Raw genomic sequence first — 55,269 nt, 5'->3', positions numbered from 1 at the left:
CGCGCGGGACGCCAGCGGTATCGGCGTTTGTCCAAAGCCGCGCATCACGCCGGATGCGAGCAGGCTCGGCATGCTCGCAAGCATCTGCGAGCCGCGCAGGAACGACGGCACGCCGGAGAAGCTCGGCACCGAGATCGCGATGTCGCGATGGAGCCCGTTGGCTGCCAGCCGGCGATCGAAGTCGAGCCGCTCGTTGTCGGTATAGACCACGGTGATGTGACGCGCCGCGAGATAAGTGTTGCGGCTGGCCGGCGCGGCACGCGCCTTTGCGTCGTAGTAGCAGACGTAGTGATCCCTCAGCAGCCGTTTCTGCACGATGTCGACGCCGGATGGCGGCAGCGGGGTGATCAGGAGGTCGCAGCGGTTCTCGCGCAGCATCGCCGGCGAAGGCGATTGCGAGGGAATCACGCGCAGGTTCAAGCTCTTCACTTGTGCGGCGACGTGGTCGAAGAACCGTGGCAGCAACAGGTCGCGCTGGAAGTCGTTGGCGGCGATCGTCAGCGACAGCTGGGCCTGGGCCGGCGCGAAGCTGACGCCGCCGGCAAAGCTGCGCATCTCATCGATCAGCGCGCGTGCCTTGCCTGCCAGCGCCTGGGCATGAGCCGTCGCAACGATGCCACGGCCGGACTTGGCGAACAGCGGATCGCCCGCGATGCGCCGCAGCTTGTTCAGGGCGTGGCTGACCGCAGATTGCGTCAGGCCGAGCCGCGTGGCCGCCGCCGTCACCGAACCTTCCTCCAGCACGGCGAGGAACAGTTCGAGGGCGTGGCCGTCGAGAGCCAAATGATCGATTTTCTTCATGAAATATATTATAATCGATCTATTTATCTGTGGAATAGTCCGGCCCATGATCTCCCGATAAGCCGCGCCCGGACCTGGGCGCTTCAGGGAGAGACAACGCCGATGAATGTCCAGGCGCCAGCCTTGCAGGATCCCCGCCTCAACCGACCCGAGCCCTTTACGCCGCCGCTCGGCGACGGCGGCTTCTTTCAGCGCGACCGTTCCATTCATCCGCCGGCGCATGCGCCGGGGTACAAATCCTCGGTGCTGCGCTCGCCGCGCCAGGCGCTGCTGTCGCTGGAGAACTCGATCTCGGAGATCACCGGGCCGGTGTTCGGGCACAATGATCTCGGCCCGCTCGACAATGATCTGATCCGCAATTACGCCAAGGGCGGCGATCCGGTCGGCGAGCGCATCATCGTCCATGGCCGCGTGCTGGACGAGACCGGCCGCGGCGTTCCGAACACTCTGGTCGAGTTCTGGCAGGCCAATGCCGGCGGCCGCTACCGGCACAAGAAGGACACCTATGTGGCGCCGATCGACCCGAATTTCGGTGGCTGCGGCCGCGCGCTCACCGACGACACCGGCTACTACTACTTCCGCACCGTGAAGCCGGGGCCCTATCCCTGGCGCAACTACGTCAACAGCTGGCGCCCCGCTCACATCCATTTCTCGGTGTTCGGCTCGGGCTTTGCCCAGCGCTTGATCACGCAGATGTATTTCGAGGGCGATCCCCTGATCCCGGTCTGCCCGATCCTGACGACGATCCCGGACAAGGATGCACTCGACCGCCTGGTGGCGCCGCTCGACCTCAACGCCTCGACGCCGTTCGACTCGCTGGCCTACCGCTTCGACATCGTCCTGCGTGGCCAGCGCTCCACCTATTTCGAAAATCGCACCGCGGGGAACTAAAACCCATGCCGCAGCCGCTCAACTATCTCAAGGAAACCGCCTCGCAGACCGCCGGGCCCTACGTCCATATCGGCCTGATCCCGGCGATGGCCGGCTTCGACATCTTCGAGAAGAATTTCTCCAACGTGCTGGTGACGCCGAATACCAAGGGCGAACGCATCACGCTGGAGGGCAGGGTGCTCGACGGCGCCGGCACGCCGTTGCGCGACGTGCTGCTGGAGATCTGGCAGGCCAATGCGGCCGGCCGCTACAACCATCCGGCCGACCGTTCGGCCGGTGCGCTGGAGGAAGAGTTTCGCGGCTGGGGCCGCGCCGGCTCCGACTTCGACAGCGGCCTCGTCACCTTCGAGACCATCAAACCGGGCGCGATCACCGACAGGACTGGGCGCAAATGCGCGCCGCACGTCAATCTCTGGATCGTCGCGCGCGGCATCAATATCGGTCTCAACACGCGGCTCTATTTCTCGGACGAAGAGGCCGCCAATGCCGCCGATCCCGTGCTCAACCTGATCGAGCAGCCGGCCCGGCGCGCGACGCTGATCGCAAAGCGCAGCGAGCGTGCCGGCAAGATCGTGTACACCTTCACGATCAATCTGCAGGGGCCGGAGGAGACGGTGTTCTTCGACGTGTGAGTATCCTGCGGTCGTCTCGCAGGGTCACTCGACCCGGTCGTCGCGCTTGATCGCTCCGCGCGCGAGGAATTGCGGCGGCTGCCGCAACTCGCGCGATCCCGTGCGCTCGACCGGATCTCGTCCCAGCTTTGGTCTCAGTTCGGCCAAATCCATGAAGACGTCCGCCTGCCGGCGCAAGTCGTCGGCGACCATGGGGGGCTGAGTGGACAGTGTGGAGACGACCGTCACGCGGACACCGCGGCGTTGCAAGGCCTCAACCAGCGAACGGAAATCGCCATCGCCCGAGAACAACACGATCTGATCGACGTGCGGGGCGAGCTCCATCGCGCTTACGGCGAGGTCCACATCCATGCGGCCTTTCACCTTGCGGCGGCCGGTCGTGGCGTCGACGAATTCCTTGGTGAGCTTGGTGACGACGGTGTATCCGTTGTAGTCGAGCCAGTCGATCAACGGGCGGATCGACGAAAATTCCTGATCCTCGATGAGGGTCGTATAGTAGAAGGCCCGAAGCAGCGTACCTCGGCTTTGAAATTCGCCGAGCAGGCGTCTGTAATCGATGTCGAAGCCGAGCGCCTTGGCGGTGGCATAGAGATTGGCGCCGTCGATGAAGAGCGCGATCTTCCCAAACGAAGACATTATGCACAAATCCCCAGTTCGACACGAAAGCTGACCGTCCAGCCGGAATGGCTCGGTGTGTCGGCCGGAAAATACTGAAGGCGCCGATGGCTTGCCTAAAAAGCGGCGCAGACGACCGGACAGGGTTGGCCGCCTTGCGCCGAGGTTAGGGAGGTTCCATGCCACCAGCGCCAGGGCGCCGAATGCAGTCACGCTAAGGCGTTCGCATCCCCTGCTCAATTGTACGGAGGTAAAGGGCCTCTATCCAAAGGATGGGACGCCATATACGAAGGTAAGTGGCCGCGAAGACGCCGGATTGAGGCGGTCGGCGCGCACCGCGGCCTAGCAGGCTGTTGAAGAACTCAGCCGCGTTCGCAAACGAAGGCTGAATCGTCGCCATTGTGGATGTAGAAGTGGCCGACGAGCCTGCCCGCAGTGCCGATCATAGCCCATCCGCGACCGCAGGACGGATCATTCTCGTCGTGCCCTTCCCATGAGAACTCGGCGCAGGCCGATCCGTCGCGGGCGCCGTAGCGCACGTCCAGGAAGCCCTTGAGAGCCCCAAAGGCGATTTCGCCATCGGACTTGCCCTGGAAGGTGAGATGCGCCTCTTCGGCAAGATCGAGGAACTCGCTGTCCCAGACGTCCATCTCGACGATGCGCCAGCGGCCGACAAAGGCCTTGGCGAAGCCGGGCACCTTGGCCATCAGCCAGTCTCCGCAATCAGCTTCGGCAGCCGCACCAGATTGTAGGCGGCGGCAGCGAAGGTAAAGGCCCATGCGACGCGATCACGGCCACGGAAGCTGGTCTTCTCTTGCCCGGCAACCGTCTTGATCCAGCCGAATGCCTCCTCGATGCGCTTGCGGATGCGCTGACTGATGGCATAGCCGCCGTGCCGGGTCGTTCGTCCGTCAATCGCAGAACTACGGCCGCTGGTGTTCTGTGCAACATGCGGCGTCACGTTCATCGAGCGCAGTTCGTTGACGAAGTCTTCTGCATCGTAGGCTTTGTCGGCGCCAAGCGTGATCGCTGTCGGTCGGTCGGCACGAGGCTCGATCATGTGCAGCGCGGCCACCCGTTCGGCATGCCCGCCGGCCTGCGTCAGGCAGGCGTCGACCAGCAGGCCGTGGCGGTTCTCCATCAGCCCGTGCCCGATGAAGCACAGCTTCGTCTCCTTGCCTTTGCCCTTGCGGTAGAGCCTGGCGTCCGGATCGGTGGTCGAAGCATGGGTGTCATTCGAGCGTTTCTGGCCATGAAAGTCCGCTTCGGCATTGCGCCCGCCGCCTGGCGCTGGCGGCTCGCCGGAGCCGTCCTTCGGCTTGACGCTCTTCATCGAGGCCCAGGCCTCGATCAGCGTACCGTCGACCGAGAAGTGATCGCTCGACAGAAGCCTCTTCACCTTGGGCTGCGCCAGCACCGCCGCCAGGAACTTGGCCGCGATGTCGCCTTCCAGCAGCCGGTCGCGGTTCTTCGAGAACACCGAATGGTCCCAGGCTGCGTCGTCAACGCCGATTCCGACGAACCAGCGGAACAGCAGGTCGTATTCCAGTCGCTCCATCAGAAGCCGCTCCGAGCGGATCGAATAAAACGCCTGCAACAGCATCGCCCGCAGCAGCTTCTCCGGCGGGATCGACGGCCGCCCAATTGGCGAATAGAGCGCGGCAAACTCTCGCTCCAGCGCCGACAGCCCTTCGTTCACAATCGTCCGGATCGCTCGCAGCGGATGATTACGCCGCACCCGCGCCTCCAGGTCGACGTAGCTGAACAGTTCGCCCGTTCGATTGTCGCCGCCGCGCACGCACCATCTCCGAATCTCATCGGAGCCAATGAATCACGGTCGCCGGTCGGCGGCGAGCGCCTTTTTCAACAGCCTGCTAGTAGATTGCGACGCTTGGAGGTTTGGCTTCCGGGGCCTCAGCTTTCGCTGCCATGGAGCTGCGCGCGGAAGGCGCGCGGCGATACGCCCGTGGCTGCGGCGTAGACCCGGCTGAAATAGGCAGGATCCTCGAAGCCGAGCGCGTAGGCGATCGTCGAGACCGGCAGGTTGGTGTAGACGAGGTTGCGCCGCGCCTCGCGGATCAGGCGATTGAGGATGAGATGCGAGGCGGTGTCGCCGGTCGCCGCCCGCGTGATCCGGTTGAGATGCGTCGGGGACACCGACAGCGCCTTGGCATAATCGGCGACGCTCCAGCGCTCCAGGTGGTGCTGCTCCAGCAGTGCCTCGAAGCGGCGGAATAATCCGCTTTCTGCCGTACCGCTGCCGCCGCACTCGCCCGTGAGTGCGCGTGCCACGAGCCCGATCATGGCCGCCGACAGGGCGCGGAGCACGTGCGCACGGCCGAAATGGCGAGCGGCGTGTTCGGCGAAGATCTGCTTCATGATGGCGCGGATCTGCGGCGTGCCGCGCACCACGCCCGATTGCGACAGGACACCGCGCAGGCCCTCGGCCGAGAGCAACGCCTCATCCAGAATCTCCGCCGCGATCGTCAGTACCCAGCCCTGGGTACCGGGCACGAAGCGGAAGCCATGGACGTGGCCGACAGGCACGTTGACGATCTGCATCGGCCTCAAGGGCACCAGGCGCCCGTCGAGTGTCGCCTCGCCGCCGCCGCGCTCGATCAGCAGCACCTGGTGCAGCCGGGCATGGCGGTGCACGGCCAGCGTCCAGTCGTGCAGCACCGAGCGGGACGCGATCGTCTCGCAATGCACGACATCCGGCAGATCGCCGGACTCGCCGAACAGATTGTAGACCCGGATCGGCGGAGCAGGGGCGGCATTCTTCATGTTCGAATAGTACAAGACAATGACGAAACCCTCCATCGGTTTGCGGCGCCGATTCTGCAAAAAAGTACCGACGGGAGGATGCAAAAATGAAAGTTCAGGTCTGTATCATCGGCGGCGGGCCGTCCGGGCTGCTGCTGTCCCAGCTGCTGCACCTCAAGGGCATCGATACGGTCGTGCTGGAGAAATACAGCCGCGATCACGTGCTGGCCCGGATCCGCGCCGGCGTGCTCGAGCACGGCTTTGCGAAACTGATGCGCGAGGCGCAATGCGGCGAGCGGATGGACCGCGAGGGCGAGATCCATCGTGGGTTCGAGATCGCCCACGACGGCATGCTGTCCCATATCGACCTGCACAAGCATTCCGGCGGCAATTCGGTGCTGGTCTACGGCCAGACCGAGCTGACGCGGGACCTCTACGAGGCCCGCGACAGGCTCGGCGGCAAGGTCGTGCACAACGCCGAGGATGTGACCCCGCACGATCTGACATCCGACCGGCCCTATGTGACGTATCGCTCGAACGATGAAACGATCCGCGTCGATTGCGACTACATCGTCGGCGCCGACGGCTTCCATGGCGTCAGCCGCAAGTCGATCCCGAAGGACGTGCTGCGTGAATATGAAAAGGTCTATCCGTTCGGCTGGCTGGGGGTGCTGTCGCGCACGAAACCGGTGTCGCCCGAGCTGATCTATGTGAAGCACGCGCGCGGCTTTGCGCTCTGCTCCCTGCGCTCGCAGGTGCTCAGCCGCTACTACATCCAGGTGCCGCTGACCGACAAGGTGGAGGACTGGAGCGACGATGCGTTCTGGGCCGAGCTGAAGCGCCGCCTGCCGGAGGAGGTCGCGGGCCGCCTGATCACGGGGCCGTCGATCGAGAAGAGCATCGCGCCACTGCGCAGCTTCGTCGCCGAGCCGATGAGCTATGGCCGGCTCTTCCTCGCCGGCGATGCCGCCCACATCGTGCCGCCGACCGGCGCGCGCGGCCTGAACAGCGCCGCCTCCGACATCTACTATCTCTACCATGCCATGCTCGCGCACTATCAGCACGGCGACGATTCCGGCCTCAAAGGCTATTCCGCCAAGGCGCTGGCGCGGATCTGGAAGGCGCAGCGCTTCTCCTGGTGGATGACGATGCTGCTGCACCGCTTCCCCGACCGGATCGAATATGAGGATCGGCTGCAACAGACGGAGCTGGACTATCTGCTCTCGTCCGAGACAGCGCAGCGCCTGCTCGCGGAGAATTACGTGGGCCTGCCGTTCTAGGGAGCGCTCTCGCAAGATGCATGCTGCCATCCCTTCTTCCCTTGTGTGAGAGGGTGGCGCGAAGCGCCGGATGAGGGGTTCTGCGCTACTTCCCTTCCAGAATATTGACCGGTGTCCAATCCGACGGCGGTGGACTTGCCGCAAGCGCTCTCGCGCGTTTTTCGAACAATGCCGACGCCGGATCGGTCTCTGCCGTCTTTCCGAACGCATCCGCCGCCTTCGCAAACTCCCTTGCCCGCCAGCACGTCAGCCCCTCCGCATACGCGGCGGCGACCTTCGCCTGCGTGGCGGTCTCCGCGCCCATCTCCGCCAGCGGCTCGAACACCCTGATCGCCTCGCCGCGTCCCATCACCCTGATGGCATCGAGCTCGCGCCAGGCGAAGGTGTCGCCGGTCTGCGCGACCGTCGCCTCCGATGCCATGATCGCGATTCCGTAATATTTGTTGGCGCCTTCGAGCCGCGAGGCGACGTTCACGGTGTCGCTCATCACGGTGTAGTTGAAGCGGCGCCGCGAGCCGATGTTGCCGACCACGGCTTCGCCGCTGTTGAGCCCGATGCGATGCGACAGGCCGTGGCCGGCGAACGCGGGATGGCCGGCATTGAGCTCCGCCAGCTTCCCGTGGCACTTCAGTGCGGCACGCACCGCGTTGCGCGCGTGCGCGGGATCGTCGGCGGGCGCGCCGAACATGGCGACGATGGAATCGCCGATATATTTGTCGACGTAACCGCTATGACCCTCGATGATGTCGGTCATGGCGGAGAGATATTCATTCATCAGCGTGACCAGCTCACCGGGCGTCATCGTCTCTGCGATCGAGGAGAAACCGCTGAGGTCGGAGAAGAACATGGTGACATTGCGCATCTCGCCGCCGAGCGCCGGCATCTTGCCGGAGGCGACCATCGTCTCGATCACTTCAGGCGCGAGATAGAGCGCAAAGCTCTTGCGCAGGAAACGCTCGTCGCGGTCGGCCAGCACGAAGCGATAGCCGGTCATCATGGCGAGCGCGGCAAGGCTCGCGAGCGCAGGCTCGGTCAGCGGCAGTGCCAGCGCATGCACGAACACGCCGACGGCCGCGGCCGTGTAAACGGCGGTGAGGGCGAGCCAGGCGATCACCGCACCGAAAGGCGCGAGCATGCAAGCCGCGCAGGCGATGATCGCTGCGAACGCAAATGTGAGAATGGTCCGCATGGGAGAGCCGAGCTCGGTCACGGCGTCCTGCTCGATCAGGTTGCGGACCACAGTGGCATGCACGAACACGCCTGCAACGTCGCTGCGGGTCTTCGCGGTGCTGGCAGGGGCGGGCAGCGCGCATCGCGACCCCGGCGAGCCGTCATATCCGCCCGACAGCCGCATCGAGGTGAGCTTGCGATCCTCGAAATTGAGGATGGTGCCGAGCAGCACGACCTTGCCCTCGAAGGCGCGGCGGAAGAAATCACGGTCGCCTTTCTCGACGCAGGCGCGCAGGTCGGCGAATGAATAGGCCGGGACGTCGCGGCCGAGGCCGCGGAAGTTGAGCGTGAGCGTGTTGGGCACCGCGCTGGGGACGGCATAGCCCGACAAGTTCGTCATTCCGGTCGGTCCGATCTCAGGCTTGGCACCGAGGGCGCGCGCGGCGAGCTCGACCGCCATTGCAGGCGCCGGCTGGCCCGCAATGGAAAAGCTCAGCGGCATCCGCCGGATGACGTCGTCACTGTCGGTATGGACGTTGAGCGCGCGGATGTTGTTCTTCACCGCCAGTTGCTGCGCGCGGTCGGGCCTGTCCGGATGGTCGTTGCTGAGAATCTCGCCGAGCACGAGCTTGCCGCTGTCGGAAAGTCGCCGGAGCGCAATCAGATAGTCCCGGTCAAATCCCTTCATGCGCGCGCCGAGCGGCGCCTCGCCAAAGGGAATCTCGGACTGCTCGATCGAGCTCGGAAAGATGACGTCGAAGCCGATCACCTTGGCGCCGCCCTCAGCGATGCTCCCGAGCACCCGGCCGATCTCGCGCGTCCAGGTCTGCGTCGGCGACCCCTTGAAGGGTGGCGTGTCGTAGGTCTCCCCGTCGATCGCCACCACGACGACGGGTGATGTCGCGGGATCGCGGCGATCGCCAATGATCTTGCCGCGCAGCGCCGTGAGGATGTCGAGGGAGAGACCTTGCAGCGTCTCAAGCGGGGGCGACGTGAAGACCCCGCCCGCAAGGAGCGCGATCAGGATCGCCGCAACCATATCCCGCCTGCCGATCCGCCGCATCGCGCCTTCGCCAGGCTTCCTATTCGAGACGCAGCAGGCGGCCGATGATCGGGGTCAGCGAGGAGGTGGCGCTCGCGTCGATCTGGAAGGTGTAGCGCTTGGCACCGAGAATGGCGAGATAGCTGCCGCCCGGCGTCAGTGCCTTCCCGGCCTTGGCGAAATCATAGAACTTGCCGCCGATCATGGCATCGCCCTTGAGCGGCACGCTGATCGTGGGCTCCTTGCCGTCGGTACGCTCGATCACCAGCGTGCTGCCGGCCTTGGCTTGCACCAGCGGCGAGACGCCGTAGAGCGTCGGCAGCTTGGCCGGCATCCCCTTCGCGTCCGACCGCATGGTGCGGAAGGTCGTTGCGGCACTCTGGTTCGCCTCGCGCTCGGACAGTTTTGCCGCATTGGTATCGCAGGGCACCTTTTCCCGCTTGACCTCGCCGAGCTGCACGGTGCTCTGCTCGGCGCCGACCAGGACGACACCCTCGCTGATGGTCTCGCGCTGGCAGGATTTGAGGTAGCTGAGCGTGATGCTCGCCTTGGGCCCGAGCTTGATGATCTTGCCCGGCGCCACATAGTCCATGAACGCGACGCCATCGACCTTGCCCTGGACGTCCTCGACGATCGCGGCAGGAGTCTCCGCCAAAGCAGGGGCCGCAACAAAAAACGCGCCGACACAGGCGCCGATCAGGCATTTCATGGGAATTCTCATCTAATTCGACGATGCTCTGGTGCCCCGTCCTGGTTCGATGCCTAGCAGCAGGGCGCCGGGGCAAGTGTGACCAGAATCACTCTTAGCTGTTGGTGCCACTCTAGCAGGAACAGGTTCAAACCGGCGACCGCAGAAAAATGAAGCCGCGGCAAGATGTTCGCGAACTGATCATGTCAGGCGGTCGGCCTCGGCCGATTGGCCGGACGGCTCTCCGCCGCACCCTCCATAGCTGGAACGAGAGGGGACTCGATCCTCTGAAAGGAGGTCGTCCGCTGACCGGCGGCGATCTCGATCACCTCGTCCCAGCGCGACAAGAAAGCCTCGACGCAGGCGGGATCGAACTGCCGGCCCGCGTTCTCAGCGAGGTAAGTCCGCGCCACCTCGAGCGGCATCGGCTCCTTATATGGCCGCCGCGTCGTCAGGGCGTCGAAGACGTCGGCGACTGCGACCACGCGCGCGGCGACCGGGATTTCATCCGCCTTGAGGCCGTTCGGATAGCCCGCGCCGTCCCAGCGCTCGTGATGTCCCGCGGCAATCTGCGCACCGAGCCGGATCAGCTCGCAGCCGGAATCGGCCAGGATTCGCTCGCCGATCGTCGCGTGCGTCCGGATCACCGCCATCTCCTCGTCGGTGAGCTTGCCTGGCTTGAGCAGGATATTGTCGGGAATGGCGACCTTGCCGACGTCGTGCAGCGGCGCGGCGAGATAGATGTCGCGGCAGAGCCGGGCCGGCAGGCCGAGCTGCTCGGCGATGATGCGGCTGTAGCGGGCGACCCGCAGCGTATGCTCGCCGGTGTCGTTGTCGCGGTATTCGACCGCGAGCGCGAGCCGCAGGATGATCTCCTCCTCGCGCTCGCCGAGCTTTCGTGTCGCGGCCGCGACTTCGCTGGCCAGGTGCGCGGCGCGATCGTTGAGCTTGCGCACGGCTGCACCGAGCTGAATCAAATTCCGCAGGCGCACCGTCATCTCGACGCTTTGCGGCGCCTTGGGCAGGAAATCGGTTGCACCGGCCTGCAGCGCTTCCATCTTGACGTCATCGGTCTGTCGCGAGGTGATCATCGCGATCGGAATGTCGGAGCAGCCGGCCAAGGTCCGGAAGACACGGATGAAGCTGATGCCGTCCATATGCGGCATCTCATAGTCGACCAGCACCAGATCGAAGACGCGCTCCTGCGCGCAGGCCAGCGCCTCCACGGGATCGAGGAAGGCGGCGGCCTCGACCAGACCTTCGGCCTCGATGTGACGTTTCAGGAAGTTGAGGACGGAGCGACTGTCATCAACCAGGAGCGCTTGGGTCAGCATCGGCGGCCGGGGCTCTCTTGGCTGGCAAAGGCACGGCCTCTTGCATACCCCGCACGATTTAACGCGAAGCAAATGCATCGTGCAGATACGCGGCGATGGACATGCGCACCTTGCATGAGATTTCGCCACGCTATGCACGGTTGCAGGCATTCGCGCGAAGTCTTTGGGAATGTGACCCGTAGTTGTACGGAGTCCTCCGTTAGGGGTTTGCTCATCTGATTCGCGTCAAACGTGTATTAGAAGTTTCGCAAAGGCGGGGCAGCGATGGCGCTCAATCCCACGGAGCCGAAGTGGTCGTTACGGTTGCCCGCCGACTGCAGCATTGCGGCCATTCGCAGCGTCTACGACCTCGTTCGCGAGGCGTTCGGCCGCCAGGAGCGGCTCGAGATCGACTGTTCGAGCGTCGATAAGGCCGACGTGACCTCGATCCAGCTTCTGCTGTCGACCACCAAGACGGGCGAGGCCCAGGGCCGCCCGGTGGTCCTGACCTCCTTCTCCCAGTCTCTGCGCAACACCCTGCGCCGCGCCGGCTTCGCCAGCGATGCGCTGATCGATCAGCATTTCCCGCAAAAGAAAGATGGCATCTAATGGCCACGATTCTGACCGTCGACGACTCCCCCAGTATCCGGCAAATGATCAAGGTCGTGCTCGAGCCGGCCGGTCACAACGTGATCGAGGCCGGCGACGGCGCGCAAGGGCTCGCCAAGGCGCAAGCGGGCAAGCTCGACCTCGTCATCACCGACCTCAACATGCCCGTCATGAATGGACTGGAGCTGATCCGGGCACTGCGCAAGCTGCCGAGCGCGGTCGGCATGCCCATCGTGTTCCTGACCACCGAATCCAACGATGCCGTAAAGCAGGAGGCCAAGAGCGCCGGCGCCACCGGCTGGATCACCAAGCCGTTCAAGCCCGAGCAGTTGCTCGCGGTGGTTGGCAAGCTGGTGCGCACATGAGCGCAATGGACCCGGCCGAGGTCTTCCGTCAGGAAGCCAGCGAGCTCTTCGAAGTTCTTGAAGGGGCCTTGCTCGATCTCGGCCAGTGTCCCGACGACCGCGAGCTGGTCGATTCCGCCTTCCGCGCCCTGCATACGATCAAGGGATCGGGCGCCATGTTCGGCTTCGACAAGGTCGCCTCCTTCACCCACGAATTCGAGACCGCCTTCGACCGCGTCAGGAAGGGCGAAATCAAACCGACGCAGGAGCTGATCTCGGTCGCGCTCGCCGCCAAGGACTACATCCGCGCGTTGATCGAGGACCCGCAGTCGACCGATGACATCATCGGCGAAGCCATCCTCGACGACCTCAAGCGCTTCGTCTCCGCCGACAAGCCTGCCGCTCCGGTCGTCGAGGCACCGCTGCTGTCTCCACCCGAGAGCAAGCAGGCCGGCTGGCACCTGTATCTGGAGTTCGATTCCCATATCCTGCGCAACGGCTCGAATCCGCTCGATCTGTTGGAAGATCTCTGCAAGCTCGGTCCCTGCTTCGTCGTGCCCGTCACCGACGGCATCCCGTTCCTCGACGAGATGGAGCCGGAAGACTGCTATCTGAAGTGGGACGTCAAGCTGCACGCCGCCTGCACCAAGGACGCCATCGATGACGTCTTCATGTTCGTCCAGGACGAGATGAAGTTGACGCTCTCGCCTTTGCAGCGTGTCGAAGCGCCCGCGCCGGTCCCGTTGTTTCAGCTGTCCGAGGAAGAGCCGGTGATCGCCGAGATGGCTGCGCCGGTGGTGGAGGCTGTTGCCGAGCAGCCCGTCGCAAGGGCGGAACCCCAATCTGAGGCCAAGCCGGAGACGAAGCCGGAGACGAAGCCGGAGATCAAGCGCGAGGCGGCACCCGCGCGCCGCGAGGACGGAAAGCAAGAGCGTGGCATCGCCACGGTTCGCGTCCAGGCCGAGCGCCTCGACGAGCTGATGGACCGGGTCGGCGAGCTCGTCATCGCCCAGGCGCGGCTGACCCAGCTCGCCGCCTCCGGCTCCGACCTCTCGATCAAGATGATCGCCGAGGAGATCGAGCGCCTTGCGTCCTCCTTGCGCGACACCACGATGGGCGCGCGCATGGTGCCGATCGGCTCGTTGTTCGGCCGCTTCCGCCGCCTCGTGCACGATCTGTCGCGCGACCTGTCCAAGCCGGTCGAATTCGTCACCTCGGGCGAGGATACCGAGCTCGACAAGACCATGATCGAGTGCCTCGCCGATCCGCTGGTGCACCTGATCCGCAACGCCATCGATCACGGCATCGAAGATACCGCGACGCGCGCCGCCAACGGCAAGACCGAGCAGGGCCGGATCGAGCTTGCCGCGGTGCATTCGGGCGCGCAGGTGCTGGTCACGGTGAAGGACAATGGCGGCGGTCTCAACACCGCGCGCATCCGCGCGAAGGCGGAAGAGCAGGGGCTGATCGCGGCCGGCGCCGTGCTGACCGACCATGAGATCCATCAATTCCTGTTCCACCCGGGCTTCTCGACGGCGCAGACCATCTCGGCGCTGTCCGGCCGCGGCGTCGGCATGGACGTGGTCAAGCGCACCATCGAGAACATGCGCGGCTCGATCGACCTGTCGACCAGGCCCAGCCAGGGCACCACCGTGACGCTGCGCCTGCCGCTCACGCTCGCGATCATCGAAGGCCTGCTCATCCGCGTCGGCGAAGGCCGCTACATCATCCCGCTTTCGGCGGTCGAGGAATGCGTCGAGCTGACGGCCGAGGACGAGCGCTCGCGCGGCCGCAACTTCCTCAACGTGCGCGGCAACCTCGTGCCCTTCTTGCGCTTGCGCGAGCTCATGGCCGCATCCGGTGCGCCCGACCAGCACCAGAAGACGATCATCATCTCGACCGGCGAGACCCGCGTCGGCCTCGTCGCCGACCAGATCATCGGCAACCACCAGACCGTGATCAAGTCGCTGTCCAAGCTGCATTCGGACGTCACGATCTTCTCCGGCGCGACGATCCTGGGTGACGGCACGGCGGCGCTGATCCTCGACGTCGCGCAGCTGGTCTCGCTGGCGCAGTCGAAGTTCGAGAAGCAGCATATCAACGAGGCGGCGTGATGAACGGCGGGTTGGCGGGCGAGCAGCAGTCGAGTGCGATGCAGGTCGTGATGATCGGCCTCGGCGAGGAGAAGTTCGCGCTGGACGCGGGCCTCGTGCGCGAGATCATCGATCCCGTTCCCGTGACCCAGGTTGCGGGCGCGCGAGCCTTCGTTCCCAGCGTGATCAACGTGCGCGGCAACGTCATTCCGCTCGCGGATCTGCGCATCCGTTTCGGCATGCCGCAGCTCGACAACTCCGCCGACACCCGCATCGTCGTGATCGAAATCGAGATCGATAACGAACCGGTGCTGGTCGGCGTGACCGCGGACAAGGTTTACGAGGTCACGGAGATCTCGCAGGCCGATGTGCAGCAGACGCCGCGTGTCGGCATGCACTGGAAGCCTGAGTTCATTCGTTTTATCGCGAAGTGGCGTGAAGAGTTCGTTATCGTTCCCAACATGGAACGCATTTTGAATTGAGAGCGGTCTCGAGAAGGCCGGTAAATTAGGGGCTCGATATGCGATTCACGATCAAGGCAAAGCTGGCTTGCGCGTTTGGTGCGATCATCGTGCTTTCGGGACTCACGGGTGGACTGGCTTTTCTGAAGCTTTCGGATCAGGTCGAGGTCTCCGCGGATTTCGTGGTGCGCGCGGCGCGCATCGACAGGGCCGGCGAGCTGCAAAACAACGTGCTCTATCAGACCCGGGCGGAGCGCGACATCATCCTCGCGTCCACGGACGCGGAGATGCAGAAGCTGGCCGATGAGATCAAGAAGTATCGCGCCGAGGTGAGTCGTCTTCTTACCGAGATCAAGGCGACCGCTTCTGACGTCGGCAAGCACCTGCTCGACAAGTTCTCGGCGTCTTACGACAAGATGAATGCCGGAGAGGACGTCATCGTCGGGCTCGCGATGAAGAATTCGAACTATCGGGGCGGCCAGCTGTGGACCACCGACGCGATGCCGATTCTGAAGCATTGGAACGACTCGCTCGATGCGTCTCTCGCCGAGCTGAATCGCCTGCCGCCTTCCGCCGAGAAGAACAGCGCCGTTCTGGCGATCCATGCCATCAGGCTCGAAGGTGTCCGCCTGCAGCGGCAGGTCGCCTTGTCGTTCTCGGCCTCCAGCGTCGAGGAGCTGAATGCCGCGATCAAGTCAATCAGCGAAGGAGACGAAGCGCTCAAGGCGGCAACCAAGCAGGCCGTCGCCCCCCTCACCGCGGCCGGCGTGTCGCCCGCGAGCTTTGTGGCTCAGACGGATCGCCTCGTCAATGTCGTCTCCCGCGTGGCGGAAATCGTGAAGGAGGGCGGTAATATCAGGGCAACCACGCTTGCCGCGACCGAAGGGAAGGCGAACGCTATGGACGCGATCGCAACCTCGGGCGAGTACATCACGCTGGTCAAGAAGCAGATGGCGGAGATGTCCGCGGAGTCGGTGCAGAATGCCGCTCGCGCAAAGATCATGTTGGTCAGCGTCATCGGATTGTCACTCCTGCTTGGCGTAGGATCGGCAGTCATGATGGCACTCAGCATCAGCCACGGCTTGTCGCGCGCGGTCAGCCTCGCCGGCGCGGTCGCCAATGGCGATCTGAGCCAGACGATCGCCGTCAAGAGCAACGATGAGATCGGAGATCTCGTCCGTTCTCTCAACGTCATGGTCGAGAAGCTTCGTCAGGTCGTGTCCGAAGCTCTCACCGCGGCCCAGAACGTATCTGCCGGCAGCCAGGAGCTTTCCGCCAGCGCCGAGCAGCTGTCGCAGGGTGCGACGGAGCAGGCTTCCTCGGCGGAAGAAGCTTCGTCTTCCATGGAGGAAATGGCGTCCAACGTGAAGCAGAACGCCGACAACGCCAACCAGACGGAGAAGATTGCCGCACAGTCGGCGCGCGATGCCGAATCCAGCGGCAGCGCTGTCGGTCGGGCCGTTCAGGCAATGCAGACCATCGCCGAAAAGATCACGATCGTTCAGGAGATCGCGCGGCAGACCGACCTGCTCGCGCTCAACGCTGCCGTCGAAGCCGCCCGTGCCGGTGAGCACGGCAAGGGCTTTGCGGTGGTCGCCTCCGAAGTGCGCAAACTCGCCGAGCGCAGCCAGGCCGCCGCCGCCGAGATCGGCACCTTGTCGAGCGAAACAGTCAAGGTTGCCCAGGAGGCCGGAGAGATGCTCTCCAAGCTGGTGCCCGACATCAAGAAAACGGCGGAGCTCGTTCAGGAGATCACCGCGGCCTGTCGCGAGCAGGACGTCGGCTCGGCCCAGATCAACCAGGCGATCCAGCAACTCGACAAGGTCGGCCAGCAGAACGCCAGCGCATCAGAGCAGGTCTCCTCGACCTCCGAGGAGTTGGCCTCCCAGGCCGAGCAGTTGCAGTCGACGATCTCGTTCTTCCGTATCGATGACGCTGCGCGCGGAGCGAAGGCCGCACCTCAGGAGATCGACCGGGCCGTTGGACAGCTCCGCGCCCAGGCGGCGAAGATGGCGGCGGTCGATCGCCGCGGCAAGGCGCCCGCTGCCAAACCGGCCCGAGCCCTGAAGGTTGCCGGCGCGGGAGGCGGCTTCGCCTTCGACATGGATGCTGGCGGCGACGATCGCGACGCGGAGTTTCAACGCTGACTGGCTGGTCCGAACGGGCCTCTCCCAACATCGAATGGACGCACCATGGCCGCAACCTCGCAATACCTGACGCTCGGTCTCGCCGGCGAGACGTTCGGCATCAGCATTCGCAACGTCCGGGAGATCCTGGATATGCGGCCGATCTCGCGGCTGCCGCATGCGCCGAGCTTCCTGCTGGGCATGATCGACGTGCGCGGCAGCGGCTATCCGATCGTCGATCTCAGGACCAAGCTCGGCTTGCCAAGCGTCTCGGCCACCGAGGCGACGCGCATCATCATCCTCGACGTGCCGATGAAGGACCGCCTGGTCGGCGTCGGCTTCGTCGCGGATTGCGTGTTCGAGGTCACCGACATCGACGAACAGGCGATCGAGCCCGTGCCGGAGGTCGGCGGCAAATGGCAGTCTGACTATGCGGCCGGTATCGGGCGCAAGGGCGAAAAGTTTGTCATCATCTTTGATCTCGCCAAACTGATGGCGAAGGACGAGTTCCCGGACGGGCGCGATACTGCCGTGGACGCGTCCCGCGCCGCCTGAGTTTGTTCGGTTTAGGCGTTATCGAGCGTACGCAGCTCCATTCGAACCAAAAGGGATTGAGATGAGATTCACCGTCAAAGCCAAGCTGGCCAGCGCATTCGGTGTGGTCATCCTGCTGTCCATGATCGCCGGCGGGGTCGGTTACATGAAGCTGTCCGATATGGTCGGCACCACCGAGGCTCTGGTCGCTCGCGCGAATCGCATGGAAAAGGCGTCCGAGCTCAAGGAAGGCATCCTGCTCCAGCTTCGCGCGGAGAAGAACTCGATCCTCGCATCGGACGCCGAATACGATCAATTCGTCGCCGACCTCGCCAAGACCCGCGAACAGCTCGCAAAGTCCAAGGACGAGATCTATGCAGCCGCCAGCGAAGGCGGCAAGAAGCTGATGGATGGCTTCTCCGCCGCCTATGGCAGGATGAACGCTTACCAGGACGAAACGGTCAGGCTGGCGAAGACCGACAAGGCCAGGGCGATGGACCGCTCGATGCATGACGGCCGCAAGGTCGTCGCCGATGCGCTCGAAGCGGCCAATGCCTACATCAACAACGTCAAGAAGAACATGGCCGAGCAGGTCGAGCAGGCCAGGCAGGATGGCTCGCGCGCCGAGCTGCTGTTGATGATCCTGGTCATCGCTTCGCTCCTGATCGCGGCGGTGGCCGCCGTCTTGATCGCACTCAACATCAGCCGGTCGCTGGGGCAGGCCGTCGGCCTTGCCGATGCGGTGGCGATCGGCGATCTCAGCCAAAAGATCGAATCCTCCAGCGACGACGAGATCGGTGATCTCATCAAGTCGCTGAACGCGATGACGGTGAATCTGAATGCCACCGCGGCGGTCGCCAACGAGATCGCACGAGGCAATCTCACGATCGAAGCCAAGCCGCTGTCGGACAAGGACACGCTCGGCCTCGCGCTCGAACGCATGGTGGAGAAGCTCCGGCAGATCGTATCGGAGGCGCTGACGGCGGCGCAGAACGTCTCTGCCGGCAGCCAGGAGCTCTCCGCGAGCGCCGAGCAGCTCTCGCAGGGCGCAGCCGAACAGGCCTCGTCCGCCGAGGAAGCTTCTTCATCGATGGAGGAGATGGCCTCGAACGTGAAGCAGAACGCCGACAACGCCAACCAGACCGAGAAGATCGCCGCGCAGTCCGCCAAGGACGCCGAGGCCAGCGGCGCCGCCGTGGGCCGCGCCGTCAACGCGATGCAGACCATCGCCGAGAAGATCACGATCGTGCAGGAGATTGCGCGCCAGACCGACCTGCTCGCGCTCAACGCGGCGGTCGAGGCCGCGCGCGCCGGCGAGCACGGCAAGGGCTTTGCGGTGGTCGCCTCCGAGGTGCGCAAGCTCGCCGAGCGCAGCCAGGCGGCCGCCGCCGAGATCGGCACGCTCTCGGCCGACACCGTCAAGGTGGCGCAGGAGGCGGGCTCGATGCTCGCCAAGCTCGTTCCTGACATCAAGAAGACGGCCGAGCTGGTCGAGGAGATCACTGCGGCCTGCCGCGAGCAGGACGTCGGTTCGGCACAGATCAACCAGGCGATCCAGCAGCTCGACAAGGTCGGCCAGCAGAACGCCAGCGCCTCCGAGCAGGTGTCCTCGACCTCGGAGGAGCTCGCCTCGCAGGCCGAACAGCTGCAGTCCACCATCGCCTATTTCCGCATCGAACAGGGCGCAAAGAGCCAGGCGCCCGCGCCGATCGACCGGGCGGTCAGCCAGCTGCGGGCCAAGGCGGCCTCCATGGCGGCGGCTGAACGACCGGCCAAGAAGCCGCAGGCCAAGCCGGTACGCGCCGCAAAGGTCGCCGGCGGCGGCTTCACTTTCGACATGAATGACGGCGAGGACGACCGCGACGCCGATTTCCAGCGCTAGGCCCCCGCGAGGCTCCTGCGGACCGGTCCGTTCGGTGACCCGTCCGCCTTCAGCGGTGACGTGAACACGTGGGATTCAACATGGCCAGGATGACCCGACATTCAGTGCAGGCGGCCGTTACGAAGCAGGGTCGTCATCCATGATGCCCGCCATGCCGGATACGGCCGTGCATCTGTCCGACCGCCACTTCCGGACCATCGCCGAATTGATCGAGAGCCAGGTCGGCATCAAGCTGCCGCAGGGCAAGCGGCTGATGCTGGAGGGGCGGCTGCACAAGCGCGTGCGCGCGCTGAACTTCGCCGGTCTCAATGAATATGTCGAGAACCTGTTCGAGGCGGATCTGTTCGAGACCGAGCTTACTCATCTCATCGACGTGGTGACGACCAACAAGACCGATTTTTTCCGCGAGCCGCAGCACTTCACCTTCATGAGGGACGTCGCGGTCCCTGCTCTGCTCAAGTCGCATGGACGGAAGAATGCGAACCTGAAGATCTGGAGCTCCGCGAGCTCCACCGGCATGGAAGCCTACACGACCGCCATGGTGCTGGACGACATGACGCGGAACGGCTCGCGCTTCCAGTACCGCATCCTCGGCACCGACATCTCGACCGCGGTGCTGCGCCTCGCCAGGACGGCGATCTACACCCGCGATGTGCTCGCCCCGGTGCCGGAGCCATTCGCAAAACGATATTTCTCGTCGTCGCGGGACAGGTCGCGCGGCGAAGTGCGGATCGTGCCCGAGTTACGGCGCATGACACACTTCATGAGGATGAACCTCATGGACAAGTCCTATCCCGTCGATCGCGACGTCGATATCATCTTCTGCCGCAACGTCCTGATCTATTTCGAGCGCGAGACCCAGCGCAAGGTGGTCGAGCAATTGTGCGGCCATTTGCGTCCGGGCGGCTACCTGCTGGTCGGGCATTCGGAATCGATGATTCACAGTACCGTGCCTGGGCTGAAGCAGGTTCAGCCAACCATCTTCCAGGTCTAGCCGGAGCGCAACCACGATGCCGAGGGGGAAAGTTCGCGTGCTGATCGTGGACGATTCGGCGTCGGTGCGCCAAATCCTGCAGACGATCCTTTCCGAAGACCCTGATATCGAGGTGATGGCGACCGCCTCCGATCCTTTCGCCGCGGCGCGCCGGCTCGAGAAGGAGTTGCCCGATGTCATCATTCTCGACCTCGAAATGCCGCGCATGGACGGCATGACGTTCCTGCGCAAGATCATGGCGCAACGTCCGATCCCGGTGATCATCTGCTCCTCGCTCACCGAGGAGGGCTCCAACGTGATGTTCGAGGCGTTCGAGGCGGGTGCGGTCGACATCGTGCCGAAGCCGAAGATCGACACGCGGCAGGCGCTGCTCGAATGCTCCACGCGGTTGCGCGAGGCCGTGAAATCGGCCGCCCGCGCCCGGGTGCGTCCGCGCGCGGAGCGTCGGGAGATCGAGAAGAAGCTGACTGCCGATGCCATCATCCCGCCGCCGGTACAGGGCAAGGTCCGGCCGACCACCGAGCGCATCGTTTGCATCGGCGCCTCGACGGGCGGCACCGAAGCCCTCAACGACGTCCTCGAGATGCTGCCGGCCCACTGTCCGCCGATCGTTATCGTCCAGCACATGCCGGCAGGCTTTACCGCGGCCTTTGCCAGGCGTCTCGACAGCGTCTGCCAGATCCGGGTCAAGGAGGCCGAGGACGGTGAGCCGGTGCTGCCGGGTTGTGCCTATATCGCGCCGGGCGCCCGCCACATGCTGCTCCAGCGCATCGGTCTGCGCTACCAGATCGCGATCAAGGACGGACCGCCGGTGTCCCGGCATCGTCCGTCGGTGGACGTGTTGTTCCGCTCGGCCGCCCAGCATGCCGGCGCCAACGCACTCGGCGTGATCATGACCGGCATGGGCGATGACGGTGCGCGCGGCATGCTGGAGATGCGCAAGCTCGGCGCCGCGACGCGGGCGCAGGACGAAGAGAGCTGCGTGGTGTTCGGCATGCCCAAGGAAGCCATCGCCCATGGCGGCGTCGAGAAGGTCGTTTCGCTGCACCACATCCCGCGCGAGATCATGCTCTGGTATCAGGCCGGGCATCCAGCGGTGGCGGGCTGATGGCAATGTCGCTCATTCCAGCCAATATGCTCACCGAGGCCATCGCCGGGATCGAGGACGTCTCCTCGCGAATCGAGGCCGTGTTCGCGCGCGTCGGCAACGAGCTGGGACGCGGGCATCTCATCTTCAAGGAGCTGAACCAGGGTCTCGCGGCGCTTTCCGGTGAGCTCTCCGGCGCCGAGATCGAAGGCGCTGCATCGGCGCTCCAGGAGATCGCCGCGCGGCTCAACGACCTGGCGCAGGCGCTGCCGGCCGAGGCCGCGCTGCTGGAGACCATCGGCACGAGCACGGCGGAGGCGTCTTCGCTGCTCAAGCCGCTGTTCAAGCACATCCAGATGATCACCATCATCGCGCGCAGCGCGCGGATCGAGGCGGCCTCGCTCGACGGCGACCGCGAGGGCTTTCTCGCCTTCACGCAAGAGGCCTACGATCTCGGCAAGGCCGTCCAGGGCGCGATCGAGGGCTGCGCGCGGGATCAGCAGCGCCTGTCCGAGGCGGTCGCCACCGCATTCGGCCGGCAGAAGGAGTTCGAGAGCCGCTACCGCAATCAGCTGGCGGCGGAGAGCGTCGAGCTCGCGTCCGCCTATTCCGGGTTGCGCGATCAGCGCAGCAACAGCAGCCATCTCGCCGATCTTGCGAGCGCCAGCACGAGGAAGATCGCCGAGGCGGTCGGCAGTGCGATCATCTCCTTGCAGGCCGGCGACAGCACGCGTCAGCGTCTCGAGCACGTCTCCGATGGCCTCACGCTCGCCTCGGGATCCACCCCGAGCCTCGTTCCCGAACCCGTCGCGAGCGACGACGGGGTGCGCACCATTTGTCAATTGCAGGCGGCCCAGCTCAGAGATGCCCAACGCGAGTTCGGCGGCGACATCGGCCAGATCGTTCACGCGCTGACCGCAATCCTGCGCGATGCGGGCAGTGTCGTCGGCCGGGGCCGCACGCTGTTCGGCGGCGAGGAGGGCGGGTCGTCATCGTTCCTGGCGCGCATCAAGCAGACGCTGGCGCACGCCTCGACCCTGATCGCCACCTGCGAGGGCGCCGGCCGCTCGGTGGACGAGGCGCTCGCGATCGTCGAGGAGACGCTGACGAAATTCCGCCACGCCATCGCCGGGCTGGCCGAGGCGACTGTCGACATCACGCTGATCGGAATGAATGCGGGCCTCAAGGCAAGCCATCTCGGCAGCCGCGGCAGCGCTTTCGTCGTCATTGCCAACGAGCTGAAGGCCACCGCCGACCAGGTCTCGGCGGGGGCGGGGCCTCTGAGGCCCGTGCTCGACGGCATCGAGCGCTCGGCCAGGGACCTGAAGGAGCTCCGCGTGCAGGGCGATCCCACCCAGCTCGCCAAGCTCGAACCGCAGATTCTCCAGGCGCTGCGCGAGGTCGAGGCCGGCAATGAACGGCTCGGCAAGGTGATGAGCCGGCTGGTCAATGAAGGTGCGGAATTCGAGGAGCTCATGAATTCGGCGCAAGGCCTGATGACCACGCTTGGCGAGGCCTCCGCGGCATTGCCCGCGGTCGCAGCGCGGCTCGAAGCCGCAAGCGCTGGCGCGCAGAAGCCGCGGCCGCAAGCGCAGGACCAAGCGATGCTCGACCAGCTGTTCGCGCGCTACACGATGGAGCGCGAGCGGCACGTCCACCGGGAATTTCTGCAGACGCTCGGGCTGGCGTCGATCGCGACCACGCGCCGGGTCGAGGCGATCGAGAGCGCGGACGACGGCATCGAATTGTTTTGATGCTGCCGTGGGCGTCGCCTCGCGCCCGCGGAAATTTGACGGATTGACTTTGCAGGGCGTTAACCGTGGCGGAATGCTCGCCGCGACGGTCATTGTCGCGCCCTCACGGTTCGTTGCAAATACGCATGGAATTCATGGGTGGACGTTTCCATGCTGAAAGAGGGCAAATACGCGGCGTGGTTCAGAACCGCGCAAGCACAAGGCACTGGTATCGTGCATCTGGCCCAGGGTCGGATCTCGGGCAGTGACAGCTTCTTCACCTATGGCGGCTCCTATCGGTTCGACGACGACCAGCGTTTCACGGCCGTTCTGACCACACGGCGACATGCCGACGGACCGCCGACGGTGTTCGGGTTCGACGAAGTCGAGGTCGAGCTCTCCGGCGTGTATAGCGGTGCGATGGCGACCTGTTCGGGCACGGCTCGCCAAGCGCCCGACGTGAGGTTCGAAGCGACCCTGATCTACAGCCAGGAAGTCGCGCCGGCTGCCGACGCCCGGAGCGCGGTCGTAAAGCTCAATGCCGACAAGCTGCCCAAGGGACTCGACGGCCGTTCCCGACCGCGGCCTCCGTTCAAGGCGGGCTCGCCCAACCAAAAGCCAAATCGGCAATAATCCCTCCATGACGGAATTTTCCGGTTGCGGTCGGTGTTTCGATCACGATAGGGAGCGGAGTGTGCGGGAGGAGTGCATGAGCAAAGTGGCACTGTTGGGGACACTTGCGCTCGTCGGAGGCATCATTGCGGCGAGCGGAACGGCAAACGCGGAAGTCGTGAAGCTGCAAGCCGAGCTCAAGGGAAGCAATGAAGTGCCTCCGAACGGCTCGACCGGGTCGGGCAAGGCCGAGGCGAGCTACGACACTGAAACCAGAGTTCTGACTTACGTTGTCACCTATACCGGGCTCACGGGGCCGGCGATGGGGGCGCATTTTCACGGTCCCGGCGAGGCCGGCAAGAATGCCGGCATCGTCCTGCCGTTCAAGACGGTGCAAAGCCCGATCCAAGGCCATGCCACGCTCACCGACGCGCAGGCGGCAGATCTGCTGGAAGGCAAATGGTACGCGAACATCCACACGGCCGCGAATCCGGGCGGTGAGTTGCGCGGTCAGATGATGAAGTAAAAGCGCGGTCCGCCGGTCATCTCCCAAGGAGATGCGGGCCGCCTCAGGACGGGGGTCTCGGAAGGAACGCCAGGATCATCTGGGCGAGCATGACGCCCACAGTGCCTCCTGCCGCCTTCTGCAAAACGTCGAGGAAGCCCGGATCCCGGTCGGGGATGAACGCTTGCATCAGCTCCAGTCCCATTGCGACCGCGATGACGAGCGAGCAAGCCAAACCGATTCGTCCGGGCAGCAGGAAGGAAAGCAGAAAACCGAGCAGTCCATAGGCGCTGAAGCGCTCGATCACGACGACCCAGTACGCCTCGTGATGCCCCATGAGCGCCGGCCTTCCCGACAGTTTCGCCAGCGTGGCGTAGACGATCAGGGCAAGGCAGATGCTCGCGGCTGCAATGACGTGGTTTCTGCGCATGGCGCCAGCATAGCCGGTTGGTTGCCGGTCTGGTTCGAAAGCCGAAAATATCGTTAAAGGCCCGCGTCGGGATCAGGCCACCAAAACCGTGTCGCCGGAGACCGCCGCGCCTGACCGCGTCACGCGGCGCGATACCACGAGCTCATTGAAGCGGGCGGAGGGCAGGGGCGGCGCAACGAGATAACCCTGGCCCTCCTCGACGCCGGACGCGATCAATGCACGGAGCTGCTCCTCCGTCTCGATGCCCTCCGCGACCACGGTCATATTGAGGTCCTTCGCGAGCGCCACCAGCATTTCCACGATCGCCGTCGTCGATGCGTCCACGGTGATCGTGTCGACGAAGAACTTGTCGATCTTGATCGTGTCGGCGCCGAGGCCCTTCAGCCGGGACAGTCCGCTATGGCCGACGCCGACGTCGTCGATGGCGACGCGGAAGCCGTGGTCCCGCAGCTCGGCAACGACCGCCGCGGCGCGCGCGAGATCGTCGAGCTCGTCGCGCTCGGTGATCTCGACCACGATCTGGCGCGCGGAGACACGCGCCGCCAGGACCGTGCGGCGCAGCGTTTCGACGAAGCCCGCACTCAGGAGGTGATTGGGTACGACATTCAGGGACAGCTTGAAATTCTTGTCTGTCTTCAGCAACGGCTTCAGTTCGGTCAGCGCCGATCCCAGCAGATGCCACGTCATCGCCTGGATGCGCCCACTGGATTCGGCGAGCGGAATGAAGTTCATCGGCGGAACGACCGAGCCGTCTCGGCGCAGCCAACGCGCCAGAATCTCGCAGCCCTTGATCTGACCTGTCCGCAGGTCGAAGATCGGTTGGTAATATGGCTTGAACTCGCCGGCTGCCAGCGCCCGATCGAGATCGGCGACAGGCTCCTCCATGCGGCGGCTGCGTGCCAACAGGATGCCAAAGATTGCGCCAAGTCCGAGGGCCACCGCGACTGTGGGCCAATATGCCTCGTTATTCCAGCTCGCAAGCACCGCGCGCTCGAGCTGGATCGTGGCATGAAGCGGGAAGCGAACGGAATTCCGCTCGAAGCTGATCGGCTCCAGCAAGGACTTACCGGCGTCGCTCTGGAATTTGCCGAGCTTCTCGCCATTGCCCAAGGCGAGGATCACGTCGCTGCGTGCGCGCAGCTCGGCGGGCATGATGTCGAACAGGCTGGCGTTGATGCCGACAATGGCGACGAGCGCGGAGCTGCCATCGATGTCCCTGAGCACGCCCAAGGCGGCGCCCCCGAACTGCTCCACGCGAAACAGCGAAAGCGCCTTGTCGCGCGAAGGCAGCATGTCGCGACGATCGACCCATCCCTTGTCGAATTCGAGCGTCTCGGAATAGGCCGAGCAGATCACGGAGCCATCCGGCTTGACGAGCCGGACGTCCTTGATCGCCGAGCGCTGATAGACGTGCAGGCGGATGGCTTGCAGTGCGCCCGGCTCGCAGCTGACTAGCTTGCGCCTTGCGAGCTCGTCCAAGCTGGCCGCGGCAAAATCGACCGCAAATTCCGACCGGCGCAGAACGACCTCGGTCAGCTCGTCGAGCTGATGCGCCTGCTGGCGGCGAATGACGGCCTCAGCGGCGAAATGACCCGCCAAGGCGAACGCCATCGTGCTCGCAAGCACGAGCGCCGCAAACGGAAAGGTTGGTCGCAGCAATCGCATCCGGCTCGGGTGAAATCAGGCGAGGCTTGAATTCGGGCAAGGCTTGAATTCGGCCAAGGCTTGGCGATTGATCCTAGCCAGCAAGGGCTAAGATAGGGTTTAACGGAGAGACCGGCCGGACGGCCGACCCGAGGATGGCCTGACCAATGGTCCGGCGGCCCGGATAGAAACGAGCATGGAAAGTTGAGCAGTATGATCAGGACGTTAAGCCTCCTCCTGGCGCTAGCCATCGGGATCTCTGTGGCTTCGGCGCAGGGAACCAAAGACACGCCATCGGGCACGCAGCCGACTTCCGCGACGCGCAGCGGCACGGGCACCAACTCCGGTTCGGACAGCATGGGGGGTGCGTTCAAAGGAACGGGGACGCCGAACTACGGCACCAGCCCGGGGATGGGCTCCCAGAAGAGGACGCACAACTAGTTGGGCAGGCCAGGCCGCCGGGCAGGACGCTCAATCGATGCTCACTGCCCGGGGCGCTGGCGGACGGGAATGAGCTCAGGATAGGACCGGTTAGACCCGTCAATGCGGTGCGCGGCGGAATGGCGAATCGTCCGCAACCGGAGCAGCACGAAGGCGATGTTGATCGCCAGCCAAACCAAGATTGCGGAAATGGCAAAGTGGAGCACCGCCAGACCTCGCTGCGAGATCGGGACCAACATCCGAAGGTTGATTTGGTTCCGTCCCGCCGAGGGTCGCCGAAGGGAAGCCGTGCAGACTGCGCCGCCTGCGGCGAGCGCGGCCGTATTCGCAATCAGGTTTTCTTAGCCGCCTTCGACTTCAACGAAAGACCAAGGCGCAACGCCATGCGCTTGATCGCATCGGGCGAGCGCCCGAGAGCTTTCGCCGCTTGCTCCAACGAGGCTGAAGACTTGGCCAACTCCATGAGCCGGCGATCTTCCTTGAACGACCAGGGCCTGCGCGCCATAACCGAAATGATCCTCTCGTCGACACAACGACAAAGCCGCCAAGCGGACCCATGTTCGCTCGACGGCTTTGCTTGGGTGGGGCCGGGCTTGGGGGAGCCCGGTGCGGAAGATGGATAAGCAAAGCGCGAGGGTTCGCAACAAACAACGGGGATTAAGCTAACCTCTCAACCTTACCGCGCTGAAGTTGGTGCATGACGCTCCGTATAATCACGGGTGTTTTCGTCAGCGGTGTCACCCGCGATGGCTGCCAGACGTGTTCGAGAACGTGCCGGAGACATTGGCGTGCAGATCGCAGCTGTGCCCGACCACAGCGCGTTCAGCCGCTTCGTTTGAGGCTGCTTGTCGAAATGAACAGGGGTTAACATCGCCCGCTGGATACTGCTCTCGAACAATGAGAGATTGCGTCATCTTCTGCAGGGGCTATCGCATACGGCTCGCGACGGCAGCCTGCGCGCACGCCTCGTCCTTCGGGACGGCGCTTCCGCGCCGCCTCAGGATGAGGCTAATCGGCGTCAGTACCCGTTGAAGCTGCTGCCGCGCACTCCGTCCTCATCCTGAGAGCCTGACTCAATAAGGAGCCCCCTAAGGCGGGCGTCTCGAAGGATGGCCGCAGGGAAAAGCCATCAAATGCATAACCCCGTCATGACGACCGAGCTTCGAGCATCACGTTGCACAAACTTCATGTTCGTCTGACAAAAGTTTCAGCGCCGCTGATCTTGAACTCGTTACAGCATCACGTTGAAATGTACCGGGAGGTGCGTTCCGAAAATTGGGAACATTCCAAATGCTTGCAGTTCTGGTTTTGATTTCGATTTTTGCAGCCGGCTTTTGCTGTGGCTATGGTGTGCGGGCGTGGCGCTCGCGCAAGCGATCAGCCCGATATCGTCTCTATGCGCCCTACACGCCGGCATCGATGGGCGTCAGGCAAAATGAGCATCCATCGTGATGGCAGAGCCATGGCCGCGGTGTCGGCTGGGGTTGATCTTGCCTTGCCGAAAGATCGGATAACCATGTGCAGTTAGGTTAACATGGTGCGGTCCTTGAGAGCTTCGGAAAGGCAACCTAAAACGTATCAGTTCATGGCGAGAATTTGGCTGCTTCGATATTTTTCGCGACGCGCATAGGTAGCGTGAATGGCGTATTTGATTGCGTTGCTGGCGCGATTTGCATCCTTATTTCGATCGCGTTTGTTCGTAGCTTTGATCGGCGGCTGAAACATCTTCCGGGTCCTTGGATCCTGAACGAGGGCCATTCGAATGATTGATCAAAGGCACAACGCGCCCCGCAGATATTTCGTGGACGCCCAAGGACATCGTGTTCTGATCGGCCTGTCTGCGGAAGAGACGGCAGAGTTCGAGGCGCTCGATCTTGCACCGGACGAGACAGTGCAGCTCGCATCCGGGATCTGCGTGCGCGAAGGCGCCGCTGCCAGGCACGAAATTCGCTGGCGCGAGCTCTATGCCAAGCACGAAGGAGCTTGGCGGGCGTGGATCGTACAAAGCCAGGCAGGGCGAGCGCAGGATTTAAGCTTTGTTAACTATGTCTGACCGATGGTAGCCGTCTGAATCTCGAATGTGGGATGGCCCAGATGTTTCAGCTGTTCCTGAGAGCGCGCGCACACAATCTTCTCGGCTCCCGCCGCGAGGACAAAGGCTTCAAAGCCCGCTCCGTCGAGCGTGATGCCGAGACCGACCGCGTGCGGATCGGTGCCGTCCTGGCGGCGATCGAAACAGCGTTGCAAGAGGCGGAGAGGGAACAGGTCGGGCTCAACCGGCGTGTTGACGATGCCCTTGCGCGTGCATCCGTCACCTTCGGAAACGGCACCGACGAATATCTCGAGCGCGAGGCGCTCGATAATTATCATCAGGACCTCTTTGCAGCCGACATCTCGAACGGCCAGCGACGGCTCAAGGAATTGGCCAGCACCATTGCCCACTTGAAGTTCGTCAAGACCGCAATGCTCACCCGTTTCCCGGACTTCAAGCCGCCGCAGCTCAACAGCTAGTTGGGACCTCGGTGCGCGCTTTGCGGCCATCCTTCGAGACGACCGCTTCGCGGTCTCCTCACAGGATGAGGGACGGCGTGCGCGGCAGCAGTTTCAATAGGCTCTGACGTCGATTAGCCTCATCCTGAGAAGCGCGTACGCGCCGTCTCGAAGGACGAGGCGTGCGCTGAGGCCGCCGCCGAGTCTTGCGATAGCCGTTGCAGGCAGACCGCGTGACAACTCGGCATCGCTTTGCCGTTTGGCGCTTCGTTGCTTTTTGGTATGGTTCCGGCAAGCATTCACGGACTGAAGGAGCGAAGCGGTGCCGGTCAAGAATTTGCGGACGTTGGTTGGATTGGCAGGTGCCTTGACGCTGGTCGCGCCGGCGACGGCTTCGGCCATCACTGCCGAAGTGGCGCGCGCATGCGATGCCGCGGTCGCCAAGGCCTTTCCGCCCAGACAAATCGGCAACCCCGCGGCCGGGAGCGCCAAGGGAACGGCCAAGGATCGGCGCGAATACTTCCAAAAGTGCGTCGCCAGCAACGGCAAGGTCGACGACATGCCGGCGGATGCGCCAAAGGACAACAAGCCGGCCAAATAGGAAACGGGGACGCAGCGTTATCTTCGCGGCGGCGGGCAGGGCGAGTAGAACGCGCCGTTGGTCGCGTTGATGCGTTCGACGCATTGATTGGGATCAGTGATCGTTCCAGCCACGGTGAAGTCGTAGCCCATGCCCTTGACGACGACGATGTAGCGGCCCGGCGCAAGCGCAAAACCGTCTTGCTCCGGCTGCAGCAATAGCATTCTCGACTGATCTTCGATCGGACCTACCTTGTAGGGGTAGGACATGCTGCGGATGACCCAGGAATCGCCGGCGCTGACCATGGCGGCTTTCCCGGTGGCATCGACGCCCATGGCCCGGGAGACCTTCGCGACCACCCGAACTTCGGTCCCGCTTGCATCGACACCTCCGTCGGGCCTGAACACGATGAACTTGACGTCACCGTCCGGCAATGTGGTCACGCTCGGCGTGTTGATGGCGGCGGAGATCGCGACGCGCCGGTCCGGGATTTTTCCAGGAACCGGCTTGAGTTCATGGAGCTGGCCCTCGCTCAAGGCGTAGACGCCGAACGTCGTCGGCAAAGGCATCGAGGGTTGCGCAGCTGGCGCCGGATCCTTTGTGCTCTCCGCCGTTCGTTCCATGGTCTCGCCTGCCGAGCGAGTCGGGATCGCGGTCGGCTGAGGCTCCGGACTTTTCGGCGCACGCTCGGACAGCGGCGCCACCTGCGACGATGCGGTCAGTTGTGTCTTCAGCCGTGGCCAATAGATGGCCGCGGTCCCGGCGCCCGCGATGAGCAGGAGGATGGGGCTCAATCGAACCAGAGAATTGAAGGCGCCGCTCCGTTTGGCTCGGTCGGGCGATCGTGGCGGTGCGGCAGGATGGCGCGGCGTCTCGGCAGCCGTTGGAATGGCCGCTGAAGCCGAGGCAGCCGGTGCCGGAACAGAGACGCTGACCGGCGTCGCGGGAGCGGCCTTTGGCGGTGGGGATGTTCCGCTTCGTTCAAAGGTCCGCTCGACCTCCCGAATGGCGCGCTCGAGGACTTGCTGGAGCTCTCGCGCTTCCCGCGCATCGGTGTGGGTGAATTGTTCCAGGAGCTTGATCCGGGCCAGCTCGTACACGACATCCCGCATCTGCCTGGGATCGTCGGAGATTTCGTGGATCCGCTCCGTCAGCAGGCGGACCAGTCCGGCCTGGATCTCTTGCGCCTGCGAGGCGCTGGCTGCTGTGTCGCCGGGCTCCGTCATCAAGGCCGATCAACTAGCCCGGATGGTGCTGTTTCGCTAGGGCTTTTCACCTTCGGATCCCACCGGCCGCGATGAATCGCTTTGATGATCCGACCTGCAAGGGTCCGACGCGATCGTCTCGAAGAGCTTGCTTTTGGTTAGAAACCTGTGACATTTCGCCTAGCTCCTTCTTCCAGTGTGTGATCATGCGCGGCATTTTGACAGCAATCATGTTCTTGGCCTTCCTGGTTCAGTCTGCTTCTGCGCAAGGGGTCAAGGATCAGGCCAACACCACCAGCTCCAGCATCGTGACGACTCCCGAGAAGAAGAAGCAGACCACCCAGGCTGCCTCGCGGCCTACCGCTGTCCGGAATGTGACGGGGAGCCTTCCTGCCGGGCGGGCGGCCCAAGGGGTCTGGAGGGATGGCAAGCTGATCGCTGTGCCTCGGTGAGGTCACCCGTGCCTCGCTGAGGTCACCCGTGCCTCGCTGAGGTCACGCAATGAACCGTGATGCCGCCGTGAAGGAACGCTGTTCGCCTCCCTGCCGTTCTTGCTCGGGAGATCCCGCATGAAACGATTAGTCTTGATCACACTCGCGCTTGTCGGGCCTGCTGCCGGCGCCTGGGCCCAGGGCGTCAATGACCCCTCGACGCCCAATCGCAACGTGATCATCGTCAACCCGTCGCAGCCCTCGCCCCCTAACGCGACGCCGAATATCCCGAGCCGGATCGAGCCGCCCGTGACGAGGGGCGGATACGCCCGGCCCTATCACGGGAATAGAACCCGGGGCAGCGGCTCGAGCCCCCGTTAGTCGCGCTGAACACCAGGATGCAGGGCGGGCTATTGCGGATTGACCTCGACCTCCACTGTCGATGTCCCTGCAACGTTACGGTTCTTGCCCGAGATCAGCAGTGTGAACTTGTCGCTGCCGCGCGTTTCGTTTTCTGCCGAATAGCGGAAGCCCGATCCGAGCACCGCCAATTGTCCCCGTGATGGCCCGCTCACGACCGATACCTTGAAGATCTGCATGTACGACCAACGCAGGCCCTGGATGCAGTCCGCCCCAGGGGCGATCGACATCGTCCATTTCACCGTATCGTGCGACAAGGCGAACGGCGTGCGTTCCTTGATGCAGAGGGGACTGGCGTGCGCCGCGAGGCTAGGCACGGCGGACGCCGCAACGGCAACACCCAACAGCAATACTGGCCTTGCACGCATTCTCGGTAACTCCACGAGCGGATGCCGAAGTTAGCAGCAATGACCTAATGCGGTCTTAGAACGACGGTCTTAGAACGGAGCTGTTCGCCCTTAGGCCGATCATGCGACGTGGATCTCGGGTGCGCCAATCCATCCGGTCGGCCTTTCCCAGACCATGCCATCCTAGCCCTGTTTTGCCCGACGGATCAAATCGAATTTCGGGAAATGCGTAACCCATTGATTCGACTGGTGTCCGCTACTGTGCATGGGGTTGTTTTTCGCTTTTTGATGGGACGGCGCCCAGCGCTCTTAAAATATTGCAATTGGCGCCCTCATGAGCTGAAGTTGCGGCGGCCTCGCGGCCGCTCGGCCCATTTGGGAGTCATTGGAGTGCGATCCACTCGCCGCAAGTCCGTATCAGATCGCTGGATGCTGGGGCGCGCGCCGGTCAAGGCGACCGTGGCCGCCGCTGTCGGATTGGTCCTCCATGCCTGTCCGCTTTCATGCCTTGCTCAGACCGAGCCGGAGCCGTCGGTCAACGACTATCTTCCACCAAGCGAGCCGGAAGTCTCGCGCGACGAATGGCGGCAGCGGATCGAGGAGGCGCGGCGGCGGGCCAAGGAGGTCTCGCGCGAGCGGCGGGAGCATCCGGAGCTCTACAAGCCGATTCCGGAAGATCCGGATCTTGTCGCGACCGAACGTCTCCTCCGCGACGACAGCCTGCAGCGAGGCGACATCGTCGCGACCAAGAAGGGCATGTTCGTCTATCAGGGCCGTTCCGACCAGCCGCGCCGGGATCAGGACTTCGTGCCCGTTCACCCGAAATCGGCGCGCTGAGCTAGTACCGCCGCAAGATCTCGTTGAATTTGGGATCGGTCACTTCTGTGGTCTCGAGCAGCAGCGACTTGCCTTGCGGAGTTGCCTGCACATAGGCCGCGATCAGCAGGGGCTCGTAACGCGAGCGATTGGCCAGCGCCGACCGGATGTCGGATTGCGCCAGCAGCCTGACCTCTTCGTCGGTTGCAGCGGCGCCCGAGGTTACGGTCTGGACACGAGAGAAGGCAACGTCGATCGGCACAGCCCCGGTCAGGTAGGACATCTTCACGGCGGGCGTGACCGCCTCGCCGGCCTGCGCCTGCAGCGTGCCGAGCGTGAGCCACAGCGCGGGCCGGATCGGTGAGACTTTCAAGGCAGCGATGATCGCGGCTTGGACCGTCTTGTTCTCGCTGGCCCTTCCGCCTGCGTCGATCGACGGAAAGTGAAGAATGCCACCGGCCATCGCTGCCGCGTAATTCGCCAGCAGATCGCCATCCCATGAGAAAGATGCCAGGCCGCCGGCGGTTGCCAGCTTGGCCTTGTCGGGCGGGATCTCGCCCGAGAACAAGTCGCTGGCGCGAAAGCTCGGTCGGATCAGATCGCCATAGAACGTCATGCAGGCATGAAGCGCCAGCACGATGGCGGTGCAGATGCCGATGACGCGAAGCAGGTTGATGCGGTTCATGGAGGAGTTGACGGGGCCGAGGTTCGGCCAGACCATTAAATTGCGAGCAGACTATCGCCTTGGATCGTTAGCAGCGTCAAGTTTCCGGTCGCGTAGGCGCCGGTGTCGATGTTGATGCGGTTCGGACGGATATCGGGCGCGCTGACCGGCGTATGACCGTGAACGATATATTTGCCGAAGCGCTCCTCCGAGTTCAGGAATTCCTCGCGGATCCAGAGCAGATCCTCATCCTTCTGGCGATCGAGCGCGACGCCCGGCTTGACGCCGGCATGGACGAAGAAGAAGTCGCCGCAGGTAAAGGACGAAGGCAGTTGCTGGAGGAAGGCCAAGTGCTCCGGCGGCAGCGCGCGTTTCAGTCCCTCGATCAGCTCGACCTGCTGCTCCGCGGACGGATTCATGGTCGGCGTGATGCCGTAGGAGACCAGCGTCAAGAGGCCGCCATAGTGGCGCCACTCCTGCAGGCGGGCGGGGTCCTTGAGCACCTCGAGCAGGAAGACCTCGTGGTTGCCCTTCAGACAAACCGTCTCGTGCGATTTCGAGCGTTCGATCAAGAGATCAAGAACAGCGCGTGAGTCCGGGCCGCGGTCGACATAGTCGCCGAGGAAGACCTGAATGGCGCGTTCGGGCGCCGAGCGGGCGAGATCGACGTCGATCACGGTTAACAGCGATTGAAGCAAATCGGCGCGGCCATGCACGTCGCCGATCGCATAGACGCGAACGCCGTCGGGAAGCCGAGGCTTGGTCTTCTTGCGAAAGCGGCTGGAAAGGCCCATCAGGTCGGTCGAATCGCTTCTAGCGCCACGAGCAGAACGTCGTGCCCGCTCTTAGCAGAACAAGTCACGCATCGGTATTCTTAATTGTCTCTGACCAACGGGCCCGCATTTTGATTCAAGCATTGCGCGGCCTTTGAGCCGTATTTCAAGACGTCTCGCGTAGCGTCTCCCCAACAAGAACGGGGAGCGCGACATGCGCAAAGTTGTAAAGTTCCTGGCGGCTGCCGCCGCCATCGTCGTTGCCGTGGGGGTGCAGCGGAGCGCGGAGGCCGCCTTTGTCGGCGCGCCCATGGGGCTGCGCGGTGCCATCCAGTACATCAAGTTCGACCAGCCGACGCTGGCGCCGATGGCGTTCACAATCTTCTGCCTGAAGTACAAGGACGAGTGCAAGCCGCGGCCGCAGCAGATCGTCTTCCGGGGCGGACGCCTGAAGCTCACGGCCGAGCGCATGGCGCAGATGCAAGAGGTCAACCAGCGGGTCAATGCTACGATCCGTCCCGAGCCCAACCTGGAAGGGTTGCGCGGCGAGAAGTGGCTGCTGCATCCGGCGAGCGGCGATTGCAACGACTATGCTGTGACAAAACGCCACGATTTGATCGCCAAGGGCTTTCCGGCCCGATCGGTGCTGCTGAGCGAAGTCGTGACCACCTGGGGCGAGCATCATCTCGTGGTCGTGGTGCGCACCTTCTCCGGCGATCTCGTGCTGGACAATCTCTCCGGCCACATCATGCCCTGGTCGAAGAAGCCATATCGCTGGGTCCGCATCCAGTCGCCCAAGAACCCGAACTACTGGGCCTCGCTCGGCGATCGCGCGGTCTGATCACCCGCGCTCTATCGTGATGAGGATTGGCTGACGCTCTGCGAGAGTCCCAATCCCACGATCGCGGAAAGACACAGGATTGCTGCCGGGTGCAGCAATCCGGGCCCAGCGAAGCTCTGGACGAGCGCGAAGAGAACACAAGCGGCGGCTGCCGCCGGAAAGAACGAGTCGCGTCCGCGCTGCAGGGCACCGAAGAACAGGCGGACCAAGGCGATCAGGCTCACCGCGATCATGGCAGCGAGGCCGATCCATCCCGTCCCCGCAAAGACGGAAGTGGCCGCCGAGGGTGCGGTCAAAACCGCGCCGGCATCGCTCTGATAGATCCTGCCCATCGCAGCAAAGGTCCCGGCGCCGGCGCCGAGCCAGCGTGTATCGGCCAGCATGCGCTCGAGGACGGCCTTGGTCTCGGTCCCCATCTCCGGGACGAGCCGCAGGAGGATCGGTCCGGAGCTCTTCTCGAACAGGAAGGTCAGCACGATCGATGCGCCGATCAGGGCTGCCAGCGACAATGCGCTCGCGGCCAATGGCGACAGGTCCAGCCTGCGGATGACGAGGATCAGCAGGATCACCACGACGCCAAAGCCCGCTGCAATCGCGCTGTTCGTGCCTGAAAACCCCAAGATCGCGGCGGCGCTGACCAAGGCCCCGACGAGACCGCAGAGGCCGATCGCGACCGAGCGAAGCAGCGAGTGATGGGTCTCCGCCCGTTCAGCTGCGAGCTGCATGACCGCCAGATTGAGCATGAAGCCGAGGCCGGCCAGGGTCGTCGTGAGGTCATGGGGCGCGGCTCCGGCAAGCACCGGCGAGACCCGATGCAGGTCCAACATCAAGGCGGAGACTGCGGTTAGTCCGCTCAGCACGAACAGGACCAGCTCGGCACGGCCGCGGTTACGGACCACCAGGATCGCGACGCTGAGCAACGAGACCGCAGCAAGCGCCAGCAGCAGCGCGTTCACCGTCAGGCCGATATCGGCCGTGATCGGCCCGAGCGACAGGCCGCCGAGCACGTCGTGAGCGCTGGCCCAGATGGGGTGCGCAAAGCTCAGCGGAAGCGGGGCGAGCTGGCCCGCGATGCACAGCGGAACGGCGAGCAGAATCCAGCGGCCCCAGGACGTCGCGCGGACGTAGTGCTCGTAATCGGCCTTTCGCGTGCTCATGGCGGCGGCCAGCAAGCTTAGCGCTGCGGCCATCGTCCCCAGCTGTACACCGATTTTGGCGCCGGCGATTTCGAGAGCGGAAGCGGAAACGATGGAAACGATGAGGGCAAAATAAGCGAGGGACAAACGGCGCTCGATGCGGAATCCTGAAACGGTCAGGTCACCATACAAGCGAGCGATGGGTTTTCAAGCGAAGGTCTGCCCAGGCGAACAGCTCGGCTCCAGCCATTCGCGCGCGAAAGCTTCAGCGCGGCGTCATCAGCGCAGAGTTTTGACGGGTCGGGGGAGCACGCGGCCGGCGCGCGCAGCAGCTAGGCCAAAGCGTGCGCCTGACCCGAAGAGATAGCCGCCCTGCAGGGAGATGGCTGCGAACACCACGCTTTTGAGGCTCTCGAGCGCCGTGAGATCGGCCAGCAGGCCGACCGGGACGGCCGCGAGCACCATGACGAAGGTCAACGGCAGCAGCACCAGGACCCGAAAGCGTTGGCCCAGCACCGCACCCACCAAAAAGCTGAAAATCAAAAACGCGGTCATCCGAAACACTCTCCGTGCTCCGGACCCTAGGTTCCCCACCCTAAAAAGACCCTTAAGTTGTATGGCTAAATTCGGCCTATTGGCTGCAATTTGCCTGCAGCGAATTGTACGCCTCCCGCAGCCCGTTCAGGGCTACCGTACCCTTGATCTCGCTGTTGCTCTCCCTCACGACCACGGACAGCGAGGGCGTCGTCTGCCACTTGCCGGCGGCAAGGGCGGAGACCTCGTCGGGCAGCAGCACGGCAGCGCCTGCGGCCGCCATGCTGGCTTCGAACGTCAGCGTGCCGCCGCCGCTCGCGGCGATCGTGACCTTGGGGTGGCTCCGGGGCGGGAAGGGCCGGATCAAGGCCACCAGCACGTCGATCTTGCCCTTCGGTGCGCAGCGGACGATCAGGCCCGCGAAGTCCGGGTCGGATTGGGTCGTGTCCGCCGTCTTCATGATCGCGGCGAAGCTCTCGCCATCCTTGGTCCCTTGCGTCCGGGTGAATTTCCAGACGGAAGAGGACGCGGGGGTGGCGACGGCAACAACGGGCGCGCCGCGACAGGAGGCCGCACTGCCAGGGCAGGGGACAACAGGGCCCCAGGGACGATCGGCGGTGCCAAGGAGGGAACCCGCCAACAGCACTATCGGGAGGAGGTCAGACACGGGGAGTTCCTATCCTTAGCCCCAGACTCAGCAAAGGTACCGAGCGGTCAGGAAGTCTCGCGCTCGACACACTGAGCCCTCGACTGGGGCGATTTGCTCTCGAACCGGGCACACGAAATACAACAAATGGTCACAAAGGGTTAAACCAAGCCCCAAAGAGTGGCCCACACGCAACAGTGGTCGACCGATCGCACCGTTAACCACTAGGGAACCCTTGTCGCACCGCCCGCACCGCCGTACCAATCGGGGGTAATTGGGGTCTCCTGGGGCGCGATTCATGCATTCCTTTGCCAAATCATATTTCTTCAAGCCGGCGTTTCTGGCGGCTGCTTTAGCGCTCGGGGCCTGCTCGACCAATCCCGGCTCGGGTCCTCTGACCGACGACGTCAACAACAAGATCCAGACCGAAAACGCGCCGGCCTACGAGCTGGTGCCGCTCAATCCGGCTACCGTGAAGATCCTGCACACCCATGAGCCCAAGGGGCTCGCCGGTGTGTTCACCGACCGCCGTCCGCCGGCCAGCATCGTGTTCGGCATCGGCGACGTCGTCAGCGTCACCATCTTCGAAGCTGCGGCAGGCGGTCTGTTCATCCCGGCGGAAGCCGGCGTCCGTCCGGGTAACTATGTGACGATCCCGGATCAGTCAGTCGACAACGACGGCTTCATCACCGTGCCCTATGCCGGCCAGATCAAGGCTGCGGGCCGCACGGCGGTGGAGATCCAGCGCGCGATCATCGAGAAGATCGGCAACCGCGCGATCGAGCCGCAGGCGGTCGTGGCGATGTCCTCGCAGCGCACCCAGCTCATCAGCGTGCTCGGCGAAGTCAACTCGCCGGCGCGTTATCCGGCGAGCGCGGCGGGTGCCAAGGATCGCGTGCTCGACGCGATCACCCGCGCCGGCGGCATCAAGGGCCAGGGCTTCGAGACCTGGGTCATGCTGGAGCGTGGCGGCAAGCGGGCGACCGTGCCGTTCGAAAATCTCGTGATGGCGCCTGAGAACAACGTCTATGTGCGCCCCGACGACAGCATCTACGTCTATCGTGAGCAGCAGAAGTTCCTTGCGTTCGGCGCCAGCGGCCAGAGCGGCGAGTTCAACTTCGATGCCTGGCGCATCAACCTCGGCGAAGCCGTCGGCAAGGCCGGCGGTCTGTTGGATGGTCAGGCCGATCCCGCTGCGGTGTATCTCTATCGCCGCGAGCCGCGCGAGGTTGCGGCCCAGCTCGGCATCGACGTGAGCAAGTACACCTCGGAGACGATCCCGGTCATCTTCAACGTGAACTTCCGCGATCCCGGCGGCTTCTTCCTGGCCACCAAGGTCATGATGAAGAACGGCGACATCATCTACGTCTCGAACTCGCGCAACGTCGAAGTTGCCAAGTTCCTGAACTACCTGCGTGTGATCATGGCGACCGGCAGCGATGCCGTGAACCTCGCCAACGACGCCCTGATCTTCCGCAACAACGTCAAGCTGGCGCCGTAACACGGGGCCAACCTGATCCACCACGATCGATGGCACCGGGGCTTTGTCCCGGTGCCATTTTCGTTTAGCAATCGAAGCGGTTCTGCTGCGGCTATGCGTTCGGGATTTGGATCAAGACGCCAGTGAGCACGGCGCGCGGGTCATCGGTCATCCCGCAGCATGACAAGGGGCTTCATGCGCTTTCGAACATTTTGCCGTCTTCTGGCTTTGGTCCCACTCGCGCTCGGGCTTGCACCGGTCGGGACGGCTCTGGGCGCTGCCGCAGAGCTGGGCGTCCGCCACCGCATCGACGTGACGGTCCTTGCCGAGCCCGATGCTCCGATCTTGTCGCGCCTCAAGGGAGCCAAGGGCGAGCTGTCCTTTACCGTCCGCCTCTCGGCGAACTCCAACGAGAGCAAATTCTTCGGCATGCTGCGCCCGTCCTTCCCGGATCTCGTCGTGCCTGACGGCCCGGGCAAGCCGTTGGTGCAACAGACCAAGCTCTGGGAGGAGGACGTCTGCCATCAGCGCCGCGGCTTGCCCAAGGTCACCGTGACCCAGCTCGGCGGGCATTTTGCCGAAGGCGAGGGGCGGATCGAGATTTCCGCGATCAACCGGCACATCGGCCTTCTGGTCCCGCCCGACGAATTAACCCCCGGCATAAAACTCGATAAGGGGAATGATGGCTTTGGGGTATTCTATGCATTCCGGGCGCAGAGCCGGAACAGCCGCCTCAACGTCGATCTGAAGATCTATCCGATCGATTGCTTCCTCTAAGCTCAAGCAAAGCTCGCAAGAACGACGATGCGCCTTTGGCTTCCCAACATGAGCTGGTCCAGGATTCGCTGGTCATGGAGCTTGCCCGCGACCTTCATCCTGTTCTTCGTGGTGGCCGGCGCGCCGTTTCCGTTCGGCTCGACCAATGATCTGTCGATCGCGTTCTGGTGCCTGTGTCTCGGAATCGCGGTGATCTTCGCGCCGACGCGCGATCTGCGGGCGCCGCATCTAGGGCTGCTCGCCGGCATCGCCTTGATCGTCGCCGCTTACGCGTTCGTGCTGCACGAGCAGCTGTCCGATCATCCCTTCCTCGCGCCATTCCAGCCGATCTGGAAGCAGGCCTCGGATCTGCTCGGCGTGCCGATCGCCCCGTCCGCGTCGATCGTGAAGAACGAGGCCTTTTTCGCGCTCGGCGCGCCGCTTGCCAACATCCTCGCCATCGTGCTCGGCATCACCGTCGGCGCCGATCGGATGCGCGCGCGCCGCTTGCTGTGGGTGATCGCGATCTCCGGCGCGGCCTACGCGCTCTACGGCGTGCTCTCGTTCCTGATCGAGCCCACCATGATCCTGTGGCGGGACAAGACGGCCTATCTCGGCAGCGTCACCGGCACCTTCATCAACCGCAACACGGCGGCGGCCTATTTCGGCTCGTGCGCGGTGATCTGGATGCTGCTGATCCTGGAGGACGTCCGCCGCCGCCTGCCGGAGCGGCATATCGAATGGCGTCGTTTGTCGCTCGACCTGCGCGCGATCCCGCCGAAAGAAATCCTGCCGCAACTCACCTGCCTCTTGATCTGCCTGATGGCGATGTTCATGACCGGATCGCGCGCCGGCGTCGGCCTGTCGCTGCTCGCGATGATCGTCGCGTTCACGGTCTTGCTCAGGAAAGACCTGCCGTCGCGCACCGGCATCTGGATCTCGCTGGGCTCTGGGCTTGCCGTCGCGCTCGGCCTCCTGCAGCTGCTCGGCGGCCGCGTCTCCAGCCGCTTCGACAGCCAGGGCCTGGTCGACGAGGGCCGCGTCGAGGCCTGGAAGTCGACGCTGCGAATCATCGCCGACAATCCGTGGTTCGGCACCGGCATGGGCACCTTCCAATGGGCCTTCCCACCCTATCGCAGCCCCAACATCTCGATTCGCGGCGTCTGGGATGCCGCGCATTCGACGCCGCTGGAGCTTGCCTCCGAGGTAGGCATTCCCATGGCGCTGCTGGTGGCGCTCGCCTGGGCCATCATGCTGCTCGTATTGGCCAAGGGCGTGTTCGGACGCCGGCGCGATGCCATCATCCCGCTGGCCGCGGCGGCCACCGCGACGCTCTCGCTCTTGCACTCGTGCCTGGACTTCACGCTCCAGGTGCCCGGCTACGGCATTCCGTTCTTTGCGCTTTTCGGCGCGGGCCTGGCGCAATCCTTCCGCACTCAGGAGGGCCGTTCTCAACCGGACGTGGGCGCCACCAGGCGGCGAGGCGAGGGCCGTATCGCAACCGCGCCTCCGGCCCCGCGCGCGCTGCCCGAGCTTCATAAAAGTGTCTAGATTTGAAGCAGTTGCGCCGTTTACGAAGTCTTTAGAATAAGTGGACAGCCCATGTCTCTTCGGATAGGTTCCTGCATTGCACAGCCCGGGCCGAGGCCGACAATCGGGGCAGCTGATTTTTTTGGAGGTTGATTTATGAGCGTTATCAGAATCGCGCTTCGCATGGCTGCCGCCGCGGCCTTGGCCGCGACGCTTCAGGCGGCCGCCAGCGCCGCCGTTTACCCGCCGCAGCGCCAGCTGCCGGCCACCGTCATTTCCGACTTCAAGGCGTCCCCCGCCAGCCTGCTGCAGCAATATCCGACCGGCGGCCCGCAGCTGATCTCGCGCGTGCGCGATCTCGGCGCCTCCGATCCGACCACGCTTCCCGGCCTGATCGCGCTGCTGAAGGATCCCGCGACCACCAAGGACCAGATGCGCGCGATCGTCGGCGGCCTCGCCCAGGTCGCCCGCATGGCCGCGCAGAGCGATGCGGCGTTCGCCAATGAGATCCAGACCGCGATCGCCGGCACCGGCAACCCCGACGTGATCGCCGCCTACCAGGCCGCGACCGGCGACGTCGCGATCGCCGCGACCGGCGGCGGCGCGGGCGGCGGCGGCACCGGCGCGGGCGGCCCGACCGGCACCGGCGGCTTTGCCTTCGGCGGCAATGGCGGCGGCGCCTCTTCGTTCGGCGGCCTGCATTATGCGACGAGCGGCTCAGGTACCGGCAGCGGCTCGGTCGGCGGCACCACTGTCAATCAGTCCACCAGCCCACGACGTTGATCGAAACCGGTCGTTCCGGCCGGACATGACATCTCACGGCAGCGGCGCCAGCGGGCGCCGCTTTGCTTTTGCGCCGTTAAGCTTCCTGCAAAAAGTCGGGTGAAGCGCGCGCTGCACTGCATCGACCGCGTTCAATTGCAGGCAGGCTTGTGCTAGTGTTGCGCGCAGGGCGGGTTTTGGCATCGGGTTTGCTCCGGGCGCAAACGGGCTTTTGGCGAACGTCAATCCTTAATCGACACATCGATCCATTTTCAGGAATTGCTGGATGTTGCGGGTGAATAAGCCGACCTCGGAGATCAACCGTGATTTCCCCGAGGCCGACGGCTCTGCGTCGCAGACGCTGACCTCCTATCTCGAGATCGTCCGCCGCCAGTTCCCGACCATGGTCGCGATCGTCTCGGCCTGCGTGATCGTGGCGCTGCTCTATCTCTTCACCGCCGCGCCGCAATTCACCTCCACCGCCTCGATGGTGATCGACACCCGCAAGGTGCAGCTGTTCCAGCAGCAATCGGTGCTCGGCGACATTGCCGTCGATTCCGCGACGGTGGAAACCCAGGTCGAGATTCTGAAATCCGAGAACATCAGTCTTGCGGTCATCCGTGACCTGCACCTGATCGACGATCCCGAATTCACCGGCTCTGGCGGCGGCCTGCTCGGCTCGGTCGTCGGTTTTATCGGCGACCTGTTCTCCGATGGGCATGCTCAATCCGAATTTGAACTCACCCGCAAGGCGCTGGAGCGCTTCGAGAAAAATCGCACCATCAAGCGTCTCGGTCTCACCTATGTGATGGAGATCGGGTTCACGTCAAAAGATCCGGCCAAAGCTGCAAAGATCGCCAACTCGATCGCGGACGCCTATATCGTCGATCAACTCGAGGCGAAGTACCAGGCGACCCGCCGAGCCAGCGTCTGGCTGCAGGACCGTATCAAGGAGCTGCGTACCCAGGCCTCAGCCGCGCAGAAGGCGGTGGTCGATTTCAAGACTGCCAATAACATCGTCGACACCGGCGGCCGGCTGATGAACGAGCAGCAACTCGCCGAGGTCAACAGCCAGCTGATCCTGGCGCATGCGGCTACCGCCGAGGCCAAGGCGCGGCTTGACCGCATGAACGAGATCCAGAAGCAGGATGTGCCGGACGCCAACGTCGCCGACGCGCTCAAGAACGATACCATCGTCAAACTGCGCGGCCAATATGTCGACATGGCCTCGAAGGAATCGATCTGGTCGATGAAGTACGGCCCGGATCATTTGGCCGCCGTCAACCTGCGGAGGCAGATGGCGGAGATCAAGAAGAATATCCAGGACGAGCTGGGGCGCATCCAGCAATCCTACAAGAGCGATTACGATATCGCAGTGACCCGCGAGGAGGCGATCAAGTCGAGCCTCGCCAACGTCGTCTCGGAATCGCAGCTCACCAATCAGGCCCAAGTTCAGCTGCGCGAGCTTGAGAGCAACGCGCAGTCCTACCAGGCGATGTACGACAACTTCTTGCAGCGTTACATGGAATCGGTGCAGCAGCAGTCGTTTCCGATCACCGAGGCGCGGGTGATCAGCGCCGCCACCATGCCGCTGAAGAAGAGCTACCCGAAGACGTTGATCATCCTGGCGGCGAGCCTGTTCGGCGGATTCCTCCTGGCATTCGGCGCGGCGATGGCGCGCGAGCTCACCGACAAGGTGTTTCGCACCACCGGCCAGGTCGAGGACGTCCTGGGAGCGAACTGCATCGCGATCCTGCCGGTGCTCGGCGGCGCGGCCGGTGCGCTCAGCGAGAAGGTGCTGCTTGGCAAGCGCGCGAAAAAGGACAACCCCGAGCCAGATCTGCTGCGCTATGTGGTTGACAACCCGCTGTCGCGCTTCTCGGAAGCAGTGCGCTCGGTGAAGGTGGCGGTGGACCTCAATGCGATCGTGCGTGAGAATCGCGTTCTGGCGACCACCTCGACCCTGCCGAACGAGGGCAAAAGCACGCTCTCGACCAACCTCGCTCAGTTAATGGCGCATGGCGGCGCACGCGTCATCCTGGTCGATGCTGACCTGCGCAACCCGTCATTGTCACGCGCGCTGGTGCCTGATGCGAAGATTGGCCTGGTCGACGTGGTCGCGCAGAAGGTCCGTCTTGAGGATGCGCTGGTCGTCGATTCCGAAACCAAGCTCTCGATCTTGCCGGCGGGCACCACCTCGAAGCTACTGCACACGAACGAGATCCTCGCTTCCAAGGCGATGCATGCGCTGGTCACCGAACTGCGCTCGAAATTCGACTATGTCGTGCTGGATATGCCGCCGATGGCGCCGGTGGTCGACGTCCGCGTCACCTCGTCCTTTGTCGATTCCTACGTATTCGTGGTGGAGTGGGGCAGGACCAAGATTGACGTCGTTTCGCACAATCTCCGCGGCTCACCCGAGATCCAGGACAAGCTGCTCGGTGTCGTCCTGAATAAAGCCGATACCAAGGCACTAGCCCGCTACGAATCCTATCATGGTCGCTACTACTATCAAAAATATTATGCGCGATATGGGTATGTGGAATAGCGATCGCGTAGCGCAAACAGCACTTCTGCGCTCGTTCCTGTTGCTCTGCGGCAGCCTCGGCGCGCTCTGGTCGTCATCTGCGATCCCATCATTCTGGCTCATGAAGCCGGCTCATGAGCTTTCTGCTCACATTGCTGCAGATGACCGGTTCAAGACGGGCGCGATAACGGAGATGTTGGTGTGGCTGAAGGCCGTTGAACGGCCTGCTCTCTTGCAACCAGAATTCTCGCAGGCTGAGGCGTTGATAACGCTGCGAGCCGTCGAAGAGACAATGCAGCGGAATAGCTTAGAGCGGATCGATCGTGGAATGGATAGTGCTGAAGACAAAATCAAAGCTGCGCTCCTCGCAAATCCAAATGATTCATTTCTCTGGTTGATGCTTTATTCAGTAACGACGACGCGCACTGGCTTTGATCTTAGGAACGCCAGCTTCCTTGAGCATTCGTATGTGATGGGTCCGAACGAGGGCTGGGTCGCGCTTCGGCGTAATCCGCTGGCGCTCGCCGTCTTCGCCATTCTACCCGGCCCTGTACAAGGTACCGTGATTTCCGAATTCGCCAACACGGTAGACTCGGACTTCATCGCTGAGGCCGAACTAACCTTGACTAGCGTGGGATGGCCTCACAGAGAACGTCTACTGGCCGGCTTGGCTGGTATAGATTTAGCGCCCAAGCAAGCGCTCAGGAAGCGCTTGTCAAATGATGGTATCAAAGTGTCTATTCCCGGTATCCAGGTTGAAGAGAGGCCATGGTAAGAACATTTGGTCGGTTGAATCTCGCGAGATATGTTTGGATGCTGATTAGCATGCTAGCGAGCGCAGGGCTGTTCGCCGGAAACGTCAGCGCTCAAGTACAATCTGCAAAGCCGACATTCACGCTGCAGGGCCCCGGCGAATTATCTGGAGGCCAAATAGTTCGAGATGCGCTCAATCGCCCTTGCTTGGACATCGAAGCCGCTGCGCGGCCTCATACCGTCAGTCCTGACGTTGTGGATCACGTCGTCAGCGTCAAGAACAATTGTCCACGAACAATTAAGGTCAAGGTTTGCTACTATGGCTCTGATAAGTGCAACGGATTTGTGGTGAATGGCTACAAGCGAGTAGACACCATCCTCGGTAGCATGACCAAAATCACAGCCTTCAGGTATTCTGTTGCTCAACAATAGCTGATCGAGCGAAGTTCGTGGTCTTACGTTTTTTGCGCACGGCAGAATGACGCTTGAGACCAAATTGCACGGCGAGCGCAAGTAGGGAAAAGTAAATGAAGTGCTGCGGCTCGTGTGGAACTTCGAATTGTGAATTCACAGCTAGAAGGGTTAGTAATCCGAACGAAAGAGCTTGACAGAATATCCGAACGTCTCGTTCCCGACTTTGGAACGCGATCAATAGGGGTTGCAGGATGAACGCGACGACGCAACAGAAGTAAGGTATGCCGTATTGCGCCGCGTTGCGAAGGCCGCTCTCAGTGGTCGCGGTTTTCCGTTCACTTAGCCCAAGGCCTGAATAGATATTGGTGCCATACTGGATGACAGGATCGTCATGTCCGACGCCTGTCCATGGGTTTTCGAGTATCACCTTAGTCAACATGTCATTGAGGAGCGCGCGCCCAGCGGACAGGTCGCCATTTTGGTACTGCGAAACACTTACGCCCTGCAGTTCAGTCCTTACGTAGAAAATCGCATCAGTCAACAAATCCGGTTGTAGAAAAAAAACCGAAATCGCCAAGAAAAACGGAACATATAGCAAAGCTCTGATGAATTTATTTACCTCTATGATCTCGATTGCAAATGCGAAGCCAATAGATATCAAAACGAGATAACCGCCAGCCGATTTGGCGAGAAAAATTGAAACGATCGATATCGTAGTGATCGATATCGTTTCAAGCAATCCTAGTCTGGCTATGTTCGAAACCGCGATCGCCATAGAAATGAAGGCTAGATCTATCAGGATGCTGTGTCCTGTTTGGAAAGCAAGCAGTCGAACGCGTTCTCCCGCCAGGAAATCTTCAATGGGATTTTGTATCGACATGAAGCGCGCTAACGCGACGGATATCACGAAGTAGAAAAGGATGTTCAGTGCCGCGAGGCGCGCCAGCGTCTTAAAAAATCTAGATCTGCTGCTCTCGGCTACAGCATCGGTCATGAACCAAAGGGCAAATGCCTCCACGAAGATCACGCCCCCGATGTTCAGGATGTTGCCGGCACTGTCCGAGTAAAAAAAGAAAAGGGCGGTCATCAATGCGAGTTTTACGCCCACGACCAAAGGCAGATTTATACGCGGAAGCTTAGCCCTTGCGGCGCATTGACAGGCTGCTCCGAGTAGTGCCGCTCCATAGAAAACGTAAACTGACGGCCAATAGAGAAAGTAAGCCACAGGGAGAATAGTGAATAGCCCAAACCATACTATTGTCTTTGTAGTCAGGACAGATGTCTGGGCTTGAACGACGGGAGATGAAAACTGTATCATCCGAGAAAGGCCTTAGCGGGATCCGGTAGCATTGCGCTGATCTCTTACGAGCCTACGCCATCGCAGTCCTTGTAAAGTTATACACGCATGTTTAGTCGAAAGATAAGAGTTCTTCATATTATAGCTAGCGTTGATCCCGCCTATGGCGGTCCAGTTGAGGGCATCATACAGCAGGATCGAGTCTCTCGCTGGATAGAGCGAGAGATTGTCTCGCTTGATCCACCCGACGCGGAGTTCCTGCACAACTTTCCGATCAAGACGTACGCGTTAGGGTCTTACAAGACTGGCCAGGACTGGAGCAAATTTCTTAGGCGCTATGGGGTCACTGGCAAATTAATACCTTGGCTAAAGAGCCACGTGGGCGAATACGATTGTGTAGTAGTGAACGGCTTGTGGAATTTTTCTACCTTTGCTGCCTCTCGAGTGCTTCCCGGTTCTGGCGTGCCGTACTTTGTTTTCACTCACGGAATGCTGGATCCCTGGTTTCGCGACAATTTCAGAGCTAAGCACGCTCTAAAGCAGTGCTTCTGGCTCTTCAGCGAAGGGCGGCTTTTGTCGCGCGCAAATGCAGTTCTCTTTACAACGCAAGAGGAGCGTGAACTCGCGAGCACGATGTTCTGGGGCTTTGAGTACAATAAGCGAGTTATCGGATACGGGACGTCGTCTCCTCCTCCAGTTACTGCGGCTCAAGAAGGATCATTCCGAGCAACGGTGCCGCAGTTGAAGGCGAGATCATTTCTTCTTTTTCTAAGCCGGATTCATCCAAAGAAGGGTTGTGATCTATTAATCGAAGCGTTCTCGAAACTCGCATCTGAGCATAGTGGCACGGATATAGTTATCGCGGGACCGGATCCGTCTGGCATGATTGATGGGCTAAGAAAGCTGGCAGCCGATTGCGGGATTGCCGAACGAGTACATTTTCCGGGCATGCTTACTGGAGAGGCAAAATGGGGTGCGTTCAACTGTGCTGAGGCGTTTGCGTTGCCATCCCATAGCGAAAATTTCGGCATAGTAGTTGCTGAGGCCCTAGGCTGCGGCACGCCGGTTCTACTTTCAAATAAGGTGAATATCTGGCGAGAAGTCGAGGCGGCTGGCGCGGGATTTATTGAGGAAAATTCCCTAGAGGGAACGACCTCGGCGCTTAGCAAGTTTCTAAACTTGGCACCCGAAGAGCGGCAACAGATGAAACTAAATGCCCGAAACTGCTTCGAGCAATACTTCAACATTGAGAAGAATGTCGAAGCTTTCGAGAAGCTTGCTGCAGATACAGTGGGTAAACAGTAGCTGCATCCGATATCGATATTTTTCTAAGTCGCAGTAATCGCGCGTATTGCTGATCTCAACCGTTCGTTGCCTGCCAAGATCGCGCATAATCTATTTTGTAGGTGGACGGCATCGATGCGTCATCGGGTATGCCGCAACCTTTTTCGTGTACCTCGCTGTCGAAGACCATATGCATCGGCCTGTGCCACAGGCGGTTCTCGGAGCGTCGAACCAAAACTCCGTCGACAAAGAATTCAATTTTATCAGCAGCCCAATTCAAGCCAAAGACATGAAAGTCGTCTGCAAAGTCAAAAGGAGCACGCCAGTATGCTTCAGAAATCTGATCCGCTGTGTACCCTGGCAGTTGATATACATGGAGCGTCATATGATAGTTGTTCACGATGTTCCGTTTGTCTTTGCAAAGTTCGAAGACGTCAATTTCATCCTGCTCTGTCGGGTATTTCTTGTAGAACCAGAACGAACTAAGTGCAGCTGAGCGCATCGCTTTAGCCCGAACCTCAAAGTATCCATAGAGTACCGGTGTGACGCTTTTGACGATAGCTGTCGACCATTTACCGTAGCCGGCGCTTGCAAGGCTCGACGGTGGGTCTCGAAGTTGGCAGGTGATATTCAAGCATCCCCCATTCACTGAAACATTATCTGAAGAGAAGAATGATGGTTTCATGCCGTTCCATGAGTCCCTCGGCAACCATTTGGAATGATCCAGGTCATTCCCATCAAACTCATCGCTATGCGAATCCAGCCTCTGCCAATTTCCGGCGTTCGACTGGTCCGAAAGAGGGAGGGCGTCAGTCCTTCGATCTGGCAGTTCTCCAAGAGAGCCGCTTCTCAGAAACTCGCTAGCTCGCGCGATCTCCGTCCTTGAAAACGGTAGCGCAAGGAAACCTGCCGCAATGGATCTCCTCGTTAGCAAGTTTGACCTCCATTTCGTAATCCTTCCCTCTTATCGATCGAGCTGGGATTAAGCCGTAAGTTTCGGTTAGGGGGGGCGTGGGCGAAGCCCGGAGGTCGTAGGCCAAACTCTTTTGAGAGGTGCCAGCCGATAAAAAAGCCGGTCCAACCTCCCGCAAGCTGATCGAAAAGACTCCGAGGACGTCGAACCAAGCTATGCAACAAGAAGAACAATCCTGGGCAGTGACGGTGCCCAACGAAAATTGAGTAGAGCACATACCTAGCTTTCAGATGCCACGAAGCAAATGCGAGTCGACTGGCACTGTTGCTTGCTGTCCAATCGCGACATTTTAGGTAACTCCACTTGTCGGCGCGATAGTCGGGCTTCCATCCAGGATAGTGATCAACGATTGCCGTCGGATCGAGTATAATTTTCCAACCCATCCGCCGGAGGTTCAAGCAGTACCAGTAATCATTCGATGGTTGAGCGCCATGACCGGGAAGTCGTTCGTCAAAGCGCAGTGTGCCTATAGCACTTCTTCGGATCGCCCAATTACATCCCTTGACGACTTCGACCTCGCGAGCCGAACCTACCACGAGATGATGTTGGCCAATAATATTTCCCCAAAAGTCGCGATGGCCGACCTTTGAGAGCTCAGGCTTCGTAATGCACTCGCCTCCGATATGCATGAGGTCGCGTCCTCCCGCGGCGCCCACGAGTGGATTCTCGAAATGAGCGAGAATTTTCGATATCCAGTCAGGCCGCGGGACGGCATCGTCGTCAAGCACTACCACGACATCTCCCGTTGCAGCTCCGACTCCGGCGTTTAAAGCTGCGACTTGGCCAGGAACTCCGATGGGTACAAGCGACCAGTTCGGTTGCCTTGTGGACTCGTTATCGATCCATCTAGCGGTTTCGGTGTCTTCGATTGGCCGATAGACGATAACTATCTGCACCGGCTGTTCATCCATTCTCTTGATACCGTTGAGACAGTCCTTTAGCGCGTCCAAGCGGCGAAAGGTCGGAATAACTACTGAGAACGTGATTGCTTTCACTTGAGACCTATTCATTTGACAGGTGCCTGGGTCGAAAATTCGCCTCTCCTGTGAGCGGCGAGGATGTCTCCTGCGAAGGCAGACAATGGGCCGAGAGCAAATCCAACTTGGAGCCAGAGAACGCCTGTGATCTTGCTGAAATCGAACACGGTCAGTCCGATCAGGCACCAAGCCAGTGTTGTGGGGATCTGCAGCCATGCCCAAATGTTCCAACCACGGTGCCCGATCAACTGGAGAGCTATGGAGCCCACGCTGTTAGCGGCGACGCCGAGAGCACAGATCACAAGTTCGCTTTTTAAAGCGCCGTACTGCGGCCCGATCAGCCAAAGGAATGCGCTGGGAGCGATCAAGCTCGAAAGGAGAAGTGCTGCGCTAGGTAGCAATCCGATCAAGATCCATCGACATAGCGCCAGACCGACGTGTTGCTTAGTCCTGCTAAAGCTCGGAATGGCGAACGCTTGGATGAAAGCCTGGACTGGCAATAGTAGCTGCGTAATTCTACTCAACGCTCCAAATTCTGCTGTCTGCGTCGGCAAGCCGATCCAAGCGATAACGAGAAATATCAACTGTGCCTGAACGCAGGAAAAGACTTCGAGTGGAAACTGCCGAATCGTGATCTTTCGGATTTCAGAAAAGTAGGCGTCATTCTTGATAGCTGTCTTGAATGGCGTCTCTCTCAGGGTCCATCGCTCAATGAACGGAACCCGTATCAGAGCCACGCCGGCTGCCGCGGCCATCGCAGTTGTGGCTCCAAGCACTCCGAGATGATGAAGGCCTGATACCAGAGTCAGTCTGATTGCGGAGAGAGCGGTGTCTAGCACTTGTGTTCGTGATGCACGTCCAGCAAAGAATAAAATCTGGTCAACCAATCGCGTCCGCATGTCGGCAAACCAATAGATGGTAAGCAGGCAAAGCAGGGTGGCTATGACACTGCCTCGGGCTCCGTTTCTGACTAGCAACCAAACTGCAATGGGAGTCAGAACAGGTAAAATGACAGCTGAAATGAGTCGGCGCTGTCGAAGTGCTGCATCGAGAGCTGAAGCCGCATGCATCCGATCGGGCCAAGTCCGGCCCACGATTGCTGCAAATCCAAGATGTGTTCCGCCTTTTGTTAGCAGTGTTATGGTGCCGAGCACCACTGTGGTTATCGTGTAAATCGCATAATCCTCCAGTGTCATCCACCGAACGATCAAAAGGCCTGTCAAAGCTGCGAGCCCCTGCGACAAGACCGATCCAGAAAGGAAGGTCCCCCACTGCCGTAGCTTCTTGAGATCAGCGAAATGTTGTGTCAGCGCGCGCATGAAAGAACAACGTCGAAATGGATGCTTCCCTCCGGGCGTAGGCTCGATCAATCAAGCGCGGTGCGCTGGCTCATCAGAGCTCCAGCCGAGGGGTGCGACTGATCTGCGAGGAGTTCGGTGACGATCTTATCGAGATTGCTCCGAAATGTATCATTCATATAATTGGCATCGACTTTTTGTCTGCCGCTTTCGCCCATGCTGGCGGCTAATTCTGGCCGCGACAGCAATTGGTGCAACCGGTTTGTGATTTCTGAGACGTTCCCAGGGTTTACTACGAAACCGTCTATGCCGTCGGATACTATTTCTTTCGACGCGCCGGCTGAGCTGCAAATGACGGGGAGGGCTCGTTGCCATGCTTCTAGGTAGACGATCCCAAACCCTTCTTTTGAGGAAGGAAGGGCGAATACCGTCGCACGCGAGTATGCTTCATCTAGTTCCTGATCAGTCAAGCGCCCTAAGAAGTGTACAATGTCGCTTACACCCAGAGCCCCCGCGAGAGCTTCAAGCTCCTTCCGCATCGGGCCGTCTCCCACGATTTCATACCGAATTGTCGGAAACGCGTTTCGCAGTTCGGCGACAGCGCGTATCATTTGATGAACATTCTTGAGTCGGTCGCGTTGACCCAATCTGGAAACAGTCAGGATAGTGGGCTGTGCCCTATTGCCCGCCGCGGACAGGCGGCGAATTGGATCGACCGCATTGGGAAGGAGACGAAATTTATTCGGTTCAACCCCAAACTCTTTTGCCATGGTCTGGGCGGTGAAATTGCTAACTGACGCGATGCAGTCGACAGTCGAAAGTAGCGTCGGCTCGTACCAGCGCTTCTTGCGCTGAAGCGCATCGTTCCATGCTTCGTCGCCGTGAACAAACAGGACCAGCTTTATGCGGGGATTTAGCAGCCTCGCGACGAGTGCGAGAGGCAGAAGGTTAATATGGCCAATGAACAGCAGCCTGCAACCTGCTGTCAGGGCTTTTACGACGCTGATCAAGTATGAAAGTCTGCCTCGACAGCTAACCAGTACCGCTTTCCCCGCGAGATCCGGGAAGGATTCTCCATCACGTAACAGGATTATCTGGGGAGGAGCATGTGTGCGGTCAGCACAGCCTGCCGCCAAGTTGATGACTACTCGGCGATTGAAGTTCTGTAGGCCGCCAACCTTCGAGTAAGTCTCGAGAGCGCAAAAGGCGATTTGATCCCTACCGGGGTTTTCAAATTTAGTCATTAGCGGAGTGACCTAATTAGATCTTCATATTTTGATAAGTCTGCCGAATAGCGATCAAAGTGATCGGCGCTACTCATTCCAGGCGCTTCGATGTCCTTTGAATTCTGCCGGATGTCCGGCCACGATCGTCGCTTGAGTAACGGATCGAAGAACAGTACTTCGAGCGCCGACGATCGCTCCTGCCCCAATGGTCACTCCCGGCGCGACAAAGCAATCGGCAGCGATCCAAGCCTCGCGCTCGATTACGACCGGCTTCGCAACAAGGGGGAAGGTGATATTTTTATGGTCGTGCGTGGCTGCGCAGATATACGAGCGCTGCGAGACAACCGCGCAATTTCCGACGGTGATAGAACCAAGGCTATAAAGCTCGGCATTGTCTCCGATCCAGCAGTGATCACCCAACTTGACCTTCCAGGGGTAAGTCACCCGAGCAGTTGGTCTAACCAGCACTCCCGTCCCGACTTCGGCGCCAAACAGTCGCAGCAGCCACCGCCGCCAGCCATAGGCTGGCTGAGGTGACCAGGCAAAGAGGGTCTGCTGTACCATCTGCCACAGCAGCACGGTCACCCCCGAACGCCCTCTAAATCCCGGCGGCACTTTGGAGCGCGAGAGGTCCTGAAACCTCGGTCGCTCGTCGACAGTCATCACAATCTCGCAATTCAATAGGCCGTAGGGCGGGCGAAAGTGACGACCGCCGTTCCCAGCATGATCCTCACATCCAACCACAAGCTCCAATTATTGATGTACCACAGATCATACTCCACGCGCTTCTGCATCAGGTCGAGCGTGCGGGTTTCTCCGCGATAACCATTAACCTGGGCCCAGCCGGTGATGCCGGGCTTGACGTGGTGGCGGAAGGCGTAGTTGCCGATGATCTGCTCATATTCGGTGTTGTGGGCGGCCGCGTGTGGGCGGGGGCCGACCAGCGACATGTCGCCCTTGAGCACGTTGAGGAGCTGCGGCAGCTCGTCGATCGAGGTCTTGCGCAGCCATTTGCCGATCGGCGTGACGCGGGGGTCGTCCTTCTGCGCCTGCACGATGGTCGGGCCGTCCTCGAGCACGCGCATGGTGCGGAACTTGAAGATCCTGAACGCGCGCCCGCCAAAGCCGTGGCGGGTCTGGCGGAAGAACACCGGCCCCGGCGAGGTCAGCTTGATCAGCAGTGCGGTCACCAGCATCACCGGCGCGAACACGAAAAGCGCAAAGCTGGCGCCGACGAGGTCCAGCGCGCGCTTGAGCGCGCGTTCGCGCATGGACAGCGGGGCGCGGCGCAGCTCGGCGGTGAAGGTGTTGCCGGTGCCTACAAGCGGATAGCGCAAGAAGCGCGCCGTGTTGGGGTCCGGCACCAGATGCACCGGCAAAGGGAGGATCTTCAGCATGTCCAGAATGCTGTCGATCGCATGCTGCCGGCTCCAGTTGATCAAGAGGAAGACGTGCTCGATCCGGTGCTCGCGCGCGTAATTGATCAGCTCCTCGAAGCGCGGCGCCAGCGAGGAGAGCAGCAGCGGCGAGGCGAGCTCCTTGGCCGGGATCTCCATCAGGCGCATCAGGCGGTAGCCGTGCTGGCCGAGGTCGTCGACCGCGTTGGACGAGGTCGCAAGGCCGAACTCGGCGATCATGATCGCGCGGCCGTTGGCGAAGGCGCCGGTGCGCTGGGCATGCGCGGTCCAGCGCGCCGCCACCGTCTTCCAGGCGAGCAGGGCGGCAAGGCCGACCAGGTAGAAGGAGATCGTGGTGCCGCGGGAGAACGCGTCGCTGACCTTCATCGTGAAGGCGATCGCCAGCAGCGCGCCGAACAGGAAGGTCCACGTCGTCAGCGTCATCCGGAACGTGCGGGGCAGGTTGGTGATGGTCTTCAGGCGATAGCCCTGCTGCACGATGGTCAGCAGGATGAAATTGACCGCCACCAGCACGCTCGCCGCCGCATAGACATCCGCCTTGCCGAGCGTGCCCGCGGTCACGACATGATAGCCGACCGCGCAGCCGATCCCGCTGACCACGATCAGCGCCGCATCGATCACGGCCATCAGCCGCTCGACGACCACAGGTCCCAGCCAGCTCGGCGCAAATCCCGCAGCTGATTCGGCGACCGGCTCGACCACCCGGATTTCCGTCGCAGAATCAGCAACGGGCACCGGCCGAGTGGAAAGAATTGTCATTCTGCCAAACCCATTGACGCAAAATTCATTGCCCGAACAAGCCGTGCTATCGGTCAAAATCGCTGTTAGAACAAGGCGAAGGGAAAATTAACCTTACCCCAAGCGTGCATTGTAGCCCCATCTCGCTTCGACTGATATGCTAAATTTCACAACCCGTTAGGAAGTCCTCCTTGCCTCGCCCCCAGTCCCGGCGGCGGACCCGGCCGAGAGGGAAGCGGTACCTCGCCATTGGCCTTGCGGCC

General features: G+C 62.0%; 55 protein-coding genes (1 of these 55 running past the window's edge). 28 read left to right on the top strand and 27 right to left on the bottom strand.

Translation table 11 applies throughout. The annotated features are described in order from the left end of the window. On the bottom strand, nt 1-801 hold the 5' portion of the coding sequence (locus BRAD3257_RS31185; protein WP_162500420.1) for a LysR family transcriptional regulator. 120 nt of this gene lie to the left of the window's left edge; only the first 801 of its 921 coding nucleotides appear in the window; it begins with the start codon at nt 799-801; its stop codon lies beyond the left edge, outside the window. A 102-nt stretch (nt 802-903) separates the two neighbouring features. On the opposite strand from BRAD3257_RS31185, the gene pcaH reads away from it, so the two are divergent. After that, nucleotides 904-1,692, top strand: a complete 789-nt coding sequence (pcaH, locus tag BRAD3257_RS31180) for a protocatechuate 3,4-dioxygenase subunit beta (protein ID WP_122405071.1) — start codon at nt 904-906, stop codon at nt 1,690-1,692. Between the two features lie 5 nt (nt 1,693-1,697). After that, on the top strand, nt 1,698-2,324 hold the full coding sequence (gene pcaG, locus BRAD3257_RS31175; protein ID WP_122405070.1) for a protocatechuate 3,4-dioxygenase subunit alpha: 627 nt from the start codon (nt 1,698-1,700) through the stop codon (nt 2,322-2,324). Nucleotides 2,325-2,348: 24 nt separating this feature from the next. Here pcaG and BRAD3257_RS31170 read toward each other — a convergent pair whose 3' ends face one another. The 4 genes from BRAD3257_RS31170 to BRAD3257_RS31155 form a co-directional block, all read right to left on the bottom strand. Beyond that, nucleotides 2,349-2,960, bottom strand: coding sequence for a LabA-like NYN domain-containing protein (locus tag BRAD3257_RS31170; RefSeq protein ID WP_122405069.1), 612 nt, complete (start codon nt 2,958-2,960; stop codon nt 2,349-2,351). Nucleotides 2,961-3,301: 341 nt separating this feature from the next. Further along, nucleotides 3,302-3,646 (bottom strand): hypothetical protein, encoded by a 345-nt coding sequence (locus BRAD3257_RS31165; RefSeq protein ID WP_122402509.1) that lies wholly within the window; start codon nt 3,644-3,646, stop codon nt 3,302-3,304. Further along, nucleotides 3,646-4,737 (bottom strand): IS5 family transposase, encoded by a 1,092-nt coding sequence (locus BRAD3257_RS31160; protein WP_122402508.1) that lies wholly within the window; start codon nt 4,735-4,737, stop codon nt 3,646-3,648. Before BRAD3257_RS31160 ends, BRAD3257_RS31165 begins: the two co-directional genes overlap by 1 nt. Nucleotides 4,738-4,853: 116 nt before the next feature. Beyond that, the gene (locus tag BRAD3257_RS31155; protein WP_122405068.1) at nt 4,854-5,759 is read right to left on the bottom strand and encodes a helix-turn-helix domain-containing protein; all 906 of its coding nucleotides are present in this window, start codon (nt 5,757-5,759) and stop codon (nt 4,854-4,856) included. Between the two features lie 50 nt (nt 5,760-5,809). Between BRAD3257_RS31155 and pobA the strand changes: the two genes are divergently transcribed. Then, on the top strand, nt 5,810-6,982 hold the full coding sequence (pobA, locus tag BRAD3257_RS31150) for a 4-hydroxybenzoate 3-monooxygenase (protein ID WP_122405067.1): 1,173 nt from the start codon (nt 5,810-5,812) through the stop codon (nt 6,980-6,982). 85 nt (nt 6,983-7,067) lie between these two features. Here pobA and BRAD3257_RS31145 read toward each other — a convergent pair whose 3' ends face one another. The 3 genes from BRAD3257_RS31145 to BRAD3257_RS31135 form a co-directional block, all read right to left on the bottom strand. Continuing rightward, the gene (locus BRAD3257_RS31145; RefSeq protein WP_122405066.1) at nt 7,068-9,215 is read right to left on the bottom strand and encodes an adenylate/guanylate cyclase domain-containing protein; all 2,148 of its coding nucleotides are present in this window, start codon (nt 9,213-9,215) and stop codon (nt 7,068-7,070) included. Between the two features lie 19 nt (nt 9,216-9,234). Beyond that, nucleotides 9,235-9,903: a hypothetical protein gene (locus tag BRAD3257_RS31140; RefSeq protein ID WP_162500419.1), complete on the bottom strand. Its 669-nt coding sequence runs from the start codon at nt 9,901-9,903 to the stop codon at nt 9,235-9,237. Between the two features lie 185 nt (nt 9,904-10,088). Further along, nucleotides 10,089-11,216, bottom strand: a complete 1,128-nt coding sequence (locus tag BRAD3257_RS31135; RefSeq protein WP_122405064.1) for an HD domain-containing phosphohydrolase — start codon at nt 11,214-11,216, stop codon at nt 10,089-10,091. Between the two features lie 264 nt (nt 11,217-11,480). On the opposite strand from BRAD3257_RS31135, the gene BRAD3257_RS31130 reads away from it, so the two are divergent. From BRAD3257_RS31130 to BRAD3257_RS31075, 12 genes are all read left to right on the top strand, one after another. Next, complete coding sequence (locus BRAD3257_RS31130; protein WP_122405063.1) at nt 11,481-11,804, top strand: STAS domain-containing protein; 324 nt, start codon at nt 11,481-11,483, stop codon at nt 11,802-11,804. Then, nucleotides 11,804-12,169 carry a response regulator gene (locus BRAD3257_RS31125; RefSeq protein WP_122405062.1) on the top strand — a complete coding sequence of 122 codons (366 nt, stop codon included), beginning with the start codon at nt 11,804-11,806 and terminating at the stop codon, nt 12,167-12,169. The genes BRAD3257_RS31130 and BRAD3257_RS31125 overlap by 1 nt, the downstream gene beginning before the upstream one ends. Beyond that, nucleotides 12,166-14,262, top strand: coding sequence for a chemotaxis protein CheA (locus BRAD3257_RS31120; protein WP_122405061.1), 2,097 nt, complete (start codon nt 12,166-12,168; stop codon nt 14,260-14,262). Before BRAD3257_RS31125 ends, BRAD3257_RS31120 begins: the two co-directional genes overlap by 4 nt. Next, on the top strand, nt 14,262-14,723 hold the full coding sequence (locus tag BRAD3257_RS31115; RefSeq protein WP_162500418.1) for a chemotaxis protein CheW: 462 nt from the start codon (nt 14,262-14,264) through the stop codon (nt 14,721-14,723). The genes BRAD3257_RS31120 and BRAD3257_RS31115 overlap by 1 nt, the downstream gene beginning before the upstream one ends. Nucleotides 14,724-14,761: 38 nt before the next feature. Then, complete coding sequence (locus BRAD3257_RS31110; protein ID WP_122405059.1) at nt 14,762-16,849, top strand: HAMP domain-containing methyl-accepting chemotaxis protein; 2,088 nt, start codon at nt 14,762-14,764, stop codon at nt 16,847-16,849. 45 nt (nt 16,850-16,894) lie between these two features. After that, on the top strand, nt 16,895-17,383 hold the full coding sequence (locus tag BRAD3257_RS31105) for a chemotaxis protein CheW (RefSeq protein WP_122405058.1): 489 nt from the start codon (nt 16,895-16,897) through the stop codon (nt 17,381-17,383). Nucleotides 17,384-17,444: 61 nt separating this feature from the next. After that, on the top strand, nt 17,445-19,244 hold the full coding sequence (locus BRAD3257_RS31100; RefSeq protein WP_122405057.1) for a methyl-accepting chemotaxis protein: 1,800 nt from the start codon (nt 17,445-17,447) through the stop codon (nt 19,242-19,244). A 139-nt stretch (nt 19,245-19,383) separates the two neighbouring features. Beyond that, nucleotides 19,384-20,238: a CheR family methyltransferase gene (locus tag BRAD3257_RS31095; protein ID WP_122405056.1), complete on the top strand. Its 855-nt coding sequence runs from the start codon at nt 19,384-19,386 to the stop codon at nt 20,236-20,238. Between the two features lie 16 nt (nt 20,239-20,254). Further along, complete coding sequence (locus BRAD3257_RS31090) at nt 20,255-21,346, top strand: protein-glutamate methylesterase/protein-glutamine glutaminase (protein WP_122405055.1); 1,092 nt, start codon at nt 20,255-20,257, stop codon at nt 21,344-21,346. A 5-nt stretch (nt 21,347-21,351) separates the two neighbouring features. Then, nucleotides 21,352-23,079, top strand: coding sequence for a coiled-coil domain-containing protein (locus BRAD3257_RS31085; protein WP_122406857.1), 1,728 nt, complete (start codon nt 21,352-21,354; stop codon nt 23,077-23,079). Nucleotides 23,080-23,229: 150 nt separating this feature from the next. Beyond that, entirely contained in the window at nt 23,230-23,691 is a 462-nt protein-coding gene (locus BRAD3257_RS31080; protein WP_122405054.1) for a hypothetical protein, read from the top strand. Between the two features lie 76 nt (nt 23,692-23,767). Beyond that, a complete protein-coding gene (locus tag BRAD3257_RS31075; protein ID WP_122405053.1) occupies nt 23,768-24,196 on the top strand; it encodes a CHRD domain-containing protein in 429 nt (142 codons plus the stop codon). A gap of 43 nt (nt 24,197-24,239) precedes the next feature. On the opposite strand, the gene BRAD3257_RS31070 is transcribed toward BRAD3257_RS31075, so the two are convergent. The 4 genes from BRAD3257_RS31070 to BRAD3257_RS39890 form a co-directional block, all read right to left on the bottom strand. Next, nucleotides 24,240-24,605, bottom strand: coding sequence for a VanZ family protein (locus BRAD3257_RS31070; protein WP_122405052.1), 366 nt, complete (start codon nt 24,603-24,605; stop codon nt 24,240-24,242). A gap of 72 nt (nt 24,606-24,677) precedes the next feature. Then, nucleotides 24,678-26,270 (bottom strand): EAL domain-containing protein, encoded by a 1,593-nt coding sequence (locus tag BRAD3257_RS31065; RefSeq protein ID WP_122405051.1) that lies wholly within the window; start codon nt 26,268-26,270, stop codon nt 24,678-24,680. A 751-nt stretch (nt 26,271-27,021) separates the two neighbouring features. After that, nucleotides 27,022-27,195: a hypothetical protein gene (locus BRAD3257_RS40455; RefSeq protein WP_164936902.1), complete on the bottom strand. Its 174-nt coding sequence runs from the start codon at nt 27,193-27,195 to the stop codon at nt 27,022-27,024. Between the two features lie 1,073 nt (nt 27,196-28,268). Then, the gene (locus tag BRAD3257_RS39890) at nt 28,269-28,415 is read right to left on the bottom strand and encodes a hypothetical protein (RefSeq protein WP_160118884.1); all 147 of its coding nucleotides are present in this window, start codon (nt 28,413-28,415) and stop codon (nt 28,269-28,271) included. A 37-nt stretch (nt 28,416-28,452) separates the two neighbouring features. On the opposite strand from BRAD3257_RS39890, the gene BRAD3257_RS31050 reads away from it, so the two are divergent. The 3 genes from BRAD3257_RS31050 to BRAD3257_RS31035 all read left to right on the top strand — a co-directional run bounded on the left by BRAD3257_RS31050 (nt 28,453) and on the right by BRAD3257_RS31035 (nt 29,781). Beyond that, nucleotides 28,453-28,743, top strand: coding sequence for a hypothetical protein (locus BRAD3257_RS31050; protein ID WP_122405048.1), 291 nt, complete (start codon nt 28,453-28,455; stop codon nt 28,741-28,743). Nucleotides 28,744-28,784: 41 nt separating this feature from the next. Next, on the top strand, nt 28,785-29,201 hold the full coding sequence (locus BRAD3257_RS31045) for a hypothetical protein (protein WP_122406856.1): 417 nt from the start codon (nt 28,785-28,787) through the stop codon (nt 29,199-29,201). 346 nt (nt 29,202-29,547) lie between these two features. Further along, nucleotides 29,548-29,781: a hypothetical protein gene (locus BRAD3257_RS31035; RefSeq protein ID WP_244607761.1), complete on the top strand. Its 234-nt coding sequence runs from the start codon at nt 29,548-29,550 to the stop codon at nt 29,779-29,781. A gap of 17 nt (nt 29,782-29,798) precedes the next feature. Here BRAD3257_RS31035 and BRAD3257_RS31030 read toward each other — a convergent pair whose 3' ends face one another. Next, nucleotides 29,799-30,986, bottom strand: a complete 1,188-nt coding sequence (locus tag BRAD3257_RS31030; protein ID WP_122405046.1) for a hypothetical protein — start codon at nt 30,984-30,986, stop codon at nt 29,799-29,801. Between the two features lie 548 nt (nt 30,987-31,534). On the opposite strand from BRAD3257_RS31030, the gene BRAD3257_RS39405 reads away from it, so the two are divergent. After that, complete coding sequence (locus BRAD3257_RS39405; protein WP_129145935.1) at nt 31,535-31,777, top strand: hypothetical protein; 243 nt, start codon at nt 31,535-31,537, stop codon at nt 31,775-31,777. A 29-nt stretch (nt 31,778-31,806) separates the two neighbouring features. Here BRAD3257_RS39405 and BRAD3257_RS31020 read toward each other — a convergent pair whose 3' ends face one another. Continuing rightward, complete coding sequence (locus BRAD3257_RS31020; protein WP_122405044.1) at nt 31,807-32,184, bottom strand: hypothetical protein; 378 nt, start codon at nt 32,182-32,184, stop codon at nt 31,807-31,809. A 369-nt stretch (nt 32,185-32,553) separates the two neighbouring features. Here BRAD3257_RS31020 and BRAD3257_RS31015 point away from each other — a divergent pair, with 369 nt between their 5' ends. Further along, nucleotides 32,554-33,000: a hypothetical protein gene (locus BRAD3257_RS31015; RefSeq protein WP_244607760.1), complete on the top strand. Its 447-nt coding sequence runs from the start codon at nt 32,554-32,556 to the stop codon at nt 32,998-33,000. A gap of 1 nt (nt 33,001) precedes the next feature. On the opposite strand, the gene BRAD3257_RS31010 is transcribed toward BRAD3257_RS31015, so the two are convergent. Together BRAD3257_RS31010 and BRAD3257_RS31005 are read right to left on the bottom strand one after the other, a co-directional pair. Beyond that, the gene (locus tag BRAD3257_RS31010; RefSeq protein ID WP_244607759.1) at nt 33,002-33,700 is read right to left on the bottom strand and encodes a hypothetical protein; all 699 of its coding nucleotides are present in this window, start codon (nt 33,698-33,700) and stop codon (nt 33,002-33,004) included. Beyond that, on the bottom strand, nt 33,700-34,437 hold the full coding sequence (locus BRAD3257_RS31005) for a metallophosphoesterase family protein (protein ID WP_122405042.1): 738 nt from the start codon (nt 34,435-34,437) through the stop codon (nt 33,700-33,702). Before BRAD3257_RS31005 ends, BRAD3257_RS31010 begins: the two co-directional genes overlap by 1 nt. Nucleotides 34,438-34,630: 193 nt before the next feature. Between BRAD3257_RS31005 and BRAD3257_RS31000 the strand changes: the two genes are divergently transcribed. Beyond that, on the top strand, nt 34,631-35,257 hold the full coding sequence (locus BRAD3257_RS31000; RefSeq protein WP_122405041.1) for a transglutaminase-like cysteine peptidase: 627 nt from the start codon (nt 34,631-34,633) through the stop codon (nt 35,255-35,257). 11 nt (nt 35,258-35,268) lie between these two features. Here the strand turns inward: BRAD3257_RS31000 and BRAD3257_RS30995 are convergent, their stop codons facing one another. The 3 genes from BRAD3257_RS30995 to BRAD3257_RS30985 all read right to left on the bottom strand — a co-directional run bounded on the left by BRAD3257_RS30995 (nt 35,269) and on the right by BRAD3257_RS30985 (nt 37,594). Continuing rightward, the gene (locus BRAD3257_RS30995; RefSeq protein WP_244607758.1) at nt 35,269-36,414 is read right to left on the bottom strand and encodes a hypothetical protein; all 1,146 of its coding nucleotides are present in this window, start codon (nt 36,412-36,414) and stop codon (nt 35,269-35,271) included. Between the two features lie 258 nt (nt 36,415-36,672). Further along, nucleotides 36,673-36,948, bottom strand: a complete 276-nt coding sequence (locus BRAD3257_RS30990; protein ID WP_122405040.1) for a hypothetical protein — start codon at nt 36,946-36,948, stop codon at nt 36,673-36,675. A 76-nt stretch (nt 36,949-37,024) separates the two neighbouring features. Continuing rightward, nucleotides 37,025-37,594, bottom strand: a complete 570-nt coding sequence (locus tag BRAD3257_RS30985; protein WP_244607757.1) for a hypothetical protein — start codon at nt 37,592-37,594, stop codon at nt 37,025-37,027. A gap of 277 nt (nt 37,595-37,871) precedes the next feature. Here BRAD3257_RS30985 and BRAD3257_RS30980 point away from each other — a divergent pair, with 277 nt between their 5' ends. From BRAD3257_RS30980 to BRAD3257_RS30965, 4 genes are all read left to right on the top strand, one after another. Continuing rightward, a complete protein-coding gene (locus tag BRAD3257_RS30980) occupies nt 37,872-39,074 on the top strand; it encodes a polysaccharide biosynthesis/export family protein (protein WP_122405039.1) in 1,203 nt (400 codons plus the stop codon). A gap of 174 nt (nt 39,075-39,248) precedes the next feature. Further along, complete coding sequence (locus BRAD3257_RS30975) at nt 39,249-39,830, top strand: hypothetical protein (protein WP_244607756.1); 582 nt, start codon at nt 39,249-39,251, stop codon at nt 39,828-39,830. A 48-nt stretch (nt 39,831-39,878) separates the two neighbouring features. Continuing rightward, entirely contained in the window at nt 39,879-41,360 is a 1,482-nt protein-coding gene (locus BRAD3257_RS30970) for an O-antigen ligase family protein (protein ID WP_122406850.1), read from the top strand. Nucleotides 41,361-41,495: 135 nt separating this feature from the next. Beyond that, nucleotides 41,496-42,122: a hypothetical protein gene (locus BRAD3257_RS30965; protein WP_122405038.1), complete on the top strand. Its 627-nt coding sequence runs from the start codon at nt 41,496-41,498 to the stop codon at nt 42,120-42,122. Between the two features lie 33 nt (nt 42,123-42,155). Here BRAD3257_RS30965 and BRAD3257_RS39400 read toward each other — a convergent pair whose 3' ends face one another. Next, entirely contained in the window at nt 42,156-42,305 is a 150-nt protein-coding gene (locus tag BRAD3257_RS39400) for a hypothetical protein (protein ID WP_160118883.1), read from the bottom strand. A gap of 82 nt (nt 42,306-42,387) precedes the next feature. On the opposite strand from BRAD3257_RS39400, the gene BRAD3257_RS30960 reads away from it, so the two are divergent. Beyond that, entirely contained in the window at nt 42,388-44,649 is a 2,262-nt protein-coding gene (locus tag BRAD3257_RS30960; RefSeq protein WP_122405037.1) for a polysaccharide biosynthesis tyrosine autokinase, read from the top strand. After that, complete coding sequence (locus tag BRAD3257_RS30955; protein ID WP_145987048.1) at nt 44,597-45,403, top strand: hypothetical protein; 807 nt, start codon at nt 44,597-44,599, stop codon at nt 45,401-45,403. The genes BRAD3257_RS30960 and BRAD3257_RS30955 overlap by 53 nt, the downstream gene beginning before the upstream one ends. Nucleotides 45,404-45,787: 384 nt before the next feature. On the opposite strand, the gene BRAD3257_RS30950 is transcribed toward BRAD3257_RS30955, so the two are convergent. Beyond that, the gene (locus tag BRAD3257_RS30950; RefSeq protein WP_160118882.1) at nt 45,788-46,882 is read right to left on the bottom strand and encodes an O-antigen ligase family protein; all 1,095 of its coding nucleotides are present in this window, start codon (nt 46,880-46,882) and stop codon (nt 45,788-45,790) included. Between the two features lie 318 nt (nt 46,883-47,200). Here BRAD3257_RS30950 and BRAD3257_RS30945 point away from each other — a divergent pair, with 318 nt between their 5' ends. Further along, nucleotides 47,201-48,397, top strand: a complete 1,197-nt coding sequence (locus BRAD3257_RS30945) for a glycosyltransferase (protein ID WP_347338408.1) — start codon at nt 47,201-47,203, stop codon at nt 48,395-48,397. A gap of 55 nt (nt 48,398-48,452) precedes the next feature. On the opposite strand, the gene BRAD3257_RS30940 is transcribed toward BRAD3257_RS30945, so the two are convergent. The 6 genes from BRAD3257_RS30940 to BRAD3257_RS30920 form a co-directional block, all read right to left on the bottom strand. After that, entirely contained in the window at nt 48,453-49,310 is an 858-nt protein-coding gene (locus tag BRAD3257_RS30940; protein WP_488225962.1) for a family 16 glycosylhydrolase, read from the bottom strand. Beyond that, nucleotides 49,304-50,359: a glycosyltransferase family 2 protein gene (locus BRAD3257_RS42330; protein WP_430648803.1), complete on the bottom strand. Its 1,056-nt coding sequence runs from the start codon at nt 50,357-50,359 to the stop codon at nt 49,304-49,306. Before BRAD3257_RS42330 ends, BRAD3257_RS30940 begins: the two co-directional genes overlap by 7 nt. Continuing rightward, on the bottom strand, nt 50,356-51,645 hold the full coding sequence (locus BRAD3257_RS39885; protein ID WP_160118880.1) for a polysaccharide biosynthesis protein: 1,290 nt from the start codon (nt 51,643-51,645) through the stop codon (nt 50,356-50,358). The genes BRAD3257_RS42330 and BRAD3257_RS39885 overlap by 4 nt, the downstream gene beginning before the upstream one ends. A 47-nt stretch (nt 51,646-51,692) precedes the next feature. Further along, complete coding sequence (locus BRAD3257_RS30930) at nt 51,693-52,868, bottom strand: glycosyltransferase family 4 protein (RefSeq protein ID WP_122405032.1); 1,176 nt, start codon at nt 52,866-52,868, stop codon at nt 51,693-51,695. A gap of 69 nt (nt 52,869-52,937) precedes the next feature. After that, entirely contained in the window at nt 52,938-53,513 is a 576-nt protein-coding gene (locus BRAD3257_RS30925; protein ID WP_122405031.1) for a WcaF family extracellular polysaccharide biosynthesis acetyltransferase, read from the bottom strand. A 14-nt stretch (nt 53,514-53,527) separates the two neighbouring features. Then, nucleotides 53,528-54,970 carry an undecaprenyl-phosphate glucose phosphotransferase gene (locus tag BRAD3257_RS30920; protein WP_244607754.1) on the bottom strand — a complete coding sequence of 481 codons (1,443 nt, stop codon included), beginning with the start codon at nt 54,968-54,970 and terminating at the stop codon, nt 53,528-53,530. Nucleotides 54,971-55,269 lie beyond the last annotated feature (299 nt).

The sequence above is a fragment of the Bradyrhizobium vignae genome (assembly GCF_900324035.1).
In the GTDB taxonomy this organism is placed as follows: Bacteria; Pseudomonadota; Alphaproteobacteria; order Rhizobiales; family Xanthobacteraceae; genus Bradyrhizobium; species Bradyrhizobium vignae.
The sequence above is the reverse complement of the archived record's forward strand: the minus strand, read 5'-3'. Positions and strand labels throughout refer to the sequence as shown.

What these genes read in the sequence shown, in the direction of transcription:
- pcaH (WP_122405071.1), top strand. Translation starts at nt 904, where the DNA reads ATGAATGTCCAGGCGCCAGCCTTGCAGGATCCCCGCCTCAACCGACCC.
- pcaG (WP_122405070.1), top strand. Translation starts at nt 1,698, where the DNA reads ATGCCGCAGCCGCTCAACTATCTCAAGGAAACCGCCTCGCAGACCGCC.
- BRAD3257_RS31170 (WP_122405069.1), bottom strand. Translation starts at nt 2,960, where the DNA reads ATGTCTTCGTTTGGGAAGATCGCGCTCTTCATCGACGGCGCCAATCTC.
- BRAD3257_RS31165 (WP_122402509.1), bottom strand. Translation starts at nt 3,646, where the DNA reads ATGGCCAAGGTGCCCGGCTTCGCCAAGGCCTTTGTCGGCCGCTGGCGC.
- BRAD3257_RS31155 (WP_122405068.1), bottom strand. Translation starts at nt 5,759, where the DNA reads ATGGAGGGTTTCGTCATTGTCTTGTACTATTCGAACATGAAGAATGCC.
- pobA (WP_122405067.1), top strand. Translation starts at nt 5,810, where the DNA reads ATGAAAGTTCAGGTCTGTATCATCGGCGGCGGGCCGTCCGGGCTGCTG.
- BRAD3257_RS31145 (WP_122405066.1), bottom strand. Translation starts at nt 9,215, where the DNA reads ATGCGGCGGATCGGCAGGCGGGATATGGTTGCGGCGATCCTGATCGCG.
- BRAD3257_RS31140 (WP_162500419.1), bottom strand. Translation starts at nt 9,903, where the DNA reads ATGAAATGCCTGATCGGCGCCTGTGTCGGCGCGTTTTTTGTTGCGGCC.
- BRAD3257_RS31135 (WP_122405064.1), bottom strand. Translation starts at nt 11,216, where the DNA reads ATGCTGACCCAAGCGCTCCTGGTTGATGACAGTCGCTCCGTCCTCAAC.
- BRAD3257_RS31130 (WP_122405063.1), top strand. Translation starts at nt 11,481, where the DNA reads ATGGCGCTCAATCCCACGGAGCCGAAGTGGTCGTTACGGTTGCCCGCC.
- BRAD3257_RS31125 (WP_122405062.1), top strand. Translation starts at nt 11,804, where the DNA reads ATGGCCACGATTCTGACCGTCGACGACTCCCCCAGTATCCGGCAAATG.
- BRAD3257_RS31120 (WP_122405061.1), top strand. Translation starts at nt 12,166, where the DNA reads ATGAGCGCAATGGACCCGGCCGAGGTCTTCCGTCAGGAAGCCAGCGAG.
- BRAD3257_RS31115 (WP_162500418.1), top strand. Translation starts at nt 14,262, where the DNA reads ATGAACGGCGGGTTGGCGGGCGAGCAGCAGTCGAGTGCGATGCAGGTC.
- BRAD3257_RS31110 (WP_122405059.1), top strand. Translation starts at nt 14,762, where the DNA reads ATGCGATTCACGATCAAGGCAAAGCTGGCTTGCGCGTTTGGTGCGATC.
- BRAD3257_RS31105 (WP_122405058.1), top strand. Translation starts at nt 16,895, where the DNA reads ATGGCCGCAACCTCGCAATACCTGACGCTCGGTCTCGCCGGCGAGACG.
- BRAD3257_RS31100 (WP_122405057.1), top strand. Translation starts at nt 17,445, where the DNA reads ATGAGATTCACCGTCAAAGCCAAGCTGGCCAGCGCATTCGGTGTGGTC.
- BRAD3257_RS31095 (WP_122405056.1), top strand. Translation starts at nt 19,384, where the DNA reads ATGATGCCCGCCATGCCGGATACGGCCGTGCATCTGTCCGACCGCCAC.
- BRAD3257_RS31090 (WP_122405055.1), top strand. Translation starts at nt 20,255, where the DNA reads ATGCCGAGGGGGAAAGTTCGCGTGCTGATCGTGGACGATTCGGCGTCG.
- BRAD3257_RS31085 (WP_122406857.1), top strand. Translation starts at nt 21,352, where the DNA reads ATGTCGCTCATTCCAGCCAATATGCTCACCGAGGCCATCGCCGGGATC.
- BRAD3257_RS31080 (WP_122405054.1), top strand. Translation starts at nt 23,230, where the DNA reads ATGCTGAAAGAGGGCAAATACGCGGCGTGGTTCAGAACCGCGCAAGCA.
- BRAD3257_RS31075 (WP_122405053.1), top strand. Translation starts at nt 23,768, where the DNA reads ATGAGCAAAGTGGCACTGTTGGGGACACTTGCGCTCGTCGGAGGCATC.
- BRAD3257_RS31070 (WP_122405052.1), bottom strand. Translation starts at nt 24,605, where the DNA reads ATGCGCAGAAACCACGTCATTGCAGCCGCGAGCATCTGCCTTGCCCTG.
- BRAD3257_RS31065 (WP_122405051.1), bottom strand. Translation starts at nt 26,270, where the DNA reads ATGCGATTGCTGCGACCAACCTTTCCGTTTGCGGCGCTCGTGCTTGCG.
- BRAD3257_RS40455 (WP_164936902.1), bottom strand. Translation starts at nt 27,195, where the DNA reads ATGGCGCGCAGGCCCTGGTCGTTCAAGGAAGATCGCCGGCTCATGGAG.
- BRAD3257_RS39890 (WP_160118884.1), bottom strand. Translation starts at nt 28,415, where the DNA reads ATGTTTCAGCCGCCGATCAAAGCTACGAACAAACGCGATCGAAATAAG.
- BRAD3257_RS31050 (WP_122405048.1), top strand. Translation starts at nt 28,453, where the DNA reads ATGATTGATCAAAGGCACAACGCGCCCCGCAGATATTTCGTGGACGCC.
- BRAD3257_RS31045 (WP_122406856.1), top strand. Translation starts at nt 28,785, where the DNA reads ATGTTTCAGCTGTTCCTGAGAGCGCGCGCACACAATCTTCTCGGCTCC.
- BRAD3257_RS31030 (WP_122405046.1), bottom strand. Translation starts at nt 30,986, where the DNA reads ATGACGGAGCCCGGCGACACAGCAGCCAGCGCCTCGCAGGCGCAAGAG.
- BRAD3257_RS39405 (WP_129145935.1), top strand. Translation starts at nt 31,535, where the DNA reads ATGAAACGATTAGTCTTGATCACACTCGCGCTTGTCGGGCCTGCTGCC.
- BRAD3257_RS31020 (WP_122405044.1), bottom strand. Translation starts at nt 32,184, where the DNA reads ATGCGTGCAAGGCCAGTATTGCTGTTGGGTGTTGCCGTTGCGGCGTCC.
- BRAD3257_RS31010 (WP_244607759.1), bottom strand. Translation starts at nt 33,700, where the DNA reads ATGGTCTGGCCGAACCTCGGCCCCGTCAACTCCTCCATGAACCGCATC.
- BRAD3257_RS31005 (WP_122405042.1), bottom strand. Translation starts at nt 34,437, where the DNA reads ATGGGCCTTTCCAGCCGCTTTCGCAAGAAGACCAAGCCTCGGCTTCCC.
- BRAD3257_RS31000 (WP_122405041.1), top strand. Translation starts at nt 34,631, where the DNA reads ATGCGCAAAGTTGTAAAGTTCCTGGCGGCTGCCGCCGCCATCGTCGTT.
- BRAD3257_RS30995 (WP_244607758.1), bottom strand. Translation starts at nt 36,414, where the DNA reads ATGAGCACGCGAAAGGCCGATTACGAGCACTACGTCCGCGCGACGTCC.
- BRAD3257_RS30990 (WP_122405040.1), bottom strand. Translation starts at nt 36,948, where the DNA reads ATGACCGCGTTTTTGATTTTCAGCTTTTTGGTGGGTGCGGTGCTGGGC.
- BRAD3257_RS30980 (WP_122405039.1), top strand. Translation starts at nt 37,872, where the DNA reads ATGCATTCCTTTGCCAAATCATATTTCTTCAAGCCGGCGTTTCTGGCG.
- BRAD3257_RS30975 (WP_244607756.1), top strand. Translation starts at nt 39,249, where the DNA reads ATGCGCTTTCGAACATTTTGCCGTCTTCTGGCTTTGGTCCCACTCGCG.
- BRAD3257_RS30970 (WP_122406850.1), top strand. Translation starts at nt 39,879, where the DNA reads ATGAGCTGGTCCAGGATTCGCTGGTCATGGAGCTTGCCCGCGACCTTC.
- BRAD3257_RS30965 (WP_122405038.1), top strand. Translation starts at nt 41,496, where the DNA reads ATGAGCGTTATCAGAATCGCGCTTCGCATGGCTGCCGCCGCGGCCTTG.
- BRAD3257_RS39400 (WP_160118883.1), bottom strand. Translation starts at nt 42,305, where the DNA reads ATGCCAAAACCCGCCCTGCGCGCAACACTAGCACAAGCCTGCCTGCAA.
- BRAD3257_RS30960 (WP_122405037.1), top strand. Translation starts at nt 42,388, where the DNA reads ATGTTGCGGGTGAATAAGCCGACCTCGGAGATCAACCGTGATTTCCCC.
- BRAD3257_RS30955 (WP_145987048.1), top strand. Translation starts at nt 44,597, where the DNA reads ATGGTCGCTACTACTATCAAAAATATTATGCGCGATATGGGTATGTGG.
- BRAD3257_RS30950 (WP_160118882.1), bottom strand. Translation starts at nt 46,882, where the DNA reads ATGACCGCCCTTTTCTTTTTTTACTCGGACAGTGCCGGCAACATCCTG.
- BRAD3257_RS30945 (WP_347338408.1), top strand. Translation starts at nt 47,201, where the DNA reads ATGTTTAGTCGAAAGATAAGAGTTCTTCATATTATAGCTAGCGTTGAT.
- BRAD3257_RS42330 (WP_430648803.1), bottom strand. Translation starts at nt 50,359, where the DNA reads ATGAATAGGTCTCAAGTGAAAGCAATCACGTTCTCAGTAGTTATTCCG.
- BRAD3257_RS39885 (WP_160118880.1), bottom strand. Translation starts at nt 51,645, where the DNA reads ATGCGCGCGCTGACACAACATTTCGCTGATCTCAAGAAGCTACGGCAG.
- BRAD3257_RS30930 (WP_122405032.1), bottom strand. Translation starts at nt 52,868, where the DNA reads ATGACTAAATTTGAAAACCCCGGTAGGGATCAAATCGCCTTTTGCGCT.
- BRAD3257_RS30925 (WP_122405031.1), bottom strand. Translation starts at nt 53,513, where the DNA reads ATGACTGTCGACGAGCGACCGAGGTTTCAGGACCTCTCGCGCTCCAAA.